The sequence below is a fragment of the Flagellimonas crocea genome, assembly GCF_033441595.1.
Taxonomy (GTDB): Bacteria; Bacteroidota; Bacteroidia; order Flavobacteriales; family Flavobacteriaceae; genus Flagellimonas; species Flagellimonas crocea.
In genome coordinates, this window is sequence record NZ_JAUZVX010000007.1 from 57,672 (window position 1) to 115,342 (window position 57,671).

Annotated in this window: 48 protein-coding genes (2 of these 48 cut by a window edge); 33 read left to right on the forward strand and 15 right to left on the reverse strand. The window is 43.4% G+C overall.

The window, feature by feature from the left end:
- The 11 genes from SD449_RS18565 to SD449_RS18615 form a co-directional block, all read right to left on the reverse strand.
- Positions 1-99, reverse strand: the beginning of a protein-coding gene (locus SD449_RS18565) for a serine hydrolase domain-containing protein (RefSeq protein WP_318312746.1). Its footprint begins 1,089 nt before the window's first position; the window shows 99 of its 1,188 coding nt (coding positions 1-99); the start codon lies at positions 97-99; its stop codon lies beyond the left edge, outside the window.
- A gap of 12 nt (positions 100-111) precedes the next feature.
- Entirely contained in the window at positions 112-702 is a 591-nt protein-coding gene (locus SD449_RS18570) for a hypothetical protein (RefSeq protein ID WP_318312747.1), read from the reverse strand.
- A gap of 126 nt (positions 703-828) precedes the next feature.
- A complete protein-coding gene (locus tag SD449_RS18575) occupies positions 829-1,818 on the reverse strand; it encodes an alpha/beta fold hydrolase (protein WP_318312749.1) in 990 nt (329 codons plus the stop codon).
- Between the two features lie 255 nt (positions 1,819-2,073).
- Entirely contained in the window at positions 2,074-2,235 is a 162-nt protein-coding gene (locus SD449_RS18580; protein WP_318312751.1) for a hypothetical protein, read from the reverse strand.
- 23 nt (positions 2,236-2,258) lie between these two features.
- Complete coding sequence (locus tag SD449_RS18585) at positions 2,259-3,047, reverse strand: sterol desaturase family protein (RefSeq protein ID WP_318312752.1); 789 nt, start codon at positions 3,045-3,047, stop codon at positions 2,259-2,261.
- Positions 3,048-3,387: 340 nt separating this feature from the next.
- Positions 3,388-5,028: a tetratricopeptide repeat protein gene (locus SD449_RS18590; protein WP_318312754.1), complete on the reverse strand. Its 1,641-nt coding sequence runs from the start codon at positions 5,026-5,028 to the stop codon at positions 3,388-3,390.
- A 98-nt stretch (positions 5,029-5,126) separates the two neighbouring features.
- Complete coding sequence (locus SD449_RS18595; RefSeq protein ID WP_318312755.1) at positions 5,127-6,164, reverse strand: LLM class flavin-dependent oxidoreductase; 1,038 nt, start codon at positions 6,162-6,164, stop codon at positions 5,127-5,129.
- 37 nt (positions 6,165-6,201) lie between these two features.
- Positions 6,202-6,471 carry an ArsR/SmtB family transcription factor gene (locus SD449_RS18600; protein WP_318312757.1) on the reverse strand — a complete coding sequence of 90 codons (270 nt, stop codon included), beginning with the start codon at positions 6,469-6,471 and terminating at the stop codon, positions 6,202-6,204.
- Positions 6,472-6,660: 189 nt separating this feature from the next.
- A complete protein-coding gene (locus SD449_RS18605) occupies positions 6,661-8,061 on the reverse strand; it encodes a Gfo/Idh/MocA family protein (RefSeq protein ID WP_318312758.1) in 1,401 nt (466 codons plus the stop codon).
- A 24-nt stretch (positions 8,062-8,085) separates the two neighbouring features.
- Complete coding sequence (locus tag SD449_RS18610; protein ID WP_318312759.1) at positions 8,086-9,447, reverse strand: TolB family protein; 1,362 nt, start codon at positions 9,445-9,447, stop codon at positions 8,086-8,088.
- 139 nt (positions 9,448-9,586) lie between these two features.
- Positions 9,587-11,779, reverse strand: coding sequence for a PAS domain-containing sensor histidine kinase (locus tag SD449_RS18615; RefSeq protein ID WP_318312760.1), 2,193 nt, complete (start codon positions 11,777-11,779; stop codon positions 9,587-9,589).
- A 573-nt stretch (positions 11,780-12,352) separates the two neighbouring features.
- On the opposite strand from SD449_RS18615, the gene SD449_RS18620 reads away from it, so the two are divergent.
- From SD449_RS18620 to SD449_RS18660, 9 genes are all read left to right on the forward strand, one after another.
- Positions 12,353-12,910, forward strand: coding sequence for an RNA polymerase sigma factor (locus tag SD449_RS18620; RefSeq protein ID WP_318312762.1), 558 nt, complete (start codon positions 12,353-12,355; stop codon positions 12,908-12,910).
- A 137-nt stretch (positions 12,911-13,047) separates the two neighbouring features.
- The gene (locus SD449_RS18625; RefSeq protein WP_318312764.1) at positions 13,048-14,223 is read left to right on the forward strand and encodes a FecR family protein; all 1,176 of its coding nucleotides are present in this window, start codon (positions 13,048-13,050) and stop codon (positions 14,221-14,223) included.
- 66 nt (positions 14,224-14,289) lie between these two features.
- Complete coding sequence (locus SD449_RS18630) at positions 14,290-17,811, forward strand: TonB-dependent receptor (protein ID WP_318312766.1); 3,522 nt, start codon at positions 14,290-14,292, stop codon at positions 17,809-17,811.
- Positions 17,812-17,828: 17 nt separating this feature from the next.
- On the forward strand, positions 17,829-19,208 hold the full coding sequence (locus SD449_RS18635) for a RagB/SusD family nutrient uptake outer membrane protein (protein WP_318312767.1): 1,380 nt from the start codon (positions 17,829-17,831) through the stop codon (positions 19,206-19,208).
- A 194-nt stretch (positions 19,209-19,402) separates the two neighbouring features.
- The gene (locus tag SD449_RS18640; RefSeq protein ID WP_318312769.1) at positions 19,403-20,290 is read left to right on the forward strand and encodes a PIG-L deacetylase family protein; all 888 of its coding nucleotides are present in this window, start codon (positions 19,403-19,405) and stop codon (positions 20,288-20,290) included.
- 51 nt (positions 20,291-20,341) lie between these two features.
- The gene (locus tag SD449_RS18645; RefSeq protein ID WP_318312770.1) at positions 20,342-21,598 is read left to right on the forward strand and encodes an MFS transporter; all 1,257 of its coding nucleotides are present in this window, start codon (positions 20,342-20,344) and stop codon (positions 21,596-21,598) included.
- Entirely contained in the window at positions 21,598-22,443 is an 846-nt protein-coding gene (locus SD449_RS18650; RefSeq protein WP_318312771.1) for an ROK family protein, read from the forward strand. Before SD449_RS18645 ends, SD449_RS18650 begins: the two co-directional genes overlap by 1 nt.
- 22 nt (positions 22,444-22,465) lie before the next feature.
- Positions 22,466-25,120, forward strand: coding sequence for an exo-rhamnogalacturonan lyase family protein (locus tag SD449_RS18655; protein WP_318312772.1), 2,655 nt, complete (start codon positions 22,466-22,468; stop codon positions 25,118-25,120).
- 85 nt (positions 25,121-25,205) lie between these two features.
- Positions 25,206-26,639 carry an SLC13 family permease gene (locus SD449_RS18660; protein ID WP_318312773.1) on the forward strand — a complete coding sequence of 478 codons (1,434 nt, stop codon included), beginning with the start codon at positions 25,206-25,208 and terminating at the stop codon, positions 26,637-26,639.
- A 32-nt stretch (positions 26,640-26,671) separates the two neighbouring features.
- On the opposite strand, the gene SD449_RS18665 is transcribed toward SD449_RS18660, so the two are convergent.
- Positions 26,672-27,364, reverse strand: a complete 693-nt coding sequence (locus SD449_RS18665; protein ID WP_318312774.1) for an arylesterase — start codon at positions 27,362-27,364, stop codon at positions 26,672-26,674.
- Between the two features lie 46 nt (positions 27,365-27,410).
- Here SD449_RS18665 and SD449_RS18670 point away from each other — a divergent pair, with 46 nt between their 5' ends.
- The 7 genes from SD449_RS18670 to SD449_RS18700 all read left to right on the forward strand — a co-directional run bounded on the left by SD449_RS18670 (position 27,411) and on the right by SD449_RS18700 (position 38,973).
- Positions 27,411-28,088: an ABC transporter ATP-binding protein gene (locus SD449_RS18670; RefSeq protein WP_318312776.1), complete on the forward strand. Its 678-nt coding sequence runs from the start codon at positions 27,411-27,413 to the stop codon at positions 28,086-28,088.
- A 2-nt stretch (positions 28,089-28,090) separates the two neighbouring features.
- On the forward strand, positions 28,091-30,631 hold the full coding sequence (locus SD449_RS18675; RefSeq protein WP_318312778.1) for an ABC transporter permease: 2,541 nt from the start codon (positions 28,091-28,093) through the stop codon (positions 30,629-30,631).
- A 242-nt stretch (positions 30,632-30,873) separates the two neighbouring features.
- On the forward strand, positions 30,874-32,328 hold the full coding sequence (locus tag SD449_RS18680) for a TolC family protein (RefSeq protein ID WP_318312780.1): 1,455 nt from the start codon (positions 30,874-30,876) through the stop codon (positions 32,326-32,328).
- Positions 32,318-33,526 carry an efflux RND transporter periplasmic adaptor subunit gene (locus SD449_RS18685; RefSeq protein WP_318312782.1) on the forward strand — a complete coding sequence of 403 codons (1,209 nt, stop codon included), beginning with the start codon at positions 32,318-32,320 and terminating at the stop codon, positions 33,524-33,526. Before SD449_RS18680 ends, SD449_RS18685 begins: the two co-directional genes overlap by 11 nt.
- Positions 33,527-33,537: 11 nt before the next feature.
- The gene (locus SD449_RS18690; RefSeq protein ID WP_318312783.1) at positions 33,538-36,681 is read left to right on the forward strand and encodes an efflux RND transporter permease subunit; all 3,144 of its coding nucleotides are present in this window, start codon (positions 33,538-33,540) and stop codon (positions 36,679-36,681) included.
- Between the two features lie 71 nt (positions 36,682-36,752).
- Complete coding sequence (locus SD449_RS18695; protein ID WP_318312784.1) at positions 36,753-37,595, forward strand: ATP cone domain-containing protein; 843 nt, start codon at positions 36,753-36,755, stop codon at positions 37,593-37,595.
- A gap of 7 nt (positions 37,596-37,602) precedes the next feature.
- On the forward strand, positions 37,603-38,973 hold the full coding sequence (locus SD449_RS18700) for an MBL fold metallo-hydrolase (protein WP_318312786.1): 1,371 nt from the start codon (positions 37,603-37,605) through the stop codon (positions 38,971-38,973).
- An 8-nt stretch (positions 38,974-38,981) separates the two neighbouring features.
- Here SD449_RS18700 and upp read toward each other — a convergent pair whose 3' ends face one another.
- Positions 38,982-39,635, reverse strand: coding sequence for a uracil phosphoribosyltransferase (gene upp, locus SD449_RS18705; protein ID WP_318312788.1), 654 nt, complete (start codon positions 39,633-39,635; stop codon positions 38,982-38,984).
- Positions 39,636-39,812: 177 nt separating this feature from the next.
- Between upp and SD449_RS18710 the strand changes: the two genes are divergently transcribed.
- The 3 genes from SD449_RS18710 (at position 39,813) to SD449_RS18720 (ending at position 41,966) form a co-directional block, all read left to right on the forward strand.
- A complete protein-coding gene (locus SD449_RS18710; protein WP_318312835.1) occupies positions 39,813-40,727 on the forward strand; it encodes a J domain-containing protein in 915 nt (304 codons plus the stop codon).
- A 6-nt stretch (positions 40,728-40,733) separates the two neighbouring features.
- Complete coding sequence (locus SD449_RS18715) at positions 40,734-41,024, forward strand: chaperone modulator CbpM (protein ID WP_318312790.1); 291 nt, start codon at positions 40,734-40,736, stop codon at positions 41,022-41,024.
- Between the two features lie 120 nt (positions 41,025-41,144).
- On the forward strand, positions 41,145-41,966 hold the full coding sequence (locus SD449_RS18720) for a universal stress protein (protein WP_318312792.1): 822 nt from the start codon (positions 41,145-41,147) through the stop codon (positions 41,964-41,966).
- Here the strand turns inward: SD449_RS18720 and SD449_RS18725 are convergent, their stop codons facing one another.
- Entirely contained in the window at positions 41,967-42,374 is a 408-nt protein-coding gene (locus tag SD449_RS18725) for a hypothetical protein (RefSeq protein ID WP_318312793.1), read from the reverse strand.
- 87 nt (positions 42,375-42,461) lie between these two features.
- Between SD449_RS18725 and SD449_RS18730 the strand changes: the two genes are divergently transcribed.
- The 9 genes from SD449_RS18730 (at position 42,462) to SD449_RS18770 (ending at position 50,281) form a co-directional block, all read left to right on the forward strand.
- Positions 42,462-43,970, forward strand: a complete 1,509-nt coding sequence (locus SD449_RS18730; protein WP_318312794.1) for a sensor histidine kinase — start codon at positions 42,462-42,464, stop codon at positions 43,968-43,970.
- Positions 43,967-45,016, forward strand: coding sequence for a response regulator (locus SD449_RS18735; protein WP_318312795.1), 1,050 nt, complete (start codon positions 43,967-43,969; stop codon positions 45,014-45,016). The genes SD449_RS18730 and SD449_RS18735 overlap by 4 nt, the downstream gene beginning before the upstream one ends.
- Positions 45,017-45,103: 87 nt before the next feature.
- The gene (locus SD449_RS18740) at positions 45,104-45,943 is read left to right on the forward strand and encodes a universal stress protein (protein WP_318312796.1); all 840 of its coding nucleotides are present in this window, start codon (positions 45,104-45,106) and stop codon (positions 45,941-45,943) included.
- Between the two features lie 150 nt (positions 45,944-46,093).
- Entirely contained in the window at positions 46,094-46,933 is an 840-nt protein-coding gene (locus SD449_RS18745; protein ID WP_318312798.1) for a universal stress protein, read from the forward strand.
- A gap of 12 nt (positions 46,934-46,945) precedes the next feature.
- Positions 46,946-47,770 (forward strand): universal stress protein, encoded by an 825-nt coding sequence (locus tag SD449_RS18750; RefSeq protein ID WP_318312800.1) that lies wholly within the window; start codon positions 46,946-46,948, stop codon positions 47,768-47,770.
- A gap of 63 nt (positions 47,771-47,833) precedes the next feature.
- Positions 47,834-48,238, forward strand: coding sequence for a hypothetical protein (locus tag SD449_RS18755; RefSeq protein WP_318312802.1), 405 nt, complete (start codon positions 47,834-47,836; stop codon positions 48,236-48,238).
- Positions 48,239-48,314: 76 nt separating this feature from the next.
- A complete protein-coding gene (locus SD449_RS18760; RefSeq protein ID WP_318312803.1) occupies positions 48,315-48,755 on the forward strand; it encodes an Hsp20/alpha crystallin family protein in 441 nt (146 codons plus the stop codon).
- Positions 48,756-48,771: 16 nt separating this feature from the next.
- A complete protein-coding gene (locus SD449_RS18765) occupies positions 48,772-49,251 on the forward strand; it encodes a hypothetical protein (RefSeq protein WP_318312805.1) in 480 nt (159 codons plus the stop codon).
- Between the two features lie 22 nt (positions 49,252-49,273).
- Complete coding sequence (locus SD449_RS18770; RefSeq protein WP_318312806.1) at positions 49,274-50,281, forward strand: 2-hydroxyacid dehydrogenase; 1,008 nt, start codon at positions 49,274-49,276, stop codon at positions 50,279-50,281.
- Here the strand turns inward: SD449_RS18770 and cls are convergent.
- Entirely contained in the window at positions 50,276-51,691 is a 1,416-nt protein-coding gene (gene cls, locus SD449_RS18775; RefSeq protein ID WP_318312808.1) for a cardiolipin synthase, read from the reverse strand. The genes SD449_RS18770 and cls overlap by 6 nt on opposite strands.
- Before the next feature lie 480 nt (positions 51,692-52,171).
- Between cls and SD449_RS18780 the strand changes: the two genes are divergently transcribed.
- The 5 genes from SD449_RS18780 to SD449_RS18800 all read left to right on the forward strand — a co-directional run.
- Complete coding sequence (locus SD449_RS18780) at positions 52,172-53,812, forward strand: TldD/PmbA family protein (RefSeq protein ID WP_318312809.1); 1,641 nt, start codon at positions 52,172-52,174, stop codon at positions 53,810-53,812.
- Between the two features lie 27 nt (positions 53,813-53,839).
- On the forward strand, positions 53,840-55,156 hold the full coding sequence (locus SD449_RS18785) for a TldD/PmbA family protein (RefSeq protein WP_318312810.1): 1,317 nt from the start codon (positions 53,840-53,842) through the stop codon (positions 55,154-55,156).
- Between the two features lie 90 nt (positions 55,157-55,246).
- Complete coding sequence (locus SD449_RS18790; protein WP_207032232.1) at positions 55,247-55,867, forward strand: DUF4159 domain-containing protein; 621 nt, start codon at positions 55,247-55,249, stop codon at positions 55,865-55,867.
- Between the two features lie 10 nt (positions 55,868-55,877).
- Positions 55,878-56,882: an AAA family ATPase gene (locus tag SD449_RS18795; protein ID WP_318312812.1), complete on the forward strand. Its 1,005-nt coding sequence runs from the start codon at positions 55,878-55,880 to the stop codon at positions 56,880-56,882.
- Positions 56,882-57,671: the 5' portion of a DUF58 domain-containing protein gene (locus SD449_RS18800; RefSeq protein WP_318312813.1), read on the forward strand. 107 nt of this gene lie beyond the right edge of the window; 790 of the gene's 897 nt are visible here — the first part of the coding sequence; it begins with the start codon at positions 56,882-56,884; the stop codon falls past the right edge of the window. The genes SD449_RS18795 and SD449_RS18800 overlap by 1 nt, the downstream gene beginning before the upstream one ends.

A 57,671-nucleotide genomic window follows, 5' to 3' on the forward strand; every position in this document is an offset into this window, starting at 1 on the left:
ATCATAAACAGAAGCGTTTACAATTTCATCTTCCGAAACCGCACAGGAATTGATGAAGAACGAAATGAAAATAGTAAGCGATAGTGATGTATTTTTCATAATCTAATTGATTTAAAAGATGTAAAATTTGATTCCCAAGCTCAAATCCGTGTGGGACATAACGCTAATGAAACCGGGCGAATAAGGAAACTCCAACCATGACCGATAAAGAAGCATCAGTTCTGCACTTCTTGTACTTTTTTGATGGAGCCTATATCCGACCCCTAAGGAAAAAGAAGGCATGACCCTGGAATTTCCTTTATCCTTATTGTTTCTATACTCCCCATCATCAAAGACATATTCCTCCTCTGTGGAAAAAGTGTGCAAATAACCTATGCCCAATAAGGCTTTAAGATTGAGGCCAAAGAATAATTTGTAGTCATACCCGAGTTCCGTATTCAGGTACCCTCCACGGAACAGGTTTTTATGGTCCACAAATCCTATATTGATGGTTTGGTACAAATAATGTTTATCAGTGGAACGGTATCCAAACTCGCTGCCCAGTTGCCCTGTTAAATGGGACGGGGCTGACCATACGTTGTTGAACGGCATGGATACAGCTTCGTTCCCGGCTAGGATTCGCAAAGGGATACCATCGCTCTGGGCAATACCGGTCAGTGGCACTGCCAAGAACAGATACCCTACAATTGTTTTTAAGTTCATGAGAGAATCGATTCAATAGATTTACTGTTGGAGTATGCTAGATTGCCATCCGTAGACCTTTTTATTAAAGGTTTCAGCGGACAACAACATAGCACCCAACAGAAATAATTTTGATCAAGGGGTAGATTACTGATTTAAAAATTCCCTTACCGCACCGCCGATCTGATCGATATCGCATGAAAAGGAATAGTGACCACAATTGGATTTTAAATCCAAAAATTGAGCCTTCAAACCTTTTGTATCGTTTAAATTGCCCATTGGTGATACCAAGTGGTCCGTACTCGAATAGATGACCAATACGTCTCCACGGAACCGTTCAGCCAAGTTTTTGGCGTTGTGTTCGTCCAAGGTCTTTTGCACATTATGATTAGAGATAGCAATCATTTGGCTATAAAGATCATCAACCGAATATTGTTCCGCCTCTTCCCGAATACCTTTCATAAAATCCTCAAATGTTCCGGAATAATCATCAAAATACCGAGGAGTAAGCCCCAAAGCATATTCCAACATTAAAAAGGTTGGGGATTTACTATCGGTGTCAATCTCATTTTTCAACACATTTTTGAATATTTCGTAGTTCAATTGATCGTAGACGGACAAGTGAGGTGACCCGACAATGGGAATTGCCCTATCAAAAAAAGTGGGGTAGGAGGCCATCCATTGATAGGTCTGCATACCGCCCATGGAAATTCCCGTTACTGCAAAAAGATGGTCAATTTCCAAGACTTCTTTCACCAGTTTGTGTTGTAGGTCCACCATATCCCTGATACTAAATTTAGGAAAGGGAGGATTGATGTTGCTATTGGAGGGCGACGATGAAACTCCGTTGCCCAAGGCATCCACCACTATCAAATAAAATTGGGTGGTATCGATCATGGTTTCTTTTCCTATATATGGTTTAAGGCTTTCACCCGTTCCTGCGTACCAAGTGGGGAACAGAATCGCATTGCTTTTGTCCGGATTCAGTTTTCCGTAGGTTTGGTAACCTATTCTTGCATTTTCCAGTATTTCCCCGTTTTTCAGGGTGTAGTCACCAAACTTGGCAATTTGTACCTGTGCCCATATTTTTGAACATACCAAGATGGTCAAAACAAGGGCTAGTTTTATTTTGTTCATTTTAGATTATTAATTAGAGTTGATTACCTTTTCGCTACCTTCAATATTTGTGGTGATTGAAGGGGAATCTTTATAAAATATTTTGGCACTGCCATTACTAGTTGAAAAAAGCTCGTTTTTACGGTTCACTTCAACTTCCCCAGAACCAATTATATCCATATTGGAATAATTCTGTCCGGAAGCCAACTAAATTTTGAGAGAACCGTCCACTACTTACGTTTTTACAAAGCCGATGACAATGTCATCGGCCGTAACTTAAACACTTTGTGCATCACCTTTTGTGACCGCAACGTTGAAGGTTCCATCAACAGAGACTTCTGTAAAGGCGTTGAGTTCTCTCGATTCCGAGACCATAACGTCTGACCCCGATATATCGTCCGAGTAACAAGAGGACAAACAAATAATGGTTATGGGCAATACTATAATTTTCTTCAGGATTTCTATTTTTTCTTTTTTTGATCTTTGTCCTCGCTCACATCCCTAAAAAGAAGCATTTCCTTGATTCTTTTTGAAGCTCCAGAATAAAATCCTGTTTCGTGGGAATATCCCTTTGGGTTGTTGAACGTGCCAAAAATGATATCGTAAATAGGCAGGTCCGAATAATTGTAGGCGTGAATACCCTTGGCATGGTGTATAGTGTGGCTTTCAGGACGTTGGATAATGTATCCTATCCATTGCGGGGTTACAATATTGCTATGCTGAAAAATTCCCAAGAACACCGTTGTGAGCAAAATGATGGTGGATGCGCCTGGTGTAAAGCCTGCCACGCCAACTAGGCACAGACTTCCCAAAAGCGTGAATCCGGCCATGTCCATGGGGCTAAAATAAAAAGCGCCATAAGTGTCCACCCGTTCCGCACTGTGGTGCATTTGGTGGAATACCTTCCATAAAAGATCGCTTTTGTGCAGCGCATAGTGCCAAATAAATAGGCCGAACTCATAAATGAGAACCCCTACCAAGGCGCCGCCAAGGTCGCCCAAAAAGGATAGATCAAAAATTTGATATTGGGAGATGTATCCGTCCCAAATAATAGGGAGGTAACTGGATAGGTAAAAAAAGACCGCGAAGCTCAGCAATCCCCTAACTTTCCAGTTTTTGATCTTCGGAAGTTCTCTCGCGGGAAACAGGGCCTCCCAAATCATTAAACTTCCGTACATGCCCAAAACCACAAGGGAAATCGGGTCTAAAAGTATTTCTAAAGGTGTCGGTAAATTAGATAAGGTTTCCATTTTTATCTGTTTTAAATTTTCGACTTGAATTTTGAATAGAACTCAACTTTTTTTCTTGTCTTGATGGCCGGCAACCCTTGGTTGCATTGGTAGCCTTGAATAAATAACTGTCGTCTCATTTTGAATTGATTTTTTGATTAATGAATAAACACGGATGCTCCGCTGATTTTTGAGGGTGCAAACTTAGGCAGGCAGTTTTATGGATTATCAAAATTTGCTGTACAAGGAGTGTACAGTGCCCTAATTAGAAGTAGACCATCTATGAATGTAGGTAGACATTAGGTAGACAAATGGGATGGTGTTTTTTGTTAAACAACTGTAAAGCAATAGCTTAAAATAGCTAGCTCAGTTGTATCAAAAAGTCGAAAAGATCGGTCTCTGGAGCAAGATCCATCTTTTTTCTGAGGCGGTATCGAGCAGTTTTTGTGCTTTCCGGGGAAATTCCCAGAATGTTGGACGCCTCTTTTATGGATAAATTAAGTCGGGTCAAGGCCGCAACTTTCAAATCATTGGCGCTAAGATCAGGATATTTCCTTTTTAGGTTGATAAAAAACTCTGGGTGCACATTTTCAAAATGTTGTTTAAAGTCTTCCCAATCCTTTTCCTTGCCCTGGTTTATTTTGATGATACGCTCCATTTCCGAAAGTATCTTGTTTATTTTTCCCTGGGCGCCAGACTGCTTCGCTTCCTGTATTTTATCCTTGAATTCTTCCAACAACTGATTCTTTTGCACAAAGTTCATGGCATAAGAGGTAAGCTCCCTGTTTTTTGTATCCAGTTCCCCTTCCAGGTCCATACTTCTCAACTGTTGGTTTTCTAGCTCTTTCTCTGCGATTATTTTTTGTTGCTCAAATAATTGCTTCTGGCTCTTTGAGCGTTGCCTTATGCTTTTGATCAGAAAAAAGGACAACAGGGCAACGATCCAGATACCCCCTATCAATATCCATTGAATGGTCTTGTTGAGTTGTTGTCTTTTGGATAGCTCCACAAGTGCATTGTCCTTTTGCCGAATTTCATTCCTAAATTCGAGACCAGCTATTTGTCGTGATTTTTTGAGCGTAAAAAGGGAATCCTTTAAATGCACATATTGTTGGTAATAAAAAAGGGCCGAATCGTTCTCTTGGGCCTGTTCTTTGAGCTCGGCAAGATTCCTTAATATTTCCAGCTTGTAATTCTTCAGGTTCATTTGGTCCGCCCTGTTCAAAGCTAACTTGAAGTGCATGTCGGCCAGTTCATGTTCCTGCTGAAGGGCGAACATTCTACCAAATTGTAAAATATTGCTCACCAGTCCATCCTTGTCATCTATTTTTCTTCCCAATGTCAAGGATTGCCTTAAATGATAATCGGCCTGTTCCAGATTGTTCTGTTCCAAATAAACCCTTCCCAATCGGTTGTGGGCCTCCGCCATACCGTACTCAAAGTTGTTCTTTGTGTGAATGTTCAGTGCATTGCTAATATTGGTATGGGCCTTGTCCAGTCTTCCATTTTCCAATTGTAGCGTTCCTAGTTTGGTATAGGCAGTAGCAATCCTGTCATCCAGTTTTAGCTGGGTAAAACCATTTATAGCCTCATGGAACTGTTTCAATGCCAAGGAATCCTCATCAATATCGGCGTACACCATTCCAATGTTGAGCTTGCTGTTGGAAACGCCCTCAAGGTCTTCAAGGCCCTCATAAAGATCTAGGCCCTCATAAAGGTCAAAAAGTGCTTGTTTTGGCTCTCCCAAGGTCCAATGTGCCACCCCGGAAACACGTTTGGCAAAAGCCGCCCCTTTTTCATATTGGAGCTTCGAGGCCATGGTGTAGGCCCTTTGGCCCAATTCTACGGATCGGGAAGGATCTCTGATCCAAAGGTCATAGCCAAGTTGGTTCAGGCTATCAACGGTCGCTACATCTTTTTTAGGCAGATTTGATGCAGCTTGTTGCCCTAATAGTAAAGGGCTACAGAAAAGATATACGATTGCAATGACGAATACTCGCAAGGCCGGTTGATTTTGAACAAATATACAATCAATTACGATTTGCCCGGTTTTACAACAGGTTCATTTTAATGTAAATAGACCTGGTATGCTGGTTGAATTCAGGATTTCACGGGGACCTTGGAGCCTTCGTTGATTTCCATCATAATTTCCGCAAAAATTTCCATTGATTTTATCCGGTCCTCTGGACTGTACATAATGGATGATACAATGACTTCGTCCACATGGGTTTCATCGATAAAGTCCTGAACCTGCTTTTTGACCGTGTTTTTGCTGCCTATAAAAGAATAACGCGTCATCTGCATGATGGAGGGATGCTGACGGACTTCTTGTAAACTGGTCGACATTTTGGTTGGTGGCTCGATATGCTCGGACGGTGTGCCGGACAATATATTGATTACCAAACGTAAAGCTGAGGTGTACAAGCGTTCTGCCTCTTCATCCGTATCCGCAATGATCACATTTATACCCGCCATGGTATACGGTTTTTCCAAGACTTTTGATGGCTGGAATTTTTCTCGATATATGCGCAGTGCCTCAAACAACTGGGCCGTGGCAAAGTGGCTGGCAAAGGCATAGGGCAGGCCTTTTGCTGCCGCCAAGTGCGCACTGCTGGTGCTCGAACCAAGAATGTAAAGGGGCACATCGACACCCTCGGCCAAGGTTACCCGAATCTTGGCAGACTTGTTTTCCGGGGAAAAATAGGTTTGTATTTTTTCAATATCATTGGGAAAAGAGTGGGTAGCGCCAATAAATCCGGGATTTATGGCATGGGCTGTTTGCTGGTCCGTTCCCGGGGCCCTGCCCAGGCCTAGGTCGATACGGCCGGGGAACAGGTTGCCCAAGGTCCCGAATTTTTCCGCGACGACAAAAGGGGAGTGGTTGGGCAACATGACCCCGCCGGAACCCACACGGATGGTCTTTGTGGACTGTGCCACATGACCGATCAGAATTTCGGGAGCACTACTGGCAATTGCGGGCATGTTATGATGTTCCGCAAACCAAATACGCTCAAATCCGAGGGTTTCCGCTTTTTGCGCCAAGGCAACTGTGTTGTTATAAACTTGAGGTATACTGCTGCCTTTTGGGAGAACGGCAAGTTCTAAAATGGAATAGGCAATCTTCTTTTTTTGATCCATATATTTATATATATCGATGTGTTGATGAAATAAAAAATTATAATTTTTGGAGTGCGTTCAAGTAACTGTCCATTACTTTTTTGTTGAGGGAGTAAAAATAGAACCTGCCCTCTTTCTGTGGCATGATCAAGTCCGCATCCACTAATTTTTTGATATGATGACTTACCGATGGCTGCGATAGGTTTAAGAACGAGATAATGGCACTGCACTCCAGTTTTTCCTCGCACGATTGAATGGCCTTTATGATTTTAAGGCGATTGGTATCGCTCAATGCCTTCGATATTTTTTCTACCTGCTTTAGATCCAAAATGATAAATTATATTGAAACATGTAAATGTATCAATAAATTGGATTAGGGAAAAATCTAAGGTCTTAATTTGATCATAAAGTTTGTTTTGGGGACAATGAACAGTTAATCAGCATAAATCCTTATGATGATGTGCAACTGTCCATTGCCTCCTTGACTTTAGTTCTTTAAAAATGAACACCTCGCTTTTTAAACCAATTTCATGGTCTTGGGGTCCCAGTTCATTATTTTTTTATCAAAATAGCTGGTATTACAGGCCAATGCGGGAGCTGCCGCCCTAAATCCGAACTCAGCATCTTCTACTACCGTTTTACCTGTCCTGATGGCATCAAAGAAATTGGCAAAATGGTCCAAATGGTCACTATATCCCTCAGGAGCCTTATAGATTACATCGCCTTTGGGTTCTCGCTGTTGCTGTTCTTTGGTCCATTTGGCATTATAATCTGCTTTAAGCTCCTCCTGCATTTTTTGTGAAAAGGTAAAAACCGAATCGTAACCCCCAAAGCCCGGGGCTTCTGGCATTTTGCTATACCCTACGGTAATATCGTTCCTATTTATGGTCATGGTTCCCTCCGAACCAATCAATTTTATGACTTCCTGTCCGCCGGTCCCACTGATAAAATTCACTTGCAGGTTCAACTGGAAAGGAGGGTGTTCCTCACTTTTTGGATATTGCATCACACCGGACATCACATCTGGCATGTTTCTGCCATCGTTCCAATAGCTGAACTGCCCCGTGCTGTAAATACTTTCCGGACCTTTTGAGTTGGTAATAAAATGGGTGCCGCTCAATAAGTGGATATAGAGATCGCCCGCAACACCGGTACCGAATTCCTTAAAGGCCCTCCACCAAAAGAATTTTTTGGCATCAAACTCCATTTTATCGGTTACTTCAATAAAGGTATCCCAATCGGTGGTTTCTGCGCTGGCGTCGTTAGGAATGGTGTATTGCCATGCCCCAATGGAACTCTGACGGTCCCATGCGGCCTGCACCATGTTGAGGTCTCCGATTTCTCCTGCCGCCAAAAGTTCCTTGGCCTTGGCATAGCCAACACTGCTCACCCTTTGGCTACCCACTTGTAGTACCTTGCCCGATTTTTTGGCGGCTTCCATAATGGGGTAGCCTTCACTGATCTTGTGGATCATGGGTTTTTCCAGATAAACATGCTTTCCTTTGGCCAGTGCATCCAGCGTAATTTGCGCGTGCCAGACATCCGTAGTACAAATAAGAACGGCATCCACATCGTCCCTGTCCAACAAGTCTTTGTAGCTTCTTGTGGTGTAAAGGTCTTTTCCGTACTGTTCCTTCGCATTGACCAATCGTCCGGGATACAGATCGCAAATACCCACAAGCTCAACACCGGGTACCTGTAGTGCGGTTGAAAGGTCTAAGTGGCCCTGGACACCATATCCGATTACACCTATTCTTACCTTATCGTTGGAGCCAAATCCCTTTTCATATCGCAATATGCGTTCTTCGGCTTTTTCTTGAGCAGCAAAAGATGCGAATGGGGTAGCGGCGGAAGCCAATGTTGTGGCTCCGATCTGGCGTAAAAACTTTCTTCTTTTATTTGAGTTCTCTTTTTTCATTGATTTTGGATTATTCTAACTGAACTAGTTGACCGAGTAACTGACAAAGGCCACTTTTTTGCTATCTGGACTCCATGAAGGTACATTAATGGTACCCTGTCCTCCGTAAAAAACCGGTGTAATATCTTTTATGGCTTTTGTTTCGACATTCATGAGCCTCAATTTTACTTGTTTCCCGAACAAATGCTCCTGTTTTTGGTCTGAAGTATAAGCAATGTACGCGATCCACTTACCGTCGGGGGAGGGGTGGGGAAACCAATTGGAATTAGAATCAAACGTCAACTGTTCTTGTTTTTTTCCATTGGTCAACATACGCCAGATCTGCATATGACCGGATTTATAGGAATTGTAATAAATGTATTTTCCGTCCGGGGAGTATTCGGGACCATCATCCAGACCATCGGCCGTGGTAAGCCTTTTTTCCTTTCCGCCATTCACATCGATGGTGTACACATCGTAGTTGCCGTTTCGTTCCGCACAATACGCCAATCTTTTTCCATCGGGAGACCATCCGTGCCAAAAGGACATAACCTCCGAAGTTACCCGCTTGGGCGTTCCCCCCTCAATGGGCAACACGTAGATTGCGGATTTATAGGGTTTGGTAGAAGGGTCTGTCCTATCATTATGGCTTATGGCCAACCATTTGTGGTCGGGAGAGAACCCATGGTCGTTATTGCACTGATCTGCAAAGCCGGTATCCAATAACTTCAATTCCTTTGTTTCTAGATGTAAGGTGTATAGCTTGCCCTTACTGTTGACAATCAAATAATTGTCCGGGTGCCAGTTTGGGGCTTCAAAATGCTTGTTTATGTTCAGTACGGTTTCGATTCTCCCAGTTTCAATGTCAACCGTTTGTATATAGCTGGTGGTATCAATTTTGTTTTCCGGGGGATGATCAAAAGAGTGGATGGACTGACCGACCATTTTCCATTCTCCCTTGAATTTTTCCAACAATCGGATTTCAAAAGATAGCGATTCCTTACCGGCAGTGTCCACGGATACCTCGTCGTGGCTTACCCATGCAACATGGTCATCGATTTTTATCTTATGGTTGGAATGGAAGGCAAAGCCTCCGTTGCCTATCATATTTTGTGGAGGGTCTATCATGGTCTGTACCGGCACATCTATGGTGCGCCCGTTTGCTGTGGATACCATAACGCGACTGTAGGGCCGCTCGAGCCAGCATTCGGCATGCTCTTTTTTGTCCCCGGTTCTCCAGGTGAGCCCTTCTTTTTCCAATAGTTTGATAATGGCCAGCGAATCTTCCACATGTTGGGCATTTAAAATAGGGTAAAGGAAAATCCCAAAAAGGACCAGGAAAAGCTTTTGTAACCGAAGTGAATTAGGAAGAAAAAGGCATTCCTGAAGATGAAAAAATATCTTCATGATAAGGTTGTTTAGTTTTGGTGCGGCATAAAGATACATTTTAGTTCCTTAAAAAAGAACCGTTGGATTTTATGGTTTGTACTCCCTCGGGTTGCAATTAAGGTTCTTGCAAAATGGTGAAGCAATGAAAATGAACAACCTATCCTTTTGATAGGCTGACTTCAAAAACGGTACCTTCCAATGGTTTGCTCTGTACGGTTATTTGTCCTCCCATCGATTCAATTTGGTTTTTTGTGATAAAGAGACCAATGCCCCGTGCATCTTCATTTCTGTGGAAGGTTTTGTACATGCCAAAAATCTTTTCGCCATGCCTGTCCAGGTCTATTCCCAATCCGTTGTCCTTTACCTGCAAAATGACATGTTCCTCGTTTTCCCATGCTTTGATGGATACGGTATTGATGGATTTGTCCGGATCTTTGTATTTTATGGCATTGGAAACCAAGTTTAGGACAACGCTTTCCAGATAGGCCAAAACCCCTTTTACCTTCAGTTCTTCCGGCACCTCAATATTGATTTGCACATTGTTTTTATCGATAATGGCCTGGATGTCCATCAATATCTTTTTGACTACATAGGACAATTGTATCGACTTTAGTTTTTTGTCCGTTTCTAATTTTACCTGAACCACTTCGTTGAGGTGTGTAATGGTTTCATTAAGGCCATTGGAAGCCCTGGACAACATGCCCAAGCTCTCCATTTTTTCATCCTCGCCAAGGGTCTCATCCATTAAAAAACTACAGATCATCGTTAAATTGGCGGCATGTGACCTTAGGTTATGGGATACGATATGGGCAAAATTCAACAAGCTGTTGTTTTGGTTGGTAGACAGCTCAAGAAGGTTCTTTAATTTTTTTTCCGCTTTGATCCTGTCCGTAATGTCTACAATTTGCGATATGAAATGGGATATTTGTCCGTGGATATTTCTTGCGGCCGTAACGGTGAGGATTACATGGACGATTCGGTCGTTTCTATTAGAATATCTTTTTTCAATTTGATAGGTACTTCTTTTTCCCTCAATAAGTTCGTTTAACAAGGAAAGATCTATTTCAAGGTCTTCGGGGTGCGTGATGTCCTGGAACTTTAGTTTCAGGAGCTCATCTTTGGTATATCCCAAACTGTTGCACAGGCTTTGGTTAACATTTAGGAATTCAGCTTTTGGTCCCACCAAGGCCATACCTATTGATGAATTTTCCAAGGTTCCTTGTAGCGATTCCTCGCTTTTTACCAATTGGAGCTGGGTGGTTTTTAATGTGGTGATATCCTCATTGATGCCGATCATTTTTATGGCGGTTCCATCGGAATCGCGAACAACCGTTGCTTCTACCTTGATCCACCTTGTTTCGTTATTGGGCCATTGTATCCGGAATATGCTTTTTAAATCCGAAGTTCCGTTAATGGCATCGCCCACCTCTCGGGAAATCTGCTCTTTGTCATCTGGGTGCACACAAGATTCCCAAGCTTGATAGACTCCATCAAAATTTGCTTTGTCAAGACCATATAATAAATACATGTTCTCGTCCCAATGTACTTGGTTGTTTACGATATCAAACTCCCAAATTCCAATGCCAGCGGTTCGGGTGGCCAATGACAACCTTTCACTGATCTTATTGAATTCAATTTCTGTTTTTTTCTGTTTGTTGATATCTTGGAAAGTCCCGACGATCCTCACACATTTGCCATTGATCATTTCCGGTTCCCCAATGGCCCTTACCCAAATTTCCTTGCCCTTGGCAGTAACTATTTGCAATGTGGTATCCCAAGGTTTTCCATGTTCCACACCTTCTTGCACAAGTTTCGTAATGGTCTCCCGGCTATATCCTTCTTTATAAAATGAAATGCCCTTTTCCAAATCGGGCACATAATCTTGAGGTACTTCGTGAATTTCTTTGGTGATTTGCGACCAATAAATGGTTTTTTGGACAAGATCGACCTCCCAACCACCGATACGTACCACTTGCTGGGATTTGATCATAAGGCCCTCCTCCAATCTTTTATGTGTAATATCCTCGAGAATTATGAGAACGCTCGCTTGGGTATGCTGGTCCACGTGTATGCTACTTGTTTTCCAATCGTACCATTTGGAATACCCGTTTTCCAAGGTCAACCTTTTGGAACCCGACCGATGTTCGATGCCGTCCAAACATAATTTGATGTCTTCTTTCAATTCATCGGGCAATTGCGGCATTATCTCAAAAAAACCTTTTCCGGTTATGTCAGGGCTTAATTTGAATTGATTTAGCCATTGTATGGAGAAATCGACAACTTTTTCCTGCTCATCTATAATGGCAAAAGGGATGGAGGTATCGTGAAAGGTTGATTGGTTGGTGGTCATTCAAGGGAAGTTTCAATCTAAAATATTAAATCAAAATTAAACCTACAATAATTTTGGTGCTCCCGGTCTTCAATTCTAGGCTTTCTTGAAATGACATTTTTTGTCGTTTTTCAATATCGGTCAATTAAAGCACATTGATGTTTAACCGATACTTTCAAATGAAGATTCCTCAAGAACTTTTCAAGTAGGATTTCTTAGGCTTTGGCCTTCAAGTATGGATAGAGCAAAAATCTAGATGCTATTAAAAGGATAAAGGATTTCAAAAAAAATCAACAGTTTTATATTATTTAAAGATTTTTTTATAATTTGTTAAAGTTTTTTGGTAGTATTTCTATTGGTTTTTTATAACCAGCAAAGGATTAATACAACTTTCCTTTATTAAATCCGCTCTAATGTGTATTGGAGAGGATTCGTCAGACATGGCACTTTTTCGTTAATGACCGCGGCATATCCATTTATTGAAAATTGGTTAGGCCAACAGTTCAGAAAATAAAGGTTTATGACTAAACAAACATGGGACCGAGCAATTTTGCAACCATGTTTATGTCATATGACTAAAAGAAAGGCGAAAAAATGAACCATAAAAATAGCTTTGATAGTGAATCTTACTTGATCGAGCAGTTAAAAAATGGCTGCAAAGATGCCTATGGCCACCTTTTTAAGCTATACCATAGGGAACTTTGCAATTATATGACGGCCATTACAGGGAATCCAAAAATGGCTGAGGACCTTGCTCAGCAGACCTTCATAAAAATTTGGGACAATCGATCAAAACTGCAGATTGAAACAAGCAAATTGAAAAGGTATATTTTTAAGGTAGCCTACAATTTGTTCATCGACTCCAAACGAAAGAAGAAAAAAGAATTTGAGCTTCTCGAAACTTTAAAAGAACAGGCTTATTTGGATTTGACGGATGCTGATACTTCTTTGTTCGAGGAACGGCTTAAAAGAGTGGAAAAGGAAATCAACAATCTTCCCGAACAGTGCAAAAAAGTCTTCATAATGAGTAAAAGGGAAGGACTCAAATACAGGGAAATCTCCGAACAGCTCCATATTTCCATCAAGACCGTAGAGGTGCACATGGCCAAGGCAATGAAACGTCTTAGGGCCCAGCTTACCAGTTTTCTTTAGCCATCTCACGGATTACTACCTTCAATATTCTTGATCTAAAAAAGAATATTCCACACTTTAAATGTTAAAAAAATAAATTTCTGTAAGGGTTTTTTGGAATTGTGGCGTCTCTTAATAAAAGTGACAAAAATTTTCAGATGACCAAACTTGATATCAGAAGAATAATTACCAGGTATATCAACCAAGAGGCTTCGCAGGAAGAATTGGCCATTTTGTACGAGTGGATCAAAAAAGGGAACAACCAAGAGGTTTTCAAAAAATTGGTACAAGCAGATTTTCTGGTCAACTACGAGGAGAGGTCTTGGGAGTCTGAAGAGGCCTTTGAGAACTTTCTACATACCATTAAGGAAAAAGAGAATAAAAAAGTCAGGCCATTATATGCCGTTGGCGGTCAATTATGGAAATATGCGGCAATAGCCGTAATCATTATAGGGTCGTCCCTGTTCTTTTTGATCAATCAAGATAGTCCGATTGCAGTAACGACCGACCTGGACCCGAATCAGATTACCCTTCAATTGGAAAATGGCGAAGTATTGACATTGGACCCGGAATCCGACGCCACACTGCACAGTAAAAATGGCAATACGGTAGTTTCCTTGGTCAAAGGGGTTTTGAGCCAAAAGGATGAAAAACCGGCTAAGGGCAAGACAAGAAAAAACACGATCAGGGTCCCCTATGGTAAAAATCTTTCCGTAACCCTTCAAGATGGTTCGGTAGTTATGCTGAATTCTGGTTCCAGTATGACCTATCCATCCAACTTTTCCGGAATGGACAAAAGAGAGGTATATCTACAAGGTGAAGCATTTTTTAAAGTAGCGAAGAACCCAGACCAACCTTTTATAGTTAGAACAGAACGCATGTACACCCAAGTTTTTGGTACGGTATTCAATGTATCGGCCTATGAAGAGGATGGGACCAGCGAAGTGGTCCTGGTTGAAGGCTCGGTGGGAGTGGGCGCGTCCTTGGAGCAAAAAGACGGGGATATGCAAATGCTGGAGCCCTCTCAAAAAGCTTCAAAAGTAGATGGTGATGAAAGGAATTTTGTAGTGGAGAACGTGGATGTTACGCCATACATCTCTTGGACCAAGGGGATATTGACGTTTGAGAACGAACCCATGGACAAAATCATTAAAAGATTGCAGCGCCAGTACAACATCAAGATTGTCAATCAATATCAGGAATTGGACAACAGAAGGTTTACGGGAATGTTCGATGAGGAGGATATAGACCATGTGCTGCGCACCATTCAGGCGCACACCCACTTTAGCTACGACAAAAACGCAAACTTAATAACGATTAACAAACCTAATTAAAAACAGTGCCTATGACATAAAAACCAATAGACCAAAAAACAAATACTTAACTAGACCAATTCAATTATGAAAAAAACCAAAACTAAATATGCATTAGCGCCAAGACTGGGCAAAAAAATCCTTTACGGCTTTTTCCTACTGTTTATGTTCGGCCAGGTCAGTGCAGCTTCGTGCGCACAATATGACAAAGTGGCCATGCGCTTCGATAACACCAAACTAAGCGATGTATTCGAAACTGTGACCGAAACAACGGGCTACAAGTTTTTTTATGAGGCCACCGAAGTGGACGTGAACAGAAAGATTACCATTAATGGTGAAAATCTTTGTGTTGAAGACTTTTTTGCCGAAGTGTTCAAGAATACTGATTTGACCTTTGAAATTATCGCAAGACAAATCGTGATCAAGAAAAGGGACAAAACACTTCCCAATCTAATTCCACAAAAGAAAATTGATACGAGCAATCCGCAATCCAACCTAACAGGTCTTGTTTTGGACGAAGCGGGAATTCCGCTTGCGGGAGCCAGTATCATTGCCAAGGGGACAAGTACGGGAACCACCACCGATTTTGATGGAAACTTTACGATTACGTTGCCTGCGGGAGTAACCATTATCCAAGTATCCTACATCGGTTATAAACCCAAAGAAGTAAATGTGGCAGGTCAAACTTCCATAACGGTAAATATGGAACAAGATGCCGCTGCCTTGGAAGAAGTGGTAGTTGTGGGATACGGTACATTGGCCAAGACCAAAGTAACGGGTTCTGTGGTATCAATAACTCCTGAAACCATTGTCGAAGTTCCGGCTTTGACCCCTGAGGGAGCCCTTATCGGTCAAGTATCCGGAGTTCAGGTGCAAGAGGTTTCCGGTGAGCCAGGTGCTGCACCGAACATCAGGGTAAGGGGTTCCGGTTCCATTTCTGCTGGCAACGATCCGTTGTTCGTGGTAGATGGAATACCAATCTCCCGAAACCTGACATCCTCGAGCCAATTGGGAGGAGTGGCCAATAGAAGAGCGACCTTTCAACCACCGACAATTAACCCATTGGCTACGTTGAACCCTAACGACATAGAGTCCATTCAGGTTTTAAAAGATGCCAGTGCGGCCGCAATCTATGGTTCCAGAGGTGGTAACGGAGTGTTGTTGATCACCACGAAAAAAGGTGCCAATGGTGACGAAGGTGTTTTTTCCTTTGATTCTTATGTGAGCATGCAATCCGTAGCGAACAAACTGGATTTGATGAACGCACAAGAGTTGATAGATTTTACCAGAGACGCCAGAAACAACAACTACCTCCAATCTGTTGAAGGAGCTTCCATAGATGACCCGATCGGGCCAGGCGACAGGGGAAATGGCAACTACGAGATGCCGGAATCCTTTGTGAACTGGGACGGTACGGATACCGATTGGCAAGACCTGATCTTTAAGACAGGAGTGGTACAGAGCTACAACTTTTCCTATGCATCTCCCGTTAGGAACAAAACAAGTTTTTACGCCTCTACCGGATATTTTTCACAAACAGGTATCATAGACAAGGCAAAATTCGAGCGTTACTCTGCTCTTTTGAACCTCAACTCACAATTGTCCGAAAAATTGAATTTGGATTTTAGATTGGCGCCAACGGTTACGGAAAACCAAAGGGTACCAGCTTCGTCCCCGTATTTTGCAACACCTCCAGGTATTGTGTATTCGGCAATCGTACACTCGCCAACGGTGAGTCCGTACAACCCGGACGGTACCATCAACCAATTGAACAACCAATCTTATTTGGGCAGTGGAACCACTACAGCTAGTAATCCATTGGCCATCATCGAAGCGGTGGACGATCAAATATTTCAGTTTCAGACCCGGGGAACCTTGGGGTTGACCTATGATATTCTTCCAGAGTTGAGCTTTAAAACATTTGGAGGAGTGTACATCAATCTGTTCAACCAGGATTTTTATCGTGCGAACACCTTGCTGTACAGAAATTCAGCGGACGGCAACCCTTATGGACAAGCGTCCTCATCTACGGAGACCAACTGGCTTTGGGAAAATACGCTTAACTGGAAGAAAGAATACGGAGACCATTATGTAGATGCCGTTTTGGGATATACCGCCCAAAAGGACAACCTTACCTTAAAACAAGTATTGGCAAACAACTATCCGGACGATCTTGTTCCTACGGTCAGTGGAGGCCAAGTTTTTGGGGGCACTTCCGTTAAAGAACAATGGTCCTTGCTATCCTCACTTTTTAGGGTCAACTATAGCTTTAAGGATAAATACCTTTTCACAGGAACCATACGTTCCGATAAATCATCCCGATTTGGAAAAAACAACCAAACAGGATACTTCCCTTCCTTTTCAGTGGGATGGAGATTGAACGAGGAGTCATTTTTGGAAGACTCCGAAACGGTTTCCGAGTTCAAACTTCGTTTAAGCTGGGGTCAGACAGGGAACTTTGAGATTCCCAATTATGGAGCAGTTGGATTATTGTCCCCCCAGAACTATAACCTTGGAGGAAACGAGATCAACGGTCTTGTGCAGAGCACGATTCCAAATCCAAACCTTACCTGGGAAAAGTCGGAGCAAATCGATGCCGGTATCGAACTTGGATTGTTCAATAATAGGGTCTTTCTTTTGGCCGATTACTACGATACCAAAACAAGAGATCTATTGTTGAATGTGGCCATTTCCTCAGTTTCTGGATTTGAGACCACGTTAAGGAACCTTGGTGAAGTACAGAACACAGGTTTGGAAGTGGCGTTGAGCACCAAAAACTTTGTTGGCGATTTCACTTGGAACACGGACATTAACTTTTCCACCAACAAAAATGAGGTGCTTTCCCTAAACGAAGGGAACGAACCCATCTATTCATCAGGTAGTGCCGGGGTTAGGCACGTGACCAGGGTAGGTGACCCCATTGGTAGCTACTATGGCTATGTAGTGGACGGTATCTATCAGTCCCAAGAGGAAATCGATAATGCTCCTTTTGATACCCAGGCTCCTGATCCGGCGCCGGGTGATTTCAGGTACAAGGATATTGATGGTGATGGAGAGATAACTCCTGATGATAGAACGGTGACGGGAAGTTACTTCCCTGATTTTACATGGGGTATCAACAACAGACTTACATTTAAGAATATAGATTTCAGCTTTTTGATCCAAGGCGTGGAAGGCAACGAAATTCTGAATCTGACGTCCAGGCACATGAAAAATGGTGAGGCCAATTTTAATTCCTACGCTATTTTTAATGAAAGGTGGAGGTCTCCTTCAGACCCTGGCAATGGTTCGGTTCCAAGAGCTGATAGGGAGTCAGGAAACCATGGAAACAATAATAGGCCATCCTCTTTCCAAGTTGAAGATGGGTCATATGTACGATTGAGAAATGTGACCTTGGGTTACACTTTGCCGACCGAAAAGTTTTTTGGAAGCAAGATTCAGAAACTTAGGTTCTATGTTACTGCCACCAACCTCTTTACCATTACCGATTATCTTGGTTACAATCCAGAGGTTAGTAGTATTACAACGAATAGTTTAACACCTGGGGAGGATTATGGTGCATTTCCATTGACCAAGTCTTTCACCATGGGGCTAAACCTAAAGTTCTAACCTAAAAAACGGAAAAAATGAAACGAATTCTATATATAATGCTATGCACGGCCCTATTTACCGGGTGTAGCGAAGATTTTACAGATCTCGCCCCAATTTCCAACAGGAACGAGGCGGACTTTTATAACTCTTCGGACGATTTTCAGGTCGCCATCAATGCCAGTTATGCCGGGCTCCAGAGTACCGGTGTATACGGACGGGGCTACTGGACCATGTTCGAAATGCGAAGCGACAACACGGACCAAGGTCCTGATGCCACTGGTTTGGCCCGTCAGTACACCGAGATCAACTCTTTTACCGAGGATGCGCTCAATGAGCAGATTACTTCGGCTTGGAGCGAATCTTACCGGGTAATAGCCAATTGCAATGTCATCTTGGAACGTATTCCATCCATAGAAATGGAAACATCGCTACAAAACAGGATTACAGGGGAAGCCCTTTTTATCCGTTCCTTGGTATACTATCACATGGCCATTGGCTTTGGTAACATTCCTTTGCAACTTACACCCTATATTTCGGGAGATGAACTGGTGCAGGTAGATGAAAATACCGTGTTGGAACAATTGGTCACCGATTTGACAGAAGCAGAAGCAAATCTTCCCATATCATATTCCGGAAGCGAAGTGGGCAAGGCCACAAAAGGCGCGGCAGCTACTTTGCTTGCGAAGGTATTGTTGACTTTGGGAAATGATTCTGCTGCTGAAACCGTTTTGAGACGTATCATAAACAACTATGGTTACGAATTGCTTCCCGATTATGCCGATTTATGGGGCGTTGCCAATGAGAACAATGCCGAATCCATTTTTGAGGTACAGTACATAAGCGGAGGCATCGGTCAAGGAAGTCTGTTTACAAACGACTTTTCACCAAGTACCGATCTACAGACCGGTTCCGGATTTGGTAGAAATCGCCCAACGGTCTCTATGATGGAGGCCTATGAAGATGGAGATCTTCGATACGAAGTTTCCATGGGGGCCACCTATGAAAATCTTGAGGGGGAAATCGTTGAGGCTAGACATGTGCGAAAATATCAGTCCGATCTCGCAGTGGAAAATGATTCCGACATCAATTTTGTGGTATTCCGATATGCCGATGTATTGCTTATGCTCGCAGAGGCTTTGGGGGAAACTCCTGAAAGTTATGAATTGATCAACGAGGTAAGGAACAGGGCCGGTTTGGAAGATATCGATGCATCGACCCCAGGTACCTTTGAGGAAAAACTGCTTCACGAAAGAAGGGTAGAGCTTGCTTTTGAAAACCACAGATGGCCAGACCTTAAGCGTTTTGGTGCTGTAAACAAGGTTGTGGAAGCGGAGGACTTTATCACGAATACAAGGGAGTATTTCTTTATCCCGCAGAGGGAAATGGATATCAATCCAAATTTTGTACAAAACTAGAAAGTTGAATTATTAAGAAGAATGTTTTCATTCATTAAGTTAGTTTGATTGAACCCGGGACCATGGATTACCTACTTATACCTATGGGTAAATCAATATCCTAACTGTTTGAAACATGGCTGAAAAATAGTTGTCCATAGGGGCGACCAGCCCAAGAATTGTAAAATTTTAACGAACCATATATCAGTAAAACAATGAGAAAATTAATAATGGCCGTTTGTTTATGCTTTGCATTCACAACGATTCAGGCCCAACAGAAAAAAGTCTTGAATATTTTGGCCATCGGGGCACACCCGGATGACTGTGATTCCAAATTTGGTGGAACCGCCGCACTATTTGCCAAAATGGGACACAACGTTAAGTTTTTGGCGTTGACCAATGGAGATGCCGGACATTATGCCATGGGCGGGGGCGTTTTGGCCAAAAAGCGTAGACAGGAAGCCAAAGATGCCGCAAAAGCATTGGGCATTGCAGAGTATGAGGTACTCGACAACCATGATGGTGAATTGTTTCCAACCTTAAATGTGCGTTTGGAAGTGATCCGTCGTATTCGTGACTGGGATGCGGACATCGTGCTTGGATTAAGGCCGAACGATTATCATCCTGATCACAGAAATGCAGGTTCCGTAGTGCAAGATGCCGCCTATATGAATATTGTGCCCAACGTTGCACCGGATACACCACCACTTGAAAAGAATCCTGTTTTTCTTTACATGAGCGACCATTTTAAGAAACCTTATCCATTTCAGAAGGACATCGCTGTTATTGTGGATGATGTGATAGACACCAAGGTAAAAGGCCTGGCCGCCCACGATTCCCAAATGTTCGAGTGGTTGCCCTGGACCAATGGGGTAGATATTTCCACCATTCCTACCGGTGAGCAGGAACGTTTGGATTGGCTGAAAGAAAAATGGATGAACAGAAAGCCGGACCCAAGCACTTTGGAGGCCGTTAAGAAATGGTATCCGAACGTAGATGTGTCCAAAGTAAAGCAAGTGGAATTCTTTGAAATCTGTGAATACGGAAAACAACCGACGGATGAGGAGATAAAGGAAATGTTCCCCATGTTGGGATCAAAATAAAAAGCACTGACCACCCAGGTAGAATCCAATTAATTAACCAACCAACTTACAATGGAGACCAGCAAGCCCACGACCAAAAGATACATCCATATTATCGGGTTGGTAATGATCGTATTTTTTGTAATATCCTTCATTACCAATATCCTGAATTCCATAATTGTGGATGTAAAGGATAGTTTTGACCTCAGCCTTACTTTAACAGGCCTATTGCCGTTCACTTTCTTTATCGCATATGGCATTATGTCCATTCCGGCAGGCTTTTTATCCGAAAAGTATAGCGAGAGGACATTACTTTCCATATCATTTTTGGTCATGGCGCTTGCTTCCCTGGGTTTTGCATTGCTTCCCCAATACGGTATTTTTAGTATTACCTTGTTTGTTTTGGGCTGTTGTATGGCCGTTCTTCAGGTAATCATTAACCCAATGTTGCGCGTGGCAGGGGGCGAGGAACATTTTGCCTTTAACTCCGTGCTGGCACAATTGGTCTTTGGTGCAGCATCTTTTTTAAGCCCTTATCTGTACAAATATTTGGTAAGAGAGGACAATCAAGGCGATGCATTGGCCGAAACGCTTAGGGGATGGGTGCCCCAAGATTTGCCATGGGCATCCCTTTATATTGTGTTTGCGGCTATATCATTGCTGTTGTTCATCTATGTCTTTTTGACCAAATACCCGAAGTTTGAAAAGACCGAAGAGGAAAAAGCCGGCGATTCCAGTTCGTACTGGGATCTTTTAAAGAACAAATGGACCATTCTTTATTTCTTGGGTATTTTTTGCTACGTGGGAACGGAGCAGGGGGTAGGGAACTGGATTTCCCAATTTCTGAACCAATATCACGGCCTGGACCCTCAAACTGTTGGTGCCGATACGGTATCCTATTTTTGGGCAATGCTGACGGTAGGTTGTCTTTTGGGACTATTGCTGTTAAAATTTATGGATAGTCGAAAACTTCTCATTTTGGCCACATCCATAACCATAATAAGCCTAATCGTTGCCTTGACAGGATCGGCGCAAATGGCCTTGATCGGTTTTCCCATGGTCGGGTTCTTTATCTCCGTAATGTACTCCATCATATTTTCTTTGGCATTGAACTCCGTAAAAGAGCACCACGGCTCGTTGTCGGGCATTTTATGCACCGGTATTGCCGGCGGGGCCGTAATCCCCTTTATCGTGGGAGGACTGGGAGAGCTCATATCCTTGAAATCGGGAATGTTTTTTTTGATGGTTCCTTTGGCCTTTATCCTTACCATCGGATTTTGGGCAAAACCATTAGTGAACAATAAGACCATAAGCTTAAAAAAGGACTAGTGGAAAACAACAGGGGTACGGTGATTGGTGTCGACATTGGAGGCACCAAAATTAAAGCGGGAAGGGTTCAGGTCGACCAAGTGGTACAAAGCAGCCTTGTTTCTGTGAACAAAGAGGCCACCGAAGCAGCTTTGCTCTCCACTCTTTTTGAAACCATAGATGAAGTTATGACCGATTCCGTAGAAGCCATTGGTATTGGAGTTCCGGCCGTGGTGGACCCAGATACCGGTGTTGTATATGATGTACAGAACATCCCTTCATGGAAACAAGTTCCACTGAAGAATCTTGTAGAAAAGCAATTTAATGTTCCGGTGCACTTGAACAATGATGCCAATTGTTTTGCATTGGGCGAAAAATACTTTGGAAAGGCCAAAGGTCATAAAGATTGTGTGGCATTATCCCTAGGTACGGGACTCGGTATGGGTATTTTAATAGACAATAAGTTGTACAACGGTGTTTTGTGCGGCGCAGGGGAAGTGGGCATGCTTCCCTATAAAAATGGAATTTTGGAGCAATATGCAGGCAGTTTCTTTTTTCAGCAGGAATATGGCCAGTCAGCCAAGGTCCTTTATCAAAAAGCTTTGGAAAACGATGATGTGGCCCTATCCGCTTTCAGCGAGTTTGGGGTGCATTTGGGAGAGGCCATCAAGGCCATTCTTTACCTGTTTGCCCCGGAAAAAATAATACTGGGCGGCTCCATAAGTAATGCATACCCTTTTTTCAAGGACGCTCTGCAAGAGGCCCAAAATTCATTTGCCTATCAAAAACAATTGGAAAATTTTAAAATCGAAACATCAGATTTGGTGGATTCGCCCATTCTGGGTGCAGCTGCACTATGTCTGTAAAATGAATAACCTTAATTAGAAAATGAGAATAGCAGTAACAATACTATTGGCATGTTTTTTATTAAAATCCTGTGCCAAACCTGAAGCCTCCGGAAAACAGGTGAGTATTACCGTAGAGAACAATAAAAAAGGAGCCCCGATAACCTTGGGCATACCTTTTCCAAAAGGCGAATTGAATTCCGTGGACCATCTTCGATTGTTGACTTCCGATGGAAAAGAAATTCCATGCCAAACCACCGAGGTAAGCAACTGGGGGCCAACGGACGATAGCGTAAAATGGATATGGGTGTTCTTCTTTTCAGAGGAAACGCAGGATTATGTATTGGAATATGGAAATAATGTCGTGCCCATGCTTCCAACAGAAAAAATTGTTTCTACCAACAATATGAGACCGCAGGGAGGAATAGATGTAAACACTGGACCGTTGTCCTTCTCCATACATAAAAAAGGAAACGGTTTTTTGGATGAGGTATTTTTAGATTCGAATGGAGATGGAAAATTTGATGAAAAAGAATTGCTGGTTTCCGCTCCGGAAAAAAACAGGGGGTCGTTCCTGGATTTGTTGGACGATTCGGGAATCGATGCTTCCAAAGCCGTGATCAATGAAGTTTTTAGGGAAAAAGGATCAGGTCCCATGCATACTATATTCCGGATAGAGGGGACCTATACCTATAATCGGGACGATAACAATCTGTCCCCCTTTACCATTTGGTTGCACGCCTATGCAGGGGAAAGTTATATAAGGGTATTGCATACAATGACCTATACTGGCATTCCGGACAAGCATAAACAACAAGAAGGCGAGCATGCCAATATTGCCACTCAGAATGAAAAAATTATCTCCGAGAACACAGAAGATGACAAGGGTTGGACGCAGCCCAATGATCAAATTGCGGGCGTCGGACTTCAGTTGAAATACCATTTGGATGATGATGTAAGCGTTTCCATGCCACTTTACGATGGTGATTGGAAAAACGATGAAGCATCGACCAAAATGGAACAGCTGACCGTCGATAACGAAGGTCCTGTTCAACTCCTTCAAAAAGGTCCTGGATACAGAAAAAGTACAAGCCTGAGAAGTTTGTATATGAACAATTTTGATGACAATCAAGAAAATAAAGAAGTTGAGGAAAAACTTGGTTTTGAAGCTACGGTTTCCAAGGGAGAAAATACGATGGCCAAATCCCAGCGGGCCAAAGGATGGCTCAATGTGACCGATGGTACCCGTGGTGTAGGGGTTGGTATCAAAAATTTTATGAAAGAATATCCCAAAGGGATCGAGGTGGACCCGACCAATAATATATTACTTGGCAGCATTTGGCCCAAGGAAAACGGTCCCATGAGTTTTGCAAGGCACAATTCCGAACCCGATGGAGGTATGTTGGCCAATTTTGCGCAGGGAATCACCAAGACCACTGAATTTATCTATTATTTCCACGATAACAGTCCCGAGCAGGAAGTTGGGGATAAAATGGATTACGTGATAGAAAGTCCCGTTGCACATGCCGATCCAGAGTGGTATACCAATTCCAAAGTATATGGCAACATGGCACCGGCTTCCCAGGAATATCCGGAGTTTGAAAATTCCTTGCAGTACAGGTTCCAATGGTGGGCCTATAGCCAAAAACACGAACCTTGGTACGGTATGTTCGACTATGGAGACGGAAAAAGCTATTTTTTCAACGGTAGATGGGTTCAATGGACGAACAACGAACCCACCGTGGATTTTATGCTGTGGACCAATTTTATGAGAACGGGAAACCCGAAATATTATAAATTGGCCCAGGCCATGAGCCGGCATACCATGGATGTCGACAACATACACTGGCCCAAAAAGCGGACGTATTATGGAGAGATAAACGACGCCATCGATTTTTGGAACTATGAGGACGAACCGGAATCCACTCCCTATTTGGGAATAGGTCGGCGACATGCCAACGAGCATTGGTATGCACTTTTGAGTGCCCACGTTTGGATACAGGGATGGATAGCCGATTACTATCTTTCTGCCGACCATAGAGCCTTGGAAGTGGCAAAAATGACAGGGGATACCTATATCAAAAGAATTTGGGGAGATCATGACCTGAGGGGACGTAGGTTATACCTTTCTGTGCTGAACTTAGTGGAGTTGTATGATGCCACCAAGCTTCAAAAATATAAGGATGAACTGGACGAACGAGTCGACTTGATGCTCGAGTTCCAAGAACGCCAAGGAGGCAATCTTTTGTTGGACCGATATGGATATAGTCAAACCTATGTGGCTCAAGGACTGTACAAATACCAACAGATAACGGGTAATGAAGAGGTAAGGAAAGCCCTTTTGAAACATGCAAGATGGGTCAAGGACGTTCCACCTTTGAACCATGAAATGGAGTCCTATTTGGCCACCATTTATCCGTTGCTGCTAGGGTATGAGATCAGCGGAGACAAAGTTTATTTGGATGAGGCGTTGGCAAGGGCCGAACTGCTTAAGGTGGGAGAATTGCCCAAAGCGCCCGAAGCGTACGAAAACACACAATCTTACAGTGAAGACCTCCTAAAAATATCCAACTTGCCGGAAAGCAAGGGACGCTTTACCAATTGGCAGACAAATCAGGGACTCCGGGTATTTGGTTGGACACATGCCTATAATGTTCCCTACTTGATCTATTGGATGGATAAAGAAAATATCGACTAAAACGCGTAATCTTCGAAGGGGGGTAATCCGGCCAGGTGCCGATTGCCCCTTTTCTTTTTGCAACTAACCAAACTACTAGAACACGATGACATACAAAAAAATTGGATTTGTACTGGGTCCGCTGCTATTTACTCTCATCCATTTATTTTTTAAGGGTGAAGGCCTGTCCGATCAAGGTCGGGATATATTGGCGGCAACCGTATGGATAGGTATTTGGTGGGTGTTCGAAGTGCTTCCTATCGCCGTTACAGCATTGCTGCCCATAATTCTGTTTCCTCTTATGGATACCATCCCTTTGGGAGATACCACAGCAAGTTATGGAGACAAATACGTTTTTCTGTACATGGGTGGTTTTATGTTGGCCATGGCCATTGAAAAATGGAACCTGCACAGGAGGATTGCTCTTTATATCATTAAGGCCATCGGTACAAACATGTATACCATTGTGCTGGGATTTATGGTCGCGACCGCCTTCTTGTCCATGTGGATTTCCAATACCGCAACCACGGTAATGGTATTGCCCATGGCCGTTTCCATAGTAAAACAATTAAAGGACAATCCCCAGACCCCGGAGAACGAGAATAAGATTTTCAGTAAATTATTGATGCTCTCCATAGCCTATGCCGCTTCAATTGGAGGAATTGCCACTTTGATCGGGACGCCTCCCAATTTGGTATTCGCCGGATTTGTTCAAAAAACGTATGGGGTAGACATCAGTTTTTGGCAATGGATGAAGTTTGGTCTTCCCGTGTCTGCCGTGCTCTTGGTGCTGGCCTGGCTCTACCTTACCCGCTTGGCATATCCTTTGGGCAAGGCCCGATTTCCTGGCGGAAAAAAAGAGATCAACAGACTTTTATCAGAATTGGGGCCTATGGGGAAAGAAGAAAAAATGGTATTGTTCGTTTTCGTTTTTACGGCACTTTGTTGGATAACGCGTTCGTTCTTGCTCCAAAAATTCATCCCTAATATTGATGATACCATCATAGCCATCGGGGCAGCAATCCTACTCTTCATTATTCCTGCCAATAGGTCGGGGGAACCTCTTATCAAATGGAACGAAGCCGTAAAAATACCTTGGGGAATCATATTGCTCTTTGGTGGGGGCATGGCCATCGCCAAAGGATTTCAGGAAACGGGATTGGCCAGTTATTTAGGTGCTCAAATGACCTTTTTTGATGGTTTTCCTTTATTTATGCTGATATTGCTTGTAATCACTTGTATCAATTTCTTAACTGAAGTAACCTCCAATTTGGCCACAACTGCAATGATGCTTCCCGTACTTGCGCCTTTGGCCTTAACCTTGGGCATAAACCCTTATCTATTGATGGTAGCCTGTACATCCGCGGCCTCTTGCGCTTTTATGTTACCGGTAGCGACACCGCCAAACGCAGTTGTCTTTGGGTCTGGCTATTTACGGATTCCGGATATGGTCCGGACCGGATTTTTCATGAATATCTTATCCATAATACTCATGTCCGTGGCAGTTTTTTATTTGTTGCCAAGGTTATGGGATTTTTAAAAACTAAAAATGGAGCGAAGAATGGACGAAGCTTACAAAACCGGTTTCAATACCTCCCAAACATTCTGGGCAACCAATTTTTGACCTTTTACGGTAGGATGGATTCCGTCATTCTGGTTGAGCTCGGGAATTCCCGCCACATTTTCCAATAAAAATGGAATCAACAGAACATCCTCACTACGGGCCAGTTCCGGAAAAATATGCTCAAATTCAGAAGTGTACTCAGGACCCATGTTCGGTGGGATTTTCATTCCGGCCAAAATAATTTTGGCTTCCGGTAATTTATCCTGAACCGTATCCACCATACTTTGTAAGTTTGATCTGGTTTCCGATAGGGGTACACCTCTAAGGCCATCATTGGCCCCCAGTTCAATAATGATGACATCGATACCATCTTCCAACACCCATTCCAACCTATTTTTTCCACTTGCGGTTGTTTCTCCGCTCAAACCTGCATTGATCACACTGTAGTCCAGCCCAAGGGAATCAATTTTTTGCTGGATAATGGCCGGAAAAGCTTGGTTTACCTCTAGTCCGTATCCTGCGGTAAGGCTATCCCCAAAGAACAATATCTTTTTATTGGAATCCTTGGATTCGCCAGTGGTAACCTCTTCGGTAGTTGGTTCGTCGGACTTTTTCTGATTATTTTTTTCACCACAACCCACCAGCAGGAGCGCCAAAAAATAACAAAAGATTAACTGGCTTGGAAAGCGTTGGGTTTTCATGGTGATAAGGATTTTAGTATTTTGAGAGTTTTAACCAAAACTAGCTATGTCAAAGATATTAAAAGTTCAACAGCTCTCTAAAACCTATCGTAGCGGAGAGCATGATCTTCATGTGCTCAATAATGTTTCCTTTGAAGTGGAGAGTGGCCAAACCTTTGCCATTGTTGGCCCATCGGGTAGCGGAAAGACCACTTTATTGGGGTTATGTGCTGGGCTGGACACCACGGATGAGGGCGAGATTTGGCTCTGTGGGGAAAATTTGTTCAAACTGGATGAAGATGGAAGGGCCCGGTTGAGAAATCAGAAAGTAGGTTTTGTTTTTCAGGATTTTCAGCTGTTGCCCACCTTGACCGCTTTGGAGAATATTATTGTACCGTTGGAACTTCGTGGTGTTAAAAAAGCCATGGACCAAGGAAAGGAACTTCTGTCCAAGGTTGGGCTTCAAGATAGGGCGGGGCATTACCCATCCCAATTGTCCGGCGGGGAACAACAACGCATAGCGCTGGCCCGAGCATTTGCCAATAAACCTTCCATACTTTTTGCCGATGAGCCAACAGGAAATTTGGATGACGAGACCGGAACCAAAATAGAAAATCTACTCTTTGAACTGAACAAGGAACAAGGAACGGCACTGGTTATCGTGACCCATGATCTTGAACTGGCCCAAAAAACAGACAAAAGCATCCGGTTACGATCCGGAAAAATAGAGAAAACCATAGGTTGAACATGGAAAAGGAGAACAAGGCGGGATTTTTATGGTTGCTCAAAATGGCATGGCGAGATGGAAAGGCAAGCTATGGCAAACTTTTGTTGTTCGTTTTTTCCATAATCTTGGGGGTTGCAGCGGTTGTTAGCGTACACTCCTTCAGTTCGTTGTTGAAGGAAAATATCGCCTCGCAGTCCAAGGCCCTTTTGGGAGCTGACTATGTAATCGAAAGTGATAAGCCCGTAAATGACAAGGTACGGGGAATCATGGATTCGTTGGGAGGTGCCGATGCTCGTGAAATCAATTTCCTGTCCATGGCAGCTTTCCCCGGCAACAAAGGTGCCAAACTGATGGAAGTCAGAGGGGTGGAGGGAGGCTTTCCATTTTATGGGGATTTGGAAACCAGTCCCCTTTCAGCGGTCGATGAATTTAGAGAGGATAAAGCGTTGGTGGATGCCACCACCATGCTACAATTGAACCTTAAGGTAGGGGACAGCATCAAATTGGGAGCGGTCACGCTACCCATAGCAGGGACATTGGAAACCGTACCGGGAAGCACTTCCGTGTTCGGCGCCATTGCTCCTCCGGTTCTGGTACCCTTTCGTTATATCGATTCGACCGGTCTTGTCCAAACAGGAAGCCGGATAGAATATAAATACTATTTTAAAGCGAAGGACGGTCAGGATATGGCCGTTTTGAGCAAAGAGGTAGAGCCCGTTCTCGATTTGGAAGAAGCCGATTTGGATACCCATCTTTCCGAAGCCAGACGCATGGGAAGGCGATACGAAAATTTTGGAAAATTCCTGAATCTTGTAGGTTTTATTGCTTTGCTTTTGGGATGCGTTGGTATTGCCAGCGGAATGGGAATTTATGTCCAGATGAAAATCAAATCCATAGCCGTTCTTAAATGTTTGGGAGCTTCAAAACGGCAGAGCTATCTAATTTTCTTTATCCAGATAGCAGGTATGGGAATCATTGGAGGACTGTTGGGCACAACTTTCGGATACCTCCTGCAACAGCTGTTTCCTATCTTATTGGGCGATCTGTTGCCGGTGGATGTAGCGGTCACATTTTCATTTCAAAGCTTTTTACTTGGACTTTCGTTGGGTTTGGCCATGTCGGTCCTGTTTGCACTCTATCCTTTAATGAGAACCCTGTATGTTTCACCGCTTCAAGCGTTACGCGTGGTACAGGAAAACCCGCCGCGGTCCAGAAAGGCCACTACGGCCGTAGGCTTGGGAATAGTACTGTTTGTTTTCGGTTTCTCCTTATGGCTTTTAAAAGATGTAGTGCGCTCTTTGTTCTTTGTTGGTGGGCTTCTTGTCGTTTTTTTGGTGCTTACCGCCGTTGCACGATTTTTTATGGCGATGCTGAAGAAACTGTTTCCACATTCATGGGGTTTTATCGCCCGGCAGGGACTTCGAAATCTGTTTAGGCCTCAGAATCAGACATTGGTTTTGGTATTGTCCATTGGCATTGGAACCTTTTTGATCAGCACACTATATTTTACCAAGGACATGCTTTTGGAAAAAGCGGCCATTGAGGATAGAGCCAATAGCGCTAACATGATACTTATGGATATCCAGAATCCACAAATGTCTGCTGTTTCCCAAACCATTGAAGCATCGGGATTATCGGTTATTGATAGGATTCCTATCGTTACCATGCGTGTCGAAACGCTCAACGGGCGACACGTCGAGGATATCAGAAAGGATTCGACATCCCAAGTGGGTCGGTGGATTCTGAACCATGAATTCCGGGTTACCTACCGAGACAGTCTTATTGGTTCCGAACGACTGTTGGAAGGGGAGTGGGTAGGTCAAGCGGATTTGGGCTCCGACATTCCTATTTCAGTGAGCAGTGATTTTGCAAACATGGCCAAAGTAGCTATCGGTGACCCGGTATCGTTCAACGTTCAAGGAAGAATAATGGATACTGAAGTTGCGAGCATACGTGAGGTCGATTGGACAAGGTTACAGCCCAATTTCTCCATTGTTTTTCCATCCGGGATTTTGGAGAATGCACCTCAGTTCGGGGTAATGACCACGAGAACCGAAAATGACAATAGTTCTGCCCAGCTTCAGCAAAAATTGGTCCGTGAGTTTCCTAATGTCTCCATTCTGGATTTAAAACGAATTCTAAACCTTTTGGAAGATATTTTGGGTAAAATAGGATGGGTCATCAACTTTATGGCATTTTTCAGCATTTTTGTGGGTATCGCCGTACTAATGGGGGCCATCTACAGCAGCAAACACCAAAGGGTAAAACAGGGAGCCCTGCTTAGGACGTTGGGTGCACAAAGTGCCCAGATTTTGAAAATGATAGCCATAGAGTATGCCGTACTCGGATTTTTAGGTGCTTTTATGGGAGTATTGCTCGCTGTTTTGGGAAGTTCGCTATTGGCATATACTTTGTTCGATAGTGCTTTTGCACCATCATGGATTCCTTTCTTTGTCATTCTCCCCGCTATCACACTTTTGGTATTTGTTTTGGGAGTGGTCAATAGTTTAAGTATCGTCAGAAACTCCCCCCTATCTGTATTGAAAAAGGAAAAGGAATAAAGACAGGTTTCACGATCGTTACCTTTTTTTTGGCTTGCCCATCACCCTGCTTTTCCGTAATTTAAGAAGGCCCTCACGATCAATTTGGTTTTAGATACGCATTGAAACCCAAATTTTAAGGGTGAAAACTGTTGTTGGGGGGGTATTAATGGTTGTTGGAATGGTTTTTTTTTCAAAAATCCCCAAAATTCACTTTAATAGGTATGTAAGCTTCCTAAACAAGGTCTTATTAAAAACACAAAATGCTAAAAAACAGAACGGTACGGAATTGTCAACAGCTGTATTTTAAACGATTTTTTAAGGTGCTGCTCCTATTTTCCATTATAGGATTATTGTACCTGAGTTGTTCGCCCAAATATTCAAAGATTTCTCTTCCATTGGATGAACTTGAGGACTTTACCGAAAGTGGTGATTCCACGGTCAATGATCAATGGTGGCAAGTTTTTGAGGATGAACAATTAAATACTTTGATAGACAGCGCCATGGCCGCCAACTTGAACTTGGCGGCCACTTGGCAACGTTCTTTGGCCTCAAGGGCTTCCATCCGGTCGCAAGCTTCCAATAAGTGGCCCTCCATTGAAGCATCCGCCCAGTCCGCGATTACATTACCGGAACCGGATTTTGTAGGTGGGGAGAACACGCAATTGGGTTTTTTATCCAGTTACGAGTTGGATCTATGGGGAAGAATAGGTACCGCGGTGAATGCGGAAAAATTTAGGTCGGAGGCCACATATTTTGATTATCAGGCCATCTCCCTTTCACTCTCGGCGGAAATTGCCACAACATGGTACCAATGGGTCACGGCAAAAAAACAGCTTGAAATCACCGAGAATCAAATAAAGACCAATGAAGCTATCATCAAACTCATTCGTTCGCGATTTGTGGGCGGACAGATCAGAGCTGTGGATATTTTGCGTCAGGCCCAATTACTGGAGCGTACTAAAGAACAGAAAATCATCTTTGAAACGAATATCCGTCTTCTGGAAAATCAACTATCCGTTCTTTTAGGGAAACAGCCACAAATAGGAATCGAAACAGATAAGACCTCCTTACCAGATTTGCCCGAATTGCCAAATACAGGACTACCATTGGAACTTGTAAGGCGAAGACCGGATCTAAAGCAATCCTTTGCCCTCTTGCTTGCTGCCGACCGCGACATGGCCTCAGCGGTGCAAAGTAAATATCCCAGGATTTCTTTGAGCGGAAGAGGACAATTACGATCCAACAATTTTGATAACCTTTTTGATAACTGGGCGTATTCCATTGCGGGAAATATTTTGGCACCGCTATTTTATGGAGGACGTTTAAATGCCGAAATCGACAGGACCACGGCAATAAAACAACAACGATTGTACGAATATGGTCAGGCCACCTTGGTCGCTTTCAGGGAAGTGGAGGACGCATTGGTGCAAGATGTAAAGCAGACGGAAAGATTGGAGAACATTCAAAGGCAATTGGAACTGGCGGAAAAAAGCAACAAACAGCTGCGGGTAGAATTCCTGAATGGCTTCAGTCCCTATTTGGATGTCCTTTTGGGCCTTGATCAGGAACAACAACTGAGAAGGGACTACGTGGACGCCCAAATGCAGCATATTCAAATACGAATCGCACTTTATAGGGCATTGGCCGGTGGTTTTGATACTGGACGAGATGTGGACAATAAAAAAAGTAAACTAGACGAACTCTATGAACAATAAAAAAATAATTTGGATTTGTTTGGCCATTCTAGCAGGGGGAATTCTGGTCACCACCCTTATCTTTTTTACCGAACCCGAAGCTGAACGTGAGGGTGCCAGTATTGAAACGGCCATATTGGTTGATGTGGTCAAAGCTGAAAAGGGAACCTATGCGCCGACCATTGTGGCAACGGGCACCGTGCAACCTGTCGAAGATGTCGTTCTCAGTCCCCGGGTATCCGGTCAAATACTACGCCGAGATCCCGCTTTTACCCCTGGTGGTTTTGTCAAAAAAGGAGAAATTCTGTTACAAATAGATCCTTCCGATTATCAAAACACACTGGAGCTGAGAAAAAGCGAACTGATGCAATCCGAAACGGCCCTTGCCACAGAAATGGGCCGACAACAAATTGCGGAACAGGATTTACAGCTGATTTCCAACGACTCCCTCTTTGGCGACAACCCACTTTCCGACAACGAAACCGAATTGGTGCTCCGTAAGCCACAATTGAATGCCGTAAAGGCAAATATTGAAGCGGCAAGGGCCTCAATGAGCCAAGCAAGGTTGAATTTGGAACGGACCACCATCCGAGCCCCTTTTGATGCGCATATCCTAAGTCAGAATGTTACCACAGGCTCCCAAGTGGCCCAAGGAGACAATCTAGGACGGATTGTGGGAACCGATAGCTATTGGGTAACCGCAACAGTTCCGATTTCACGATTGCAGTGGCTTAAATTTCCCACGGGCGACAATGAAAAAGGTTCCATGGTGCGCATAGAAAACTCATCGGCATGGCCAATGGGAAGCCATAGAGAAGGTTATTTGGACAGACAAATAGGAGCTTTGGACAACCAGACACGCTTGGCTAGGGTTCTCGTCAGGGTTCATGATCCTTTGGCGACCTCAAAAGAATTGGAGGGCGCACCCAAGCTTATGATAGGAACCTTCGTGGAGGTCCATATACAGGCAGACTCCATTCCCGATGTGGTGCGGCTGGACCGAGATTTGGTACGGAGCAACCAAACCGCATGGGTCATGAAGAATGATGTTCTTGAAATCAGGGAATTGGACATTATTCTGAGTGACAATCAATATGCCTATATCCAATCAGGTTTGGAAGAGGGCGATAAGGTCATATCGACCAACCTAAGTACCGTTAGCAATGGTATTGAATTGAGAACGAAGTCCGAAGAAACTTCTTCGGAAGCAAATGATTAAAAGAGGGTGTTATGGAAGAGAAAAAGAGAAAAAAGAAAGTAAGAAAAGAAGGAGCCATTGGTTATATGGCCCGAAATTCCATTGCCACGAATTTATTGATGCTGGTTCTTTTGGGAGGAGGGATATTTACCATGTACACTATACAAAAAGAGGTGTTCCCAGAATTTCAATTGGATTTTGTGGATGTTTCCGTGGCCTACCCGGGAGCTTCCCCGGCGGAGGTGGAACAAGGAGTTTTGCAACCGGTAGAGGAAGCCGTAAGGAGCGTGCAGGGCATCAAGGAAATCGTTTCCCAGGCCAATGAAGGTTCGGGAGAGGTCAATATAGAATTGGTAGCGGGAGCAGAAAGAATGAAGGCCTTTCAGGACATTGATCAGGCCATAAACCGTATCCGTACCTTCCCGGATGATATTGAACGTCCAGAGGTAAGCCTGAGGTCGCGACAGAGGGATGTGCTTCAAATCGGACTTTATGGAAAAGCCGACATATGGACCCTACGTATTCTTGCGGAACGATTACGTTCCATATTGTTGAGCAATCCCGAAATCACCCAAGTGGAGCTCAACAATGTACCGGATTATGAAACCAGAATAGAAATAACACGAAACAACCTTCAAAAATATAATCTGACCCTGGGCCAAGTGGCCGATATTATCCGTCAAAGCAGTGACGATGTGCCAGCGGGAGCGGTGCAGACCCAAAGTGGGGAAATTTTGTTGCGGATGAAAGAGCGCAAACAATGGGCCGAGGAATACGGTAACATTACCATAGTTTCCTCCCCATCTGGTGCCAAAGTGAGCCTTGCGGACATTGCTACCATCACGGACGATTTTGAAGAAACCGGATTTCATGGTCAATTCAACCAAGAAAATTACGTGGAACTTCGGATTTTTAGAATCGGTGATCAATCCCCATTGGAAATCGAGGATGCAGCGTTGGGAATCCTAAAAGATTTTAAGTTGCCGCCCGGAATAAAATACCGAACCGATAGCAATAGGGCCTCCGATTATCGTGAACGATTGTCCTTGCTTACCGAGAATGGCGTACTGGCCATTATCATTGTATTGCTGATACTTACCCTCTTCTTGGAATACCGCTTGGCTTTTTGGGTGATGATGGGTATGACGGTCTCTTTCATCGGCGGGATGATTTTCCTTCCCCTCATCGGAATAAGCGTCAACATGATTTCCATGTTCGGTTTCCTGGTCGTATTGGGTATTGTGGTGGACGACGCCATTGTTGTTGGGGAAAACGTGTACGAATACCGAAAAAAAGGGCTAAGCCCTATAAAAGCTGCAATTGCAGGTACCAAAGATGTGTCGAGTCCTGTGGTCTTTAGTATTACCACCACGATTATTGCATTTGTCCCTTTGTTGTTCATGCCCGGCGAAACCGGGAAATTCTGGCAACCGCTGCCCGCAGTGGTCATCGTAATATTGGCAGTTTCCCTATTGGAGGCCCTTTTTATATTGCCCTCTCACTTGGCACACCTAAAAAAAGACCCCAGCAAAAACAAATGGGTTCAAAAACTGGAAGGTTGGCAAGGCTCTTTCGCCAATAAATTCAACGAATTTGTTGATAAGCGGTACCGCCCCCTTTTGGATACATGTCTAAAACACCGTTACATCACGCTTTCTGTGGCAATCGCACTTTTGTTAATGGTCGGAGGGTATGGTTACAGTGGCCATATGGGAATGATCATGATGCCCGAGGTCGCTGCTGACGAGATAGAGGCAGGAGTTCGGTTGCCCGTGGGCACAACACCCGATCAAGCCGCCAAAGTGGCCCACGACATTTCTGATGCCACCCAGCGAATGTTCGAAGAGCACAACCTATACGAAGTTGCCGAAGGCATAAAAACCAATGTAAGGGGACAGAACTTTATTGATGTAGAAATTGTAATGCTGCCACCAGATCAGAGGGACATTACTGCGGGGGAAATGATTGCCCTCTGGCGGGATAATATTGGGGATATCGAAGGAGTGGACCAAATTACCTTTGAGGCAGAACGAGGACCCGGAGGTGCTCGCCAGGCCATCAGCATTGATTTGAGCCATTCGGATATCAATGTCCTCGAAAAGGCGAGCAGTGCCTTTGTGGAACGTATGGAAACCTTTGCGAACACAAGGGATGTTACCGACAATTATAACAAAGGAAAGCTTCAATATGATTTCAACCTATTGCCACAAGGAAGAAACCTTGGGTTAACCTCCAACGAAGTGGGAAGACAGGTAAGAAATGGTTTTTTTGGCGCATTGGCCTTGAGACAGCTCCGCGGAATGGATGAGGTGGAAGTCCGGGTGAAATTGCCGATGGAGGAACGCAAGGACATCAAAAATCTTGAAAACTTCCTGATTCGAACACAAGACGGTATAGAAGTCCCGTTGATGGATGTGGTTGAGGTAAAACAACGGGAAGCGTTTACCAGTATCAATCGTAGGGACGGCCGTAGAGTGGTAAACGTGGGTATGGACGTGGAACCCGCAAATTCCGTAAACAGGGTTATTGCCAAGGTGCAGGAAGAGACCCTTCCACAGCTCAGGGCGGATTTCCCCGGAATAACTTGGAGTTTTGAAGGAAGCCAGGCCGATATGAGGGAAAGTACCAGTACCTTAAAAGCAGGTTTTGCAATTGCCATGTTGCTCATTTACGCTTTGTTGGCCGTTGCCTTTGGCAGTTACATACAGCCTTTGATCGTAATGACGGCCATCCCCTTTGGAATCGTCGGGGCAGTGATTGGGCATATTTTACTGGGTTACGACCTTTCCCTGGTAAGTTTGATGGGGGTCATTGCGCTATCCGGTGTGGTGGTGAACGACTCTTTGATCATGATAGACTATGCCAACAAACGCCGTAAAGAGGGCGACCCCATATACAAATCCATTCACGAAGCAGGACTGCGAAGGTTTCGTCCCATAATACTAACTACCATGACCACCTTTGGTGGATTGGCACCCATTATTTTGGAAACCTCCAGTCAAGCTTTCTACCTGATTCCAATGGCCATTTCCTTGGGCTTTGGAATCGTGTTCGCCACAGCGATCATATTGGTCATTGTTCCCTGTCTATATTTGATACTGGAAGATGCGAGACTTTCCATACAAAAGGGAAGAACAGTGAAGAAAGTAGATGTTTCCGAGAGTGTTGTTTCCTGATTGGTATCCGGAACCTCTAATTTTTGGAAAAATTGAGAATCGGAACTAAAAAGGTTGCGTAATTTAGTGGTATGGCAACGGAGGAATTTCATATCACCAAATCAACCGGGGAAAAAGTGGATTTCTCCATGGAAAAACTCAAGGATTCGCTTCTGTTCAGTGGTGCATCCGAAGCCATGGTGGAGGAAATCGTACAACGTGTAAAGGATGAACTCTATCAAGGAATTACCACCCGCGAAATATACAATAGGGCCTTTGCTCTTCTAAAGAAAAAAGAATCCGTTTACGCATCAAAATACAAGCTCAAAAAAGCTATTTATGAACTTGGACCCACCGGTTTTCCCTTTGAACGATTTATAGGTGGAATTTTACACTATTCGGGATACGAGACCAAAATTGGTGAGGTGCTACAGGGGAGCTGTGTTTCCCATGAGGTTGATGTGATCGCCACAAAAAATGGCACCCTGAATATTATTGAGTGCAAGTTCCATGGAGAGGACGGGCTTAAATGCAATGTAAAAGTCCCTTTGTACATCAACTCAAGATATAATGATGTAAAACGGCCCATCGAGTCCCAAAAGCATAAAACTTTTAAGGAGACCAAGGGTTGGGTGGTCACCAATACCCGATTTACACAAGATGCGCTGGAATATGGCAAGTGTGCCGGGCTTTACCTTCTTAGCTGGGATTTTCCCCAGGGCGATGGCCTCAAAGAACGGATTGACAGGTTACGGTTATATCCGATTACGGTTTCCACATTGCTCTCCAATAGAGAAAAACATTTTTTACTGGAACGGGATGTCGTCCTTTGCCGTCAATTGATGGACCATATTTTTTTATTGGACCACTTGGGGGTTTCCTCAGGCAGAAAGCAACGCATCCTAAAAGAAATGAAAGCACTTTGTAATCTTTGAGCATACTATGAAAAAACTTGAGGTTCATTTTTTGGGCGCTTCAGGAACCGTTACGGGATCTAAATTTTATCTGCATTCTGAAGAAATCAGAATTTTGGTGGACTGCGGACTGTTCCAAGGAACCAAAGAACTGCGCAAGCAAAATTGGGAGCCCTTGCCCATTGATGTTTCCCAAGTGGACTACGTACTGCTCACCCACGGACATCTGGACCACTGTGGCTATTTACCTCTTTTCGTACGTCAAGGGTTTCGGGGGAAAATTTTGGGAACTGGACCTACCCTTGAGATTGCACGGATCATATTGGAGGACAGTGCCAAAATACAGGAAGAAGAAGCCGCCCGGGCCAATAAGGAAAAATATAGCAAGCACGACCCCGCCTTGCCATTGTACACCAAGGAAGATGTTGCATTTACTTTGAAGCTATTTGAAAGGGTTGACGAAGGCGAGAAAGTTTCCCTGTCCGATAATTGTTCGGCAACTTTTTTGTACAACGGACACATCATTGGCTCCACCTATATCAATATAGACCTGTTCGGAAAACAATTGGTTTTTTCGGGCGATGTGGGCAGGCAGAGGGACGAGTTGCTCAACGCTCCCAAGCAACCTGATTGGGCCGACTATTTATTTGTGGAGAGTACCTATGGGGATAAATTGCACCCGGTCGAGGATGTAGAGGGTATCTTAACGGAGTTGATCAACGATACCCTGCATAAAAAAGGCACGTTGATCATCCCTTCTTTTGCGGTGGAACGGTTACAATCCTTAATGTATCAATTGTGGAAACTCTACAAGAAGAACAGGACTCCCAATATTCCCGTTTTTGTGGACAGTCCTATGGGCAACAATGTATTGGAAGTATTTAAAAACTTTCCGGATTGGCACAAACTTTCCGCTGCCGAGTATCAAAATACGTGCAATCATATCAATATTGTGAGTTCATATGCCGAAACTTGGGAAACCATAGACGACCCTAGGCCAAAAATTGTAATTGCCGGGAGCGGTATGGTCACCGGAGGCAGGGTGCTCACTTATATCAGACAATTGGGTGATCTGGAGTCCACGCATATTGTATTGGTCGGGTTCCAGGCGGAGGAGACCCGTGGCAGAAAATTGCTCGAAGGGGCTGCCGAACTGAAGATATATGGCAAGTATGTTCCCATCAAGGCCAAGGTTCACCATCTGGAAAGTCTATCGGCCCATGCCGACCAATCAGAACTTTTGACATGGATGGGCACCATAAAAAATATCCCCGAAAAGGTTTTTCTGGTGCATGGAGAAAAATCCTCTTTGGAAATATACAAGGATAAGATCCATGAAAAATTTGGATGGGATTGCCACATTCCGGAAATGCACGAAGTGGTCGAGATCATACTTTAGTACTACCTCTACAATTTTTCACCGTAGCTCAAATCTCCTGCGTCCCCCAGTCCGGGAACAATATATCCCTTGCTGGTAAGTCCATCGTCCACGGCGGCGATCCATAGTTGGGTATCTTTTGGGAAGACCTGTTCCACCTTAGCCAATCCGGGCTTTGACCCAATGACCGATATGATATGGATTTGTTTGGGAGTTCCGTGGCTTTTGAGCACATTGAGCACATTTTCCAAGGTTTTTCCCGTGGCCAACATGGGATCGGTCAATATCAATATTTTATCATCAAGGGCAGGAGCGGCAAAGTATTTCACCACCACTTCAAAGGCGTCATCATTATTTGGATGATGCCGATAGGCCGAGATAAATGCATTTTCGGCTCCATCAAAATAGCTTAAAATACCGTGGTGCAAGGGAAGGCCTGCACGCAGAACGGAACAAAGCACCAATTTGTCCGAACAAACAAAGGATTTTTTGGTGCTCAAGGGCGTTTTTATCGGTTTCTCTTCATAATCCAAGGACTTGCTAAACTCATAGGCAAGGACCTCTCCTATACGTTCGATGTTGCAACGAAATCGCATGGCATCTTTTTGGATATCAACATCCCTGATCTCTGAAATAAAAGTATTGAGTATGGAATTGGTTTGGTCAAATTGATGGATGATCATTGTCAATGGATTGATTCTCCTTAAAAGTAGCTGTTGTTGTGAAGATATAAAAATGAAATCCCATCTGTGGAAGTTTCATGGGGATAATGATATTGGTCATTGGAAAAAGAGCAGAATTTTATCGAAATTTGAGGATGTCACTCACGGGATTACAAATTCAGAATTTTGTACAGACCTATGGATTTTATCGATTATTACAAGGTATTGGGCGTGGACAAGAAAACGTCCACCGAAGAAATAAAAAAGGCTTATCGAAAATTGGCCAGAAAGTACCATCCGGACCTTAACCCGAACGATAAGGAGGCCGAAATGAACTTTAAACGCGTTAATGAAGCCAACGAAGTCCTCTCCGATCCGGAAAAAAGGAAAAAATATGACGAATACGGAAAGGATTGGCAGCATGCGGAGGAGTTTGAGAAGGCCAAACGTTCCAGGTCTCAGCAAGGCGGTCAAGGAGGGCGTACGGGATATACTTATAGCCGTTCTGGTGGTTCTGCCCAAGACTTTTCGGATTTTTTTGAATCGATGTTCGGTGGAGGAGGCTCTGGTTTTGGCGGCGGCGGTCAGCGTGTGCGCTTTAGGGGCCAGGATTACAACGCCCAGCTTCAACTGTCGCTTATGGATGTGTACAGCAGTCAGAAGCAGACACTGACGGTAAATGGTAAGAATATTCGATTGACGATTCCCGCGGGGATTGAGGATGGACAGACCATCAAAATAAAAGGTCACGGAGGGCTAGGGATAGAAGGTGGACCAGCAGGTGATCTGTACATCACTTTTTCCATAACAAACAATACCAATTTTAAGCGTGATGGTGCCAACCTTTACAAAAACGTGGAAATTTCTTTGGTAAAAGCAGTGTTGGGTGGCGAAATACAAGTGGAGACCTTAACAGGGAAAGTAAAATTAAACGTTGCACCGGGAACGGAAAACGGAACCCAAGTTAAGTTAAAGGGGAAAGGCTTTCCAAAGTATAAAAAGGAAGGACAGTTCGGAGATCTTTACCTCACATATACAATCAAGATACCAAAGAATTTGACCGCCGAACAAAAATCGCTGTTCGAAGCATTGGCAAAAACCGATCTAGCATAGAAAACCATGAAACAGGAAAACTACATATCCGTAAAAACATTTTGTGAACTCCATGGTGTTGGTGAGTCTTTTGTCCACTCCATGTACGAGTACGAGATTTTGCAAATAGAGCAGGGGCAGAGCGAGGGAAAGTTACATGTTGAGGATTTGCCTCTTCTGGAAAAAATGGTTCGTCTGCACAACGAACTGGACATAAACCCGGAAGGTATCCAGGCCATCCACCATCTTTTGACACAAGTGGAGCGTTTACAAGAGGAAGTGGCGAACCTTAAAAGAAAGTTGGATACTTTGGAGTAAGTCTTCCGTGGTACAATTCATGACCACCATCATAGTAATCCAGTGGGCCACATGTTACTTTTAGGAAAAATTATAAATACCTTCCCATACAAGAGATACATCGCATAAACAAAATATATCATGAAAAAAATATTGGTGCCGGTCGATTTTTCGAAACATTCCGAATATGCCCTGGAAGTAGCGGCCACAATGGCCGGACAATTTGATGCAAGCATTGTTCTGTTGCATATGATCGGGATGTCGGATTCCGTGCTGGCCAATTCCGAAATAGCGGAGGAGGCCGAGGCGAAGTATTTTTTGAAACTGGCCAAGGAAAAAATCAAAGAGTTTACGGAGAGGGAATATTTAAAAGGGATCAAGGTGAGCGCCATCATCCAAAATTATAAGGATTTTGAGGAGGTCAACCACGTGGCCGAGGAGCAAAACTGCGACTTGGTCGTTATGGGGTCCCATGGCACAAGTGGTTTCAGTGACCTGTTTGTCGGGTCCAATGCCGAAAAGGTCGTTCGAACTTCGGATGTGCCCGTTATCGTCATCAAAAAACCACAAAAAGATTTCCGTATTGGTAAAATAGTATTGGCCTGTGACCTTACCAAGGAAAACATCCCAGTTTATAAAAAGGCAGAAGCTTTCTCAGAATTGTTCAGGGCATCCCTTAAAATAATATACGTGAACACCGTAGGGGCAAATTTTATGGGCTATGACAACGTGGAAGAGCGCAAAAAAGCCTTTGAAAAAGAATTGGGCAAGGAGATACAGGTAGATTTTTATGACCACCGAAGCGTGGAGGAAGGCATTTTGAACTATTGCTTTGAACAAAATGCGGACCTCTTGGTCATTCCCACGCACGGACGCAAGGGATTGGCCCATTTTGTGGTGGGAAGTTTGGCAGAGAACGTATCCAATCACGCCAAACTCCCGGTTATGACCATAAAACTTTGATCAGTTGTCAAAAAGCAACTGAAGACGCCCCAACAACACCAGTTCGGACTTGTTTGTTCCGGCAAAGGCGGCTGCAATGGCACGTGAGGTGGACATGGCCAGGCTTTTAACCTGTTCCGTAAAAAGCTTTTTATGGTCGTTGTAAAAAGCTTCAAAATCCTCGAATATTTCTTCACTGTCCTTTTCATATTCCAGAAGCCAATCAAAAACCGTAACGATTTGAAAGGCGGCATCGGTACCATACTCATCTTCGATATCATCGACCTCCAGCCAATGTTCCCGAACGAGCTCGTTAAGTTTGTCCATTTCTTTGGCGTGCACACTATGGTCCACTATGGCCATGGCATAGAACAGTTTCCCCAAATTCTCGTATAATTCTTTTCCGAACCTTTCCTTTATTTCCAACATTTCCTTAAATTTTAAAGCAATTATGCTAAATATACCTTTGAAATAAATATTTCGACATGATCAAAATCAGTAAATTTAGAAATTGTTTTGGAAGTATTTGAAGAAAGTAACGTATTGGGGATGTTTTCGGAGGTTATCTCCGAAGGTATCATCATTGTCAACGAAAATCAACAGATCACTGCCAGTAACAAAGCGGCGAACAAAATGTTCAATTATTCCGAAGGGGAACTTGTAGGGAAACCTTTGGATACTTTACTCCCGAATCACGCCAGAAAAAAGCATGACCATCTTGTGGACAAGTTTATGGGCGAGAGTAAGGCCCGTCAAATGGGGCAGGGGCTGGATTTGGTGGGTCTGCGGAAAGGTGGGGAAGAGTTTCCATTGGAAATAAGCCTCAACCCTTTCAAGCTTCAGGAGAGACGGTATGTTTTGGCACTGATCATGGACATCACCGAAAAAAAGAAAGCCGAACAGACCATTGATTACTGGTTCCAGATCTTTAATGAATCCCTAAACGAGATTTATGTTTTTGATGCAGAGTCCTTCATTTTTATCAATGTAAACCGGGGAGCCCAGCTCAATCTTGGATATAATTTGAACGAATTGAGCAGGATGTCCGTAATGGACATCAAACCAGAGGTTAGTCAAGAGGTCATGAAGCGCTTGATATCGCCATTGCTTTCCAAAAGAAAGGAAAAGGTGATATTTGAAACGGTGCACCGGCGTAAGGATGGGACCTTGTATCCGGTAGAGGTGCATTTGCAATTATCCTTTATCGGTAAGCGTCAGGTCTGTGTCGCCATTGTTCTGGACATTACGGAGCGCAAAAACTATACGCAACAACTGGAAAATACTGTAGACGAGAGGACCCATCAGTTAAAAGAAGCATTGCAAGCTGAAAAAAAACTCAATGAACTTAAGACCAAGTTCCTTTCCTTGGTATCGCACGAGTTCAAGACCCCATTAACGAGCATACTCACGTCTACATCGCTATTGTCCAAATACACGGAGACCGAGCAGCAAGAAAAGAGGAACAAGCATATTACCACCATTAAATCCAAGGTGAAATATTTGGATAATATCTTGACCGACTTTTTGTCGATAGAAAGGCTAGATCTTGGCAAGGTCAACTACACGATTACAAAATTTCCCTTGAGCAAGTTGGTCAATGAGGTGGTCTATGACTCCAACACCTTGCTCAAAGAGGGCCAGCGCATTCAATACCCAGTGGATATAGATGGCATAGTGCTGGAATTTGATGAAAAAATATTGGCGTTGTCCCTTTCCAATTTGGTACACAATGCCATTAAGTATTCCCCAGAAAATACGGATATTGAACTCAACGTCCACCAAGAAGGCGATCAGCTCAAAATTGATGTGGTCGACAAAGGACTTGGGATACCACCAGAAGACCAGCCCTTTATTTTTGATAGGTATTTTAGGGCTACCAATGTCCTCACGGTACAAGGAACAGGTATAGGCCTGAATATTGTGAGGCAGCATATGCACAACCTTAATGCCAATGTAACTTTTACCAGTGAAATGGGCAGAGGATCAACCTTTACGCTTTACATACCAATAAATAACAGAAAATGAAAAAAATATTACTGGTTGAGGATGACACCTCGCTACGCGAAAATGTAGCCGAACTGTTGGAATTGTCCGGTTTTGAAGTAAGTTCCGCCTCCAATGGCAAGTTGGCCGTTGAGATGGCCATGAAAGAACATCCAGATCTTGTACTCTGTGACATTATGATGCCCGAAATGGATGGCTACGGAGTATTGGAACAATTGTCCACCAATGAAAAAACACGGCATATCCCATTTATTTTTGTGTCGGCCAAAACAGAAAAACAGGATATACGAAGGGGCATGAACCTTGGTGCGGACGACTATTTGACCAAACCATTTGAAGAGGAAGAACTTTTGACCGCGATCGAGTGTAGACTGGCCAAGGCGGAGCAAATGGAAGCCTTGAGGAAGGAAAGGTCCAAAAATGGCGGTGGCGATCAAGAAATCAGATCATTGAACGAACTCAAAAACTTCTTTGATGATCATGGCAGGTTGTTTTCATTTAAAAAGGACGAGATCATTTATCAAAAGGGAGACCACTCCAATATGATCTATCTTATTTTAAAGGGGATCGTAAAAAGTTGCAGTTTGGATGAGGAAGGCAAAGAACTGATTACCTCCATCTATTCCGAAGATGATTTTTTGGGCTTTACATCGTTGACCGACCGCTTGCCCTACCAAGAATATGCCATGGCCTTGGAAGAAGTGGAATTGGCAGGAATCTCTAAGGAAAAGGTCAAAGGAATCTTGGAGGACAACAAGAGCGTAACCTTGGAACTCATGGATGTGATAGCGGGCGATTTGACCAGTATTAAAATGCAATTATTGCAAATGGCCTATAGTTCGGTGAGGAAGAAAACAGCACAAACGCTTCTGCTTTTCTGTAAAGCTATAAACAGGGACAAACCGGAATATTTAAAGATTGCCCGTAGCGATTTGGCAGGAGTGGCCGGAATAGCCACAGAAAGCCTTATTCGAACCTTGTCAGATTTTAAACAGGAGGGACTCATTGCCATTGAAAACCGGAATATCATGGTACTCAACAAGGAGGCCTTAGGTCAGGTAAACTGATTAAAACATGTCATAAATGGCGTAAGTGATATTTATCATTTTGTGTTTTTTGCCGAATGATAATCTTGTGCCATCAATTTATGACGAATGAAAAATATTTTGGTCCCTACGGATTTTTCACAAAACTCCATACAGGCATTAAAGTATGCACAGGTTTTGTTCAGTTCCGTGGAATGCAATTTTTATTTGCTGTATGTCGGCACTTTGCTGGACACAAAGAACGATGCCGTGACTTTTCAGGAGGAAGCCGGTGCGGATTCTGGTGAGAGCACCAAAAAGAAGCTCACTGACCTGGTGAAGCAGACCCGGCATCAAAGTACCGAAGCCAACCATTTCTTTTTTTCCCTGCACGAATACGGATTTTTTATACCCACCATCAAAAAACATTTGGAAGAAAATGATATCGACTTGATCGTGATGGGTACCAAGGGAGCATCGGGCCTTAAGGAAAAAGTCCTGGGCACCAATGCCGGCGATGTTATAACAAAAGTGCAATGCAATACCCTTGTGGTCCCCGAACAGGTACATCTTTCCAAACCACGCGAAATAGCCTTTCCCACAGATTTCAATATTTTTTACTCCCTGAGGATCTTGCGCCCCATGGAAGAGGTGGTGAAATTGGGCAAAGCGCAATTCAGGATCATGAACGCCCTGCAGGAAGGGGCCCAATTGAACGAGGCACAGGAAACGAACAAGGAATATCTTCTGGATATAATGGAAGAGACATTTCCCGAAAGATATAGTTTTCATACCATTACCAACAAAAAAGTAAAATCCGCGATTCAGTGTTTTGTGGAAAGCAAGGATATCGATATGATGGTGATGGTGGCCAAAAACCTCAATTTTATCCAACAGATCTTATTCGACTCCACGGTGGAAAAAATCAGCTTTCATACCAAAGTACCGTTTTATGTAATCCATGAATAAACGGAATTGTAAGGATCGGTTTCAACAAAAAACAGAAGTCTAAAAAACCAAATTACAGTCCAAGAGAACATGGAATAGGTGACGCAAATCATAAAATAGGTTTGGAAGAGTGTATAGCTTTGTTGTATACTGGGTTAAAACAATTGTACCATGATTCGAGTAGTATTGCCCACCGATTTTTCCAAAAATGCAGAGCATGCCATTTCTTATGCGGTCAAGACATTGGCAGATTCTACCTGCACCTTTTATTTGATGCATGCCTATACGCCGCCAGTTTACAGGGTGGACTATACCCTTGGAAGTCCTGGGCAGTTGGGGCTACCGGACGATGAAAAGTATAAGGCGGAGCAAGCTTTGGAAAAAACGAAGAAGAAGATCAAGGAACTCCACAATGTGCCAAAGCACACATTTGTGACCCACGCAGCCTTTAACTCCTTGGAAAGTGAGATTGCAGAAATCACCCAAAAGGAAAACATTGATTTTATTGTAATGGGCACCCAGGGAGCCACAGGAGCGAAAGAAATTTTCTTTGGGTCCAATACGGTACACGTCATTCAAAAGGCTACGATTCCTGTTTTGGCCATTCCTTCTGTTTTTGAATATCGACCACCGTACAATATTCTTTTCCCCACCGATTTTGAGGTGGATTACAGAAAGTCCAATATCGATTTTCTGGTTCAACTGTTAAAACTGTGGCACTCCAAGCTTCATATCATGCATGTAGCTTCCCCAGAAGGCCTTGATTCGGACCAAATCAAACATAAAGCATCTTTGGAAGGGATGTTGTTGGAGCACAACCATGAGTTTTATGATCTCCCGGATCAAGAATTGATAGGGGCCATCAATTATTTTCAGGAAAATACACCTGTGGAGTTGTTGGCCATGATAAAGAACAAGCACTCGTTCCTGGAGCGCTTATTTTTGGAACCTGTCATCAAGAACATCGGTTTTCATGGCAAGGTTCCCTTTTTGGTATTGCCGTATAACTAAAAACCAGATGTCATGTTACAGATTTTAGTGCCTACCGATTTTTCGAACAATGCGTACAATGCACTTTATTACGCCGCAAAATTGTTCAGGGACAAGGAATGCAGTTTTCATATTGTACATGTTTGTAGCCGTGAAGAAGGACCTGATGGGCAGGAGGCCCAATCGGTATCGAAAAAGGAATTGGATGCTTTGGTGCACCGTTTGAACAGGGATGTGGGGCGAAACAAAAAGCATATCATAAAAAAAGTGTCGCTATGTTCCCCAATGGCCAAAGGAGTGGCCGGTTATGCCCTTGAAAATAAAGTAGACCTTGCCATAATTGGCAACAAGGGCAAAGAGGAAAAGGAACACATACTGTTCGGGAACAATGCCATGCAATTGGTCCGTGAGATTACCTGCTGTCCCGTATTGATCGTTCCCTTGGAAATAGATTTCAAGAAAATCGACAAAATGGCTTTCGCTACCAACTTTGCTAAACCAATTGCCGAGGAAAGCATTAATACCATTCAATTTTTTTGTTATCTTATGGACAGCATTGTTGTTCCCATGAGCATAATGGAAAACAACAAGGATAATGACGCTGTAAAAAATAAAACGGACTTTTTAAAAGCCATTGGTGAAAGGGGTGCAAAAGAAGTGATCTTGCCGGTATTTAAAGGCAAGGCGAATACCATTTTGGAATTCGTGGAGCTCTGGAACATCGATATGCTCTGTATGATCTACTATCCGCACCATTTTTTCTTGGAATTTATTGGCAACGGCATCATAAAGGAGTTGAACACCAAACTGGAGGTTCCTTTTTTGATCTTGCCCAATCCGGTAAACCGACCGACATGATTTAAATCATTTCATAGTAACCGACCAAACCTTATATTCACTTTATAGTAAAGCTTCATGGTGATGATAAGGGAGCGCAAAATAGAAATTATTCATGATGAACTGCAGGATTGGAAATCCTACCTACAGTTCATTGAAAGGGAAATGGTCTTTATCAAAGGATTGATCAATTCTTATATGTTCGAGCCAAAAACGGAAAAATTGTTCGACCGGCTCGAAACATTCAAGAAACAATTTACTGCCTCACGAAAAAATAAAAAATCACTGAATAAGGCCATCAAAGAACATGAAAACGGACTTGGGGGGATTTTTGAATGCAGCCAAGCGGAATGTGATAACCACTATTACGAGAAACACCAATCCTTAAAGGAGGAGATGACCGACTACATCAAAACCTATATCGAACTAAAAAATGAGGTTTATGATTATGCCGGCTCCATTCTCAAAAAAAGAAAACCAATGTACTGACTCGGCCATATGCCGTAAAGAATGTGGTCGGGCTCGGATTGTTTACCCATGCATTAAACGGTTTAATTGAGTAGTTATGTCACTAGTAAAATTGGATGGAAAGCGATTTCCATGGAACGAGAAGCTGATTGATTTTTTCAATCGGGACGCATTTGTTGATGATGATTTTTTCAACCTTGAAAAAACACATCCATCAATGAATGTAAAAGAACACAAAGATGATTTTGAAATCGAGTTTGCCGCACCGGGATTCGAAAAAAAAGATTTTGAGATCACTATGAAAGATGATGTATTGGAGGTTTCCGCCCATAAAAGTAAAGAGGAGGCCGAAGAGGAAGAAAACTTTACCAGACGGGAGTTCAATTACAATGCATTTACCAGAACCTTGCAGTTGCCCTCAACGGTAGATAGGTCCAAAGAAGTCAAGGCGATCTACGAAAACGGTATTCTAAAGCTCAGAGTCCTAAAAATGGAAGAAGCCAAGAAGAACCATAAAAAGGTCATCGAGGTAGTTTAGTCAAAATTAGCGGCAGATGCAGTTGCATCTGCCGCACAATATCATTTCACCGATGGAAACAAAATCAAAAAGAAGAAGATTCAGGGAATGGTTCAGTGCGGACGAACTACACGAAGAGTCCAAAAAATGGACCTCAGAACTAAAATTTGCCCAAGATGAGCAAAAATTCCTCAATAATATGGTCAAGGATTACACCCTGGACATTATTGATTCGGACATGTTCAAATCTGTTCAGCCCTTGGTCGATGCTTTGAACAGGGCCGAAAAGGAATGGAACGATCTATTCAAGAAAGTGCAGCTGCATGAAAACCAGCTACAGATCATGGTGGACGAAGTAAACCAAGAAAAAATGGAAGAAGCCTACTTGGATACCCACAGTGATCTGGGACAAGAGGTGGAGGATTACTTTGAAAAGTACAGAGATTCCAAAACCCGTATGTTCGATGTAATATCCAATGTGATCAAGCGAAAGAAACAAAAAAGATTACTTACCTAAACACGATAAACAATATAGAACTATGAAAGTACTGGTGTATAGTGCCAAGGATTTTGAGATTAAAAACCTAAATAAACTGAACAATGGCAGGCATAAAATCAAATTTGTGCCGGAGACCTTGGATTCGAACACTGCGGTGATGGCCGCTGGATATGATGCCATTTCCATTTTTTCCAATGATGATGCTTCCTTGGTCGTATTGGAAATACTCCACGAGCTAGGGGTAAAATATATCACGTTAAGATCTACGGGCCATAACAATGTCAGTGTAAAGTCGGCCAAACGGATAGGTCTTAAAGTGGCCTATGCACCAGAATATTCGCCACATGCCATCGCCGAGCATGCAGTGGGGCTCCTGTTGGCCCTTAACCGTAAATTGATACAGTCCAACAAACAGGTCCATGAGTACAACTTTTTACTGGACGATTTAATGGGCTTTGATCTTAACGGAAAAACGGTGGGTATTTTTGGAACCGGGCGAATCGGTTCCATTTTAGTGAAGGTATTCCACGCTTTCGGATGCAATGTAGTGGCCACGGATAAAAAACGAAGCCACTATCTGGAAAACCATTTTGATCTGGAATACTTGCCTTTGGAAGAATTGTGCAGAAGGTCGGAAGTCATCAGTATAAATACCCCATTGAATTATGATACCCACCACATTTTCAACGAAACCTTGTTCAAATCCATGAAGAAAGGAGCACTGTTAATCAATACGGCTCGGGGAGGCATTGTAAAGACAGAGGATGTGGTCCAGGCCCTAAAGAACGGCAACCTTGGAGGCTATGCCACCGATGTGTATGAATACGAAAGGGGAGTGTTTTTTAAGGATAACAGCAAAAATGGGATACAGGACGAACTTCTTAAAGAATTGATTTCCCTGCCCAATGTTCTTTTGACGCCCCATCAGGCATTCGCGACCAAAGAGGCACTTGATCGTATCGCTGAAACCACCATGTACAATCTGGATTGTTTGGAAGAGGGGAAAACCTGCAAGAATGAGCTGGGTTTTGAGACCATAACCCTATAGCAGCGGGCTCAGTAGTTTGGCAAATCCCTCGATCAATTTTTTGATCCATGCCCTTTCTTTATATTTATGGTAGTCCGCAAGCACAATGGATTTTTCGCAATCCTTTAAAAATTCCGACTTCAGGCGTTGGCAAAGATGGGCATCGTAAACAAAGACTTGGGCCTCATAATTCTGTTGAAGGCTCCGGTTATCCAGATTTGCCGTGCCCACGCTGGCAATTTCATCGTCGCTCACCATAACCTTGCTGTGCAAAAAGCCGTCCGCGTACAAATAGATTTTTATTCCGGCCTTGAGGTAAGATTCAAAATAGGCCCTTACACACCAATCCACCAATTTGATGTCCGTGGTGGTCGACATCAATATCCTGACATCCACCCCGCTCAAAGCGGCGGTCATGAGCGCTTGTAAAATGGCATGGTTTGGAATAATGTACGGATTTACGGTGTAGAGATATTTCTCCGCACTGTTGATCATGGAAAAATAGGCCTGCTCCATCACGTCAAAATCATCGTCCGGACCGCTGGGAACTATTTGCAGGGATTTACCCTGTTGTGTGGTTCTATGTATTCTGAAGTTTGATATGTCCACCTTCTTCTCACTGGCCAAGAACCAGTCCGTAACAAAGATTTTGTTCAGAAAATCGACAGCTTCCCCTTCTATCTTCAAATGCGTGTCGTGCCATTTGCCCAGAGTGGGGTCGCCCTTCAAATATTTATCGGAAATGTTGATGCCCCCCGTAAAACCGATTTTGTTGTCTATGATAATGATTTTACGATGGTTCCTATAATTCAGTGCAGTAAGGAACCTTCCAAATTTAAAGGGAAGAAATTGGGCTGTTTCAACTCCTATCGCTTTTAGCTTTTTTAAATATTTCCTGCTCAAGGAATAGCTTCCTATTCCATCGTAGAGCAATCGTATGGTGACATTGTTGGCTATTTTTCTTTCAAATACCTCCAAAAGCTTATCGGCCAACAGCCCATCTTCAAAAATATAATACTGAAGATGGATATGCTCTTCGGCCTCTTCCAATGCCTGAAAAATACTTTCAAAAGTGTTCTTGCCATCTTGAAGCAGCTCAAGATCGTTATGGCAGGTGACCGGACATTTGGAAGTTTTTGTGATCAAAGCGGCAATTTTCCTTTTATTGTCCGAGATATCAAGGTCACACTTGGAACTTTCATTTGTTTTGATGGGCCCAAACTGATTTTTTAAGGAGAACATTTTGCTTTTTCTCCTGTTGCGACCAAACAATATGTACAGGAGCACACCGGCTACGGGAATGGTGAAAATGGCCAACAACCAAGCCAAGGTCTTGCTTGGTCTTACCCCGTTCAGCAAAAGACTGACCACCATGACCAGTGCAATCAATATATAGATTGCGATAAGAGCAATTACAAGCATTTGATCCATCCGATCCTGTTTTCCAACAAATATAATCTACCCCGGACATCTACGGGTTGAGCCATGTCAGTTCATCGGGTAAAGTCTTATAGAATTGTTTATTGGTGATTTTGCCTCCCTTTTATGGAATCAAGCTGAAAGCGATCCAAACTTAGTTTTGGTGAAATTTTTCATTCCTCCGATGATTTCACCCAAAAATTATCTGGGATATTTCCACCATCTTTGGAAAGGCGGTGCAAAAAAGTAGAAGTATCGGTATTTGTGGATCTAGAAGGATGAGGTTGAAAAGTTATAAAATGATCAAAAAAGTAAAAATCCAATGCTTTTTTTGGTAGGTGTTCAATTAGCATTCACCATCTTGGATTTTAGGTTAAAATTAACATAATGCTAAGGACACACTACGTATTTTTAGAATCCATGGATTTGAAGGAACCCAATTTATGATATTCCAATCCTGTAATAACTCAGAGTAAATCAAATAACTAACATATGAAAAGAAGAGATTTTGTCCAATACGCCGGTATGGGTGCAGGGGCCATGATGATGCCCTCGCTTCTTATGGGAAACAATATTCCCGTAGAGGCACTCTTGGAACCGGGTATGGATACCGTACTTAAAAAGAAAATGGCAGATGTTGCCTTGAACACAGCCAAATCCATGGGAGCGACGTATGCTGATGCCCGAATAGGCAGATACTTGAACCAATATGTCTTCACAAGGGAAGAAAAGGTGCAAAACGTGGTCAATACCGAATCCTTTGGAATCGGAATTCGTGTGATCGCCAATGGAACTTGGGGATTCTCTTCGACCAATGATGTCACAGAGGATGGAATCAAAAAGGCCACTCAACAAGCTGTTTCCATAGCCAAGGCCAATTCCAAGATCCAAAAAGAACCTGTGGTGTTGGCACCAGTTCAGGGCCACGGAGAAGTCTCTTGGAAAACCCCTATCAAAAAGGACTTTAAGGAAGTGCCTATCTCCGAGAAAGTTGATTTGCTATTGAGCGCCAATGCAGCGGCAATGGAGAACGGGGCCAACTTTGTGAACTCCGCCCTTTTTATGGTAAACGAACAAAAGTATTTTGCTTCCACAGATGGCTCTTACATAGACCAAGATGTACACAGAATTTGGCCTACGTTTAATGTTACGGCCATCGACCGCCAAGAAGGTAAGTTCAGGAGCCGTCAGGCGCTGAGTGCTCCAATGGGCATGGGCTACGAATATATGGACGGTCTGGAATCCGAAAAACTTTCCGGTCCTGAGGGCATCAAATTGTACAACAGAAGCTATGATATCGTGGAAGACGCTACAATGGCTGCGAAGCAAGCCAAGGAAAAGCTTTCCGCAAAATCCGTAGAGGCAGGCAAATATGATTTGGTCTTGGAGCCGAACCACCTTGGTCTGACAATCCACGAATCTGTGGGACACCCCACAGAACTTGACCGTGTCTTGGGTTACGAAGCCAACTATGCAGGTACCAGTTTTGCCACATTGGATAAATGGGAATCCAAAGACTTTAAATACGGTAGCGATATCGTAAACATTGTGGCCGATAAGACCCAAGAAGGATCTTTGGGTGCCGTAGGGTATGATGATGAAGGTGTAAAGACCAAAAAATGGGATTTGATCAGAAACGGAATCTTGGTGAATTACCAAGCTATCCGGGACCAAGTCCATATGATCGACCAGAACGAATCACACGGATGCTGCTACGCCCAAAGTTGGGAAGATGTGCAGTTCCAGCGTATGCCCAATGTTTCTTTGGAACCCGGCAAGGAAAAATATTCTTTGCAGGATATGATCAAAGATGTTGAAAAAGGGATTTACATTTTAGGCCGTGGATCATACTCCATTGATCAACAACGATACAACTTCCAGTTTGGAGGAACCTTGTTCTACGAAATCAAGGATGGTGAGATTGTGGGTATGCTTGAGGACGTAGCCTACCAATCCAATACCCAGGAATTCTGGAATTCCTGTTCCAAGATCTGTGATAAGGACGACTACAGATTGTTCGGTTCTTTCTTCGATGGAAAAGGACAGCCTTCCCAGGTGAGTGCCGTTTCCCATGGTAGTTCCACATCAAGATTTAACGGAATCAATGTAATCAACACAGGTAGGACCATTTAAGGTTTATTCAAATTAAATAATAAGACAATGGCTATATATACTAGAGAAGAAGCAAAAAAGATTTTGGAAAAGGCATTGAGCTTTTCCAGTGCCGATGCCTGCGAGATAAACCTGAGTGGAAGTAACAGCGGAAATATCCGATATGCTAGAAATACCGTATCCACGGCAGGGTATAGATCAACACAGAGTTTAGTGGTCCAATCCAGTTTTGGGAAAAAAGTAGGAACCGCTACTATTGATGAATTTGATGACGCATCCTTGGAGAAGGTGGTAAAAAGGTCGGAAGAATTGGCCCAGTTATCTCCTGAGAACCCAGAATTTATGGAGCCCTTGGGACCACAGACTTATGATGAGGCCATCACGTACAAAGAGTCCACTGCAAATGTAACACCGGAGTACCGGGCAGAGGTCGCCAATAAAAGTATAACCCCGGCAGCTGCACAAAATGTTACGGCAGCAGGCTTCTTGGATGATTCGGCACAATTTTCCGCCATGATCAATTCCAACGGACTATTTGCCTACAACCAGTCTACCGGCGTAGATTTTACGGTTACCATGCGTACCAATGATGGAACAGGTTCTGGTTGGGTGACCAGGGACTACAACGATATTGATAAGTTTGATGCTGCAGAAGCATCAAAAATTGCAATCGATAAAGCGGTAATGTCCAAGGAAGCACGTGCCATAGAGCCTGGTAAATACACTGTGATTCTTGAACCGGCAGCATCAATCGGTCTACTGCAAAATATGTTCCGTTCTTTTGATGCACGTTCTGCGGATGAAGGTAGGAGCTTTATGTCCGCCAAGGATGGAGGAACCAAACTGGGACAAAAAATCGTGGATGAACGCGTTAATATTTGGTCGGACCCTTTGAATCCAGATGTGCCTACGGCTACATGGAACGGTGCGGGGCAACCGCTTAAGAAAACCAGTTGGATAGAAAACGGTGTGGTCAAGAATTTGGCGTACGACCGTTACTGGGCGGAGCAAAAAGGTGTAGAACCCGTTCCATTTCCAAGCAACGGAATTATGGAAGGTGGCGATGAAAGTTTGGAAGATATGATCAAAGGCACTAAAAAAGGTATTTTGGTGACCCGCTTTTGGTATATCCGTAGTGTAGACCCACAGACCTTATTGTACACAGGTTTGACAAGGGACGGAACGTTCTATATCGAGAACGGACAAATCAAGTTCCCTGTCAAGAACTTTAGGTTCAACGAGAGTCCCATTATTATGCTGAATAATTTGGAATCGCTAGGACAACAAGTTCGTGTTGAAGGTAACTTGATTCCCTATATGAAGATTCGTGACTTTACGTTCACCAGTCTTTCGGACGCGGTATAAACAATAAAATCAAAACAAACTGGTGGTCAGGTAATCCTTGATCGCCAGTTTTTATTTTGACAATGATTTTAGCCTACCACCCAAATGGCATTGGATAACGAATTCTTTTTTACAAGGTTACAGTACGAGTCGGGAGATTGGGATGTGGACCAGCGCATGCCTTCCAATTTACTGAATTCTCTAGTGGAGTACACCACTTTAAAAGTGGATACACAGGAGAAGATCATCACTTTGGCGAGCGACGATATTTTTAAAAGTCCGTTCTGTTATATCTCTGGGCATAAATTGGTCCAGTTCAACAAAAAAGAACGGGAAAACTTTGAAAAATATGTCCGCAATGGTGGTTTTGTTTTTGCCGATGACTGTAACCATGATATTGATGGCCTTTTTGCCAAATCCTTTGAACGCCAAATGGATGAAATATTTGGGCCAGGAGAATTAAAAAAAATTCCCAATGACCACGAAATCTACACCATTTTCTTTGAGTTTGATGATGGTCCGCCCACAACATCCCAAGAGCTGAACGGTTGGGGCGACGATTTGGTGCATGACTATCTAAAAGCCATCATCATAGATGGAAGAATAGGGGTCCTCTACAGCAACAAAGATTATGGTTGTGAATGGGATTATGACTTTAGGAACAAACGCTGGTACAAAATTGACAACACCCGATTTGGGGTAAACATTGTGTTATACGCTTTAACCTCTTAACAAGACTAATTTGGATAAAGAACTACAACAAATTGCAAGTGAAGTAGAAGGGCTTTCAGAAAAACTGACCGCCCTTAAAAAAGAAATAGGAAAAGTAATCATTGGGCAAGAGGATACGGTTTCCCAATTGCTCATTACATTTCTTGCAGGAGGACACGCCTTGCTGGAAGGAGTTCCAGGATTGGCAAAAACCTTGATGATCCGAACACTTTCGAATGCCATCGATTTAAAGTTCAAAAGGATTCAGTTTACGCCCGACCTGATGCCTTCCGATATTATCGGTACCGAAATATTGGAAGAAGATCATAGCACGGGCAAAAAATTCTTCAAATTCAATAAGGGACCCATCTTTTCCAATATTATTTTGGCGGATGAAATCAACCGAACGCCCCCAAAAACTCAAGCCGCCCTTTTGGAGGCCATGCAGGAGTTCGAAGTAACCTACGGGGACAAAACATATCCGTTGGACAAGCCATTTTTCATACTGGCTACACAAAACCCCATTGAGCAATCGGGAACCTTTGTTTTGCCAGAAGCTCAGCAGGATAGATTTTTGCTCTACATCAAAATAGGCTACCCAACGGACGAAGAAGAGACCCAAATTTTGAAGGCCACTACGGGCACCAAAAAAGCCCAACTGAACAAAGTGCTATCAGGAGAGGATATTGTGAGGTTGCAGCAGTTGGTGCGGGAAGTTTCCATTAGCGATGGGTTGATACAATATGTGAGCGATGTCATCAGGGCTACCCGTCCAGATACATCCAAAGTGGACTATGTAAAACAATGGGTGGACTGGGGTGCAGGCCCACGTGCAGGACAGGCCATGATATTGACCGCCAAGGCAAATGCCCTTTTGGAAGGTAGATTGGCAGTGACTTTGGAAGATCTGCAAACCGTTGCCTTGCCCGTATTGCGGCACAGGGTGCTCGTAAACTTTAGGGCGGATGCCGAAGGAATCACATCGGACACGGTCACAAAAGAGATATTGAAGGAAATTCAATTAAGGGATAAATAATGGCAGCACGGGACTACCACGATCTTTTGAAACCTGAAGTCATCAATACCGTATCGGGCCTCAGCTTGATTTCGCGTATTGTGGTGGAAGGCTATATCTCTGGTCTACATCGGAGCAAGAGCGTGGGTCCTGGTATGGAGTTCAGTCAATACAGAGGATACGAACCTGGGGACGACCTTCGGCTACTGGATTGGAAAATGTTGGCCCGTTCGGGTCGGTACTACATCAAACAATCCGAAGTGGAAAGTCATGTTACCGTAAAATTTATAGTGGATGCCAGTGCTTCCATGGAACACCAGGAGAATGGCATCTCCAAATTGGAATTTGCCCGTGTCATGGTGGCCTGTTTGTCCCATTTGGCACAAAAACAAGGCGATTCCGTAGGACTTTTTGCTTTAAATGAAGACGATTTTACGAGCATCTACCCCAAAGCCGACCAAAAACACTTCAACCGTTTGTTGTTGGAGCTTTTAAAAATATCCACCAAAGGGAAATGGCCGGAACTTTCCATCGCCAACCGAAGAATCCACAATAGGGGAGAAAAGGAACTGGTTTTTTTCCTGACCGATATGTATGAGGATGTGTCGGAACTGTCCGACTTTGTAAAGAATCTGAAAACCGCCACCAATGAAGTGGTGGTGCTTCAAATTATGGCAGGATCGGAAATGGATTTTGATTACAAAAAGTCCATCACTTTTGAAGACTTGGAAACAGGCGCCAAAGTAAAAGTTGATGTCAATAAAGCCAAGGCCACCTATTTAAAGGCTTTGGAAGAAAAAATAGAAGCGA

Excerpts from the sequence above, each read along its gene's own strand:
- SD449_RS18570 (WP_318312747.1), bottom strand. The coding sequence starts at position 702 with ATGAACTTAAAAACAATTGTAGGGTATCTGTTCTTGGCAGTGCCACTG.
- SD449_RS18575 (WP_318312749.1), bottom strand. The coding sequence starts at position 1,818 with ATGAACAAAATAAAACTAGCCCTTGTTTTGACCATCTTGGTATGTTCA.
- SD449_RS18585 (WP_318312752.1), bottom strand. The coding sequence starts at position 3,047 with ATGGAAACCTTATCTAATTTACCGACACCTTTAGAAATACTTTTAGAC.
- SD449_RS18595 (WP_318312755.1), bottom strand. The coding sequence starts at position 6,164 with ATGGATCAAAAAAAGAAGATTGCCTATTCCATTTTAGAACTTGCCGTT.
- SD449_RS18605 (WP_318312758.1), bottom strand. The coding sequence starts at position 8,061 with ATGAAAAAAGAGAACTCAAATAAAAGAAGAAAGTTTTTACGCCAGATC.
- SD449_RS18610 (WP_318312759.1), bottom strand. The coding sequence starts at position 9,447 with ATGAAGATATTTTTTCATCTTCAGGAATGCCTTTTTCTTCCTAATTCA.
- SD449_RS18615 (WP_318312760.1), bottom strand. The coding sequence starts at position 11,779 with ATGACCACCAACCAATCAACCTTTCACGATACCTCCATCCCTTTTGCC.
- SD449_RS18620 (WP_318312762.1), top strand. The coding sequence starts at position 12,353 with ATGAACCATAAAAATAGCTTTGATAGTGAATCTTACTTGATCGAGCAG.
- SD449_RS18625 (WP_318312764.1), top strand. The coding sequence starts at position 13,048 with ATGACCAAACTTGATATCAGAAGAATAATTACCAGGTATATCAACCAA.
- SD449_RS18630 (WP_318312766.1), top strand. The coding sequence starts at position 14,290 with ATGAAAAAAACCAAAACTAAATATGCATTAGCGCCAAGACTGGGCAAA.
- SD449_RS18635 (WP_318312767.1), top strand. The coding sequence starts at position 17,829 with ATGAAACGAATTCTATATATAATGCTATGCACGGCCCTATTTACCGGG.
- SD449_RS18640 (WP_318312769.1), top strand. The coding sequence starts at position 19,403 with ATGAGAAAATTAATAATGGCCGTTTGTTTATGCTTTGCATTCACAACG.
- SD449_RS18645 (WP_318312770.1), top strand. The coding sequence starts at position 20,342 with ATGGAGACCAGCAAGCCCACGACCAAAAGATACATCCATATTATCGGG.
- SD449_RS18655 (WP_318312772.1), top strand. The coding sequence starts at position 22,466 with ATGAGAATAGCAGTAACAATACTATTGGCATGTTTTTTATTAAAATCC.
- SD449_RS18660 (WP_318312773.1), top strand. The coding sequence starts at position 25,206 with ATGACATACAAAAAAATTGGATTTGTACTGGGTCCGCTGCTATTTACT.
- SD449_RS18665 (WP_318312774.1), bottom strand. The coding sequence starts at position 27,364 with ATGAAAACCCAACGCTTTCCAAGCCAGTTAATCTTTTGTTATTTTTTG.
- SD449_RS18670 (WP_318312776.1), top strand. The coding sequence starts at position 27,411 with ATGTCAAAGATATTAAAAGTTCAACAGCTCTCTAAAACCTATCGTAGC.
- SD449_RS18675 (WP_318312778.1), top strand. The coding sequence starts at position 28,091 with ATGGAAAAGGAGAACAAGGCGGGATTTTTATGGTTGCTCAAAATGGCA.
- SD449_RS18680 (WP_318312780.1), top strand. The coding sequence starts at position 30,874 with ATGCTAAAAAACAGAACGGTACGGAATTGTCAACAGCTGTATTTTAAA.
- SD449_RS18685 (WP_318312782.1), top strand. The coding sequence starts at position 32,318 with ATGAACAATAAAAAAATAATTTGGATTTGTTTGGCCATTCTAGCAGGG.
- SD449_RS18690 (WP_318312783.1), top strand. The coding sequence starts at position 33,538 with ATGGAAGAGAAAAAGAGAAAAAAGAAAGTAAGAAAAGAAGGAGCCATT.
- SD449_RS18695 (WP_318312784.1), top strand. The coding sequence starts at position 36,753 with ATGGCAACGGAGGAATTTCATATCACCAAATCAACCGGGGAAAAAGTG.
- SD449_RS18700 (WP_318312786.1), top strand. The coding sequence starts at position 37,603 with ATGAAAAAACTTGAGGTTCATTTTTTGGGCGCTTCAGGAACCGTTACG.
- upp (WP_318312788.1), bottom strand. The coding sequence starts at position 39,635 with ATGATCATCCATCAATTTGACCAAACCAATTCCATACTCAATACTTTT.
- SD449_RS18710 (WP_318312835.1), top strand. The coding sequence starts at position 39,813 with ATGGATTTTATCGATTATTACAAGGTATTGGGCGTGGACAAGAAAACG.
- SD449_RS18715 (WP_318312790.1), top strand. The coding sequence starts at position 40,734 with ATGAAACAGGAAAACTACATATCCGTAAAAACATTTTGTGAACTCCAT.
- SD449_RS18720 (WP_318312792.1), top strand. The coding sequence starts at position 41,145 with ATGAAAAAAATATTGGTGCCGGTCGATTTTTCGAAACATTCCGAATAT.
- SD449_RS18725 (WP_318312793.1), bottom strand. The coding sequence starts at position 42,374 with ATGTTGGAAATAAAGGAAAGGTTCGGAAAAGAATTATACGAGAATTTG.
- SD449_RS18735 (WP_318312795.1), top strand. The coding sequence starts at position 43,967 with ATGAAAAAAATATTACTGGTTGAGGATGACACCTCGCTACGCGAAAAT.
- SD449_RS18740 (WP_318312796.1), top strand. The coding sequence starts at position 45,104 with ATGAAAAATATTTTGGTCCCTACGGATTTTTCACAAAACTCCATACAG.
- SD449_RS18745 (WP_318312798.1), top strand. The coding sequence starts at position 46,094 with ATGATTCGAGTAGTATTGCCCACCGATTTTTCCAAAAATGCAGAGCAT.
- SD449_RS18750 (WP_318312800.1), top strand. The coding sequence starts at position 46,946 with ATGTTACAGATTTTAGTGCCTACCGATTTTTCGAACAATGCGTACAAT.
- SD449_RS18755 (WP_318312802.1), top strand. The coding sequence starts at position 47,834 with ATGATAAGGGAGCGCAAAATAGAAATTATTCATGATGAACTGCAGGAT.
- SD449_RS18760 (WP_318312803.1), top strand. The coding sequence starts at position 48,315 with ATGTCACTAGTAAAATTGGATGGAAAGCGATTTCCATGGAACGAGAAG.
- SD449_RS18765 (WP_318312805.1), top strand. The coding sequence starts at position 48,772 with ATGCAGTTGCATCTGCCGCACAATATCATTTCACCGATGGAAACAAAA.
- SD449_RS18770 (WP_318312806.1), top strand. The coding sequence starts at position 49,274 with ATGAAAGTACTGGTGTATAGTGCCAAGGATTTTGAGATTAAAAACCTA.
- cls (WP_318312808.1), bottom strand. The coding sequence starts at position 51,691 with ATGGATCAAATGCTTGTAATTGCTCTTATCGCAATCTATATATTGATT.
- SD449_RS18780 (WP_318312809.1), top strand. The coding sequence starts at position 52,172 with ATGAAAAGAAGAGATTTTGTCCAATACGCCGGTATGGGTGCAGGGGCC.
- SD449_RS18785 (WP_318312810.1), top strand. The coding sequence starts at position 53,840 with ATGGCTATATATACTAGAGAAGAAGCAAAAAAGATTTTGGAAAAGGCA.